At 42.9% G+C, this 57671-nt stretch carries 53 protein-coding genes and 1 pseudogene (2 of these 54 cut by a window edge); 12 read left to right on the top strand and 42 right to left on the bottom strand.

What is annotated here, in order from left to right; translation table 11 throughout:
- Window positions 1-414, top strand: partial view of a Crp/Fnr family transcriptional regulator gene (locus C5Z26_RS06545; protein ID WP_105449174.1) — the 3' portion only. 144 nt of this gene lie to the left of the window's left edge; 414 of the gene's 558 nt are visible here — the last part of the coding sequence; the start codon falls outside the window, past its left edge; its stop codon occupies window positions 412-414.
- Between the two features lie 77 nt (window positions 415-491).
- A complete protein-coding gene (locus C5Z26_RS06550; RefSeq protein ID WP_105449175.1) occupies window positions 492-1088 on the top strand; it encodes an NAD(P)H-dependent oxidoreductase in 597 nt (198 codons plus the stop codon).
- A 139-nt stretch (window positions 1089-1227) separates the two neighbouring features.
- Here the strand turns inward: C5Z26_RS06550 and C5Z26_RS06555 are convergent, their stop codons facing one another.
- Entirely contained in the window at window positions 1228-2379 is a 1152-nt protein-coding gene (locus tag C5Z26_RS06555) for a family 8 glycosyl hydrolase (RefSeq protein WP_234005645.1), read from the bottom strand.
- Window positions 2380-2603: 224 nt separating this feature from the next.
- Window positions 2604-3470, bottom strand: a complete 867-nt coding sequence (locus C5Z26_RS06560) for an aldo/keto reductase (RefSeq protein WP_199774957.1) — start codon at window positions 3468-3470, stop codon at window positions 2604-2606.
- A 137-nt stretch (window positions 3471-3607) separates the two neighbouring features.
- On the opposite strand from C5Z26_RS06560, the gene C5Z26_RS06565 reads away from it, so the two are divergent.
- Window positions 3608-3880, top strand: coding sequence for a type II toxin-antitoxin system PemK/MazF family toxin (locus C5Z26_RS06565; protein WP_105449176.1), 273 nt, complete (start codon window positions 3608-3610; stop codon window positions 3878-3880).
- 125 nt (window positions 3881-4005) lie between these two features.
- On the opposite strand, the gene C5Z26_RS06570 is transcribed toward C5Z26_RS06565, so the two are convergent.
- The 21 genes from C5Z26_RS06570 to C5Z26_RS06665 form a co-directional block, all read right to left on the bottom strand.
- Window positions 4006-4467, bottom strand: a complete 462-nt coding sequence (locus tag C5Z26_RS06570; protein WP_105449177.1) for a PTS glucose transporter subunit IIA — start codon at window positions 4465-4467, stop codon at window positions 4006-4008.
- 148 nt (window positions 4468-4615) lie between these two features.
- Window positions 4616-4987, bottom strand: a complete 372-nt coding sequence (locus C5Z26_RS06575) for a hypothetical protein (protein ID WP_105449178.1) — start codon at window positions 4985-4987, stop codon at window positions 4616-4618.
- A gap of 167 nt (window positions 4988-5154) precedes the next feature.
- Window positions 5155-5925: an acetoin reductase gene (locus C5Z26_RS06580; protein ID WP_105449179.1), complete on the bottom strand. Its 771-nt coding sequence runs from the start codon at window positions 5923-5925 to the stop codon at window positions 5155-5157.
- Window positions 5926-5937: 12 nt separating this feature from the next.
- Window positions 5938-6795, bottom strand: a complete 858-nt coding sequence (locus C5Z26_RS06585; protein ID WP_105449180.1) for a MetQ/NlpA family ABC transporter substrate-binding protein — start codon at window positions 6793-6795, stop codon at window positions 5938-5940.
- A gap of 15 nt (window positions 6796-6810) precedes the next feature.
- Window positions 6811-7482: a methionine ABC transporter permease gene (locus tag C5Z26_RS06590; protein ID WP_105449181.1), complete on the bottom strand. Its 672-nt coding sequence runs from the start codon at window positions 7480-7482 to the stop codon at window positions 6811-6813.
- A complete protein-coding gene (locus C5Z26_RS06595; protein WP_105449182.1) occupies window positions 7482-8552 on the bottom strand; it encodes a methionine ABC transporter ATP-binding protein in 1071 nt (356 codons plus the stop codon). Before C5Z26_RS06595 ends, C5Z26_RS06590 begins: the two co-directional genes overlap by 1 nt.
- A gap of 486 nt (window positions 8553-9038) precedes the next feature.
- The gene (locus tag C5Z26_RS06600) at window positions 9039-10055 is read right to left on the bottom strand and encodes an aldo/keto reductase (RefSeq protein WP_105449183.1); all 1017 of its coding nucleotides are present in this window, start codon (window positions 10053-10055) and stop codon (window positions 9039-9041) included.
- A 256-nt stretch (window positions 10056-10311) separates the two neighbouring features.
- Entirely contained in the window at window positions 10312-11367 is a 1056-nt protein-coding gene (locus tag C5Z26_RS06605; protein ID WP_105449184.1) for a WxLIP family cell surface protein, read from the bottom strand.
- Window positions 11368-11430: 63 nt separating this feature from the next.
- Window positions 11431-12018, bottom strand: coding sequence for a WxL domain-containing protein (locus C5Z26_RS06610; RefSeq protein WP_105449185.1), 588 nt, complete (start codon window positions 12016-12018; stop codon window positions 11431-11433).
- Window positions 12015-12413 (bottom strand): EF2685/EF0750 family sortase-dependent surface protein, encoded by a 399-nt coding sequence (locus tag C5Z26_RS06615; RefSeq protein WP_105449186.1) that lies wholly within the window; start codon window positions 12411-12413, stop codon window positions 12015-12017. Before C5Z26_RS06615 ends, C5Z26_RS06610 begins: the two co-directional genes overlap by 4 nt.
- A 387-nt stretch (window positions 12414-12800) precedes the next feature.
- Complete coding sequence (locus tag C5Z26_RS12725) at window positions 12801-12929, bottom strand: hypothetical protein (RefSeq protein WP_255414929.1); 129 nt, start codon at window positions 12927-12929, stop codon at window positions 12801-12803.
- Window positions 12930-13036: 107 nt separating this feature from the next.
- Complete coding sequence (locus C5Z26_RS06620; protein ID WP_105449187.1) at window positions 13037-16165, bottom strand: LamG-like jellyroll fold domain-containing protein; 3129 nt, start codon at window positions 16163-16165, stop codon at window positions 13037-13039.
- Between the two features lie 242 nt (window positions 16166-16407).
- A complete protein-coding gene (locus C5Z26_RS06625) occupies window positions 16408-17415 on the bottom strand; it encodes an aldo/keto reductase (protein WP_105449188.1) in 1008 nt (335 codons plus the stop codon).
- A gap of 30 nt (window positions 17416-17445) precedes the next feature.
- Window positions 17446-18345 carry a MurR/RpiR family transcriptional regulator gene (locus tag C5Z26_RS06630; protein WP_105449189.1) on the bottom strand — a complete coding sequence of 300 codons (900 nt, stop codon included), beginning with the start codon at window positions 18343-18345 and terminating at the stop codon, window positions 17446-17448.
- A gap of 83 nt (window positions 18346-18428) precedes the next feature.
- Window positions 18429-19853, bottom strand: coding sequence for a 6-phospho-beta-glucosidase (locus tag C5Z26_RS06635; RefSeq protein WP_105449190.1), 1425 nt, complete (start codon window positions 19851-19853; stop codon window positions 18429-18431).
- A gap of 12 nt (window positions 19854-19865) precedes the next feature.
- Window positions 19866-21719: a beta-glucoside-specific PTS transporter subunit IIABC gene (locus C5Z26_RS06640; protein ID WP_105449191.1), complete on the bottom strand. Its 1854-nt coding sequence runs from the start codon at window positions 21717-21719 to the stop codon at window positions 19866-19868.
- Between the two features lie 249 nt (window positions 21720-21968).
- Window positions 21969-22643 carry a putative quinol monooxygenase gene (locus C5Z26_RS06645; RefSeq protein WP_158682816.1) on the bottom strand — a complete coding sequence of 225 codons (675 nt, stop codon included), beginning with the start codon at window positions 22641-22643 and terminating at the stop codon, window positions 21969-21971.
- Between the two features lie 19 nt (window positions 22644-22662).
- On the bottom strand, window positions 22663-23247 hold the full coding sequence (locus tag C5Z26_RS06650; RefSeq protein ID WP_105449193.1) for a DapH/DapD/GlmU-related protein: 585 nt from the start codon (window positions 23245-23247) through the stop codon (window positions 22663-22665).
- 24 nt (window positions 23248-23271) lie between these two features.
- Complete coding sequence (locus C5Z26_RS06655; RefSeq protein WP_105449194.1) at window positions 23272-24132, bottom strand: alpha/beta hydrolase; 861 nt, start codon at window positions 24130-24132, stop codon at window positions 23272-23274.
- 121 nt (window positions 24133-24253) lie between these two features.
- Window positions 24254-25198 (bottom strand): aldo/keto reductase, encoded by a 945-nt coding sequence (locus tag C5Z26_RS06660; RefSeq protein ID WP_105449195.1) that lies wholly within the window; start codon window positions 25196-25198, stop codon window positions 24254-24256.
- A 12-nt stretch (window positions 25199-25210) separates the two neighbouring features.
- Window positions 25211-25588: a DUF2255 family protein gene (locus C5Z26_RS06665; RefSeq protein WP_234005647.1), complete on the bottom strand. Its 378-nt coding sequence runs from the start codon at window positions 25586-25588 to the stop codon at window positions 25211-25213.
- 117 nt (window positions 25589-25705) lie between these two features.
- Here C5Z26_RS06665 and C5Z26_RS06670 point away from each other — a divergent pair, with 117 nt between their 5' ends.
- The 3 genes from C5Z26_RS06670 (at window position 25706) to C5Z26_RS06680 (ending at window position 29152) form a co-directional block, all read left to right on the top strand.
- The gene (locus C5Z26_RS06670; protein ID WP_105449197.1) at window positions 25706-26596 is read left to right on the top strand and encodes a LysR family transcriptional regulator; all 891 of its coding nucleotides are present in this window, start codon (window positions 25706-25708) and stop codon (window positions 26594-26596) included.
- A gap of 77 nt (window positions 26597-26673) precedes the next feature.
- Window positions 26674-27228 (top strand): TetR/AcrR family transcriptional regulator, encoded by a 555-nt coding sequence (locus tag C5Z26_RS06675; protein WP_105449198.1) that lies wholly within the window; start codon window positions 26674-26676, stop codon window positions 27226-27228.
- A gap of 124 nt (window positions 27229-27352) precedes the next feature.
- Window positions 27353-29152, top strand: a complete 1800-nt coding sequence (locus C5Z26_RS06680) for an oleate hydratase (protein ID WP_105449199.1) — start codon at window positions 27353-27355, stop codon at window positions 29150-29152.
- Between the two features lie 221 nt (window positions 29153-29373).
- Here the strand turns inward: C5Z26_RS06680 and C5Z26_RS06685 are convergent, their stop codons facing one another.
- Complete coding sequence (locus C5Z26_RS06685) at window positions 29374-29736, bottom strand: winged helix-turn-helix transcriptional regulator (protein WP_105449200.1); 363 nt, start codon at window positions 29734-29736, stop codon at window positions 29374-29376.
- A 128-nt stretch (window positions 29737-29864) separates the two neighbouring features.
- On the opposite strand from C5Z26_RS06685, the gene C5Z26_RS06690 reads away from it, so the two are divergent.
- Together C5Z26_RS06690 and C5Z26_RS06695 are read left to right on the top strand one after the other, a co-directional pair.
- The gene (locus C5Z26_RS06690; RefSeq protein ID WP_105449201.1) at window positions 29865-31070 is read left to right on the top strand and encodes an MFS transporter; all 1206 of its coding nucleotides are present in this window, start codon (window positions 29865-29867) and stop codon (window positions 31068-31070) included.
- Between the two features lie 198 nt (window positions 31071-31268).
- The gene (locus C5Z26_RS06695; RefSeq protein ID WP_105449202.1) at window positions 31269-32477 is read left to right on the top strand and encodes an MFS transporter; all 1209 of its coding nucleotides are present in this window, start codon (window positions 31269-31271) and stop codon (window positions 32475-32477) included.
- A gap of 122 nt (window positions 32478-32599) precedes the next feature.
- Here the strand turns inward: C5Z26_RS06695 and C5Z26_RS06700 are convergent, their stop codons facing one another.
- From C5Z26_RS06700 to C5Z26_RS06715, 4 genes are all read right to left on the bottom strand, one after another.
- The gene (locus C5Z26_RS06700; protein WP_105449203.1) at window positions 32600-33019 is read right to left on the bottom strand and encodes a DUF3284 domain-containing protein; all 420 of its coding nucleotides are present in this window, start codon (window positions 33017-33019) and stop codon (window positions 32600-32602) included.
- Window positions 33009-33197 (bottom strand): hypothetical protein, encoded by a 189-nt coding sequence (locus tag C5Z26_RS06705; RefSeq protein WP_105449204.1) that lies wholly within the window; start codon window positions 33195-33197, stop codon window positions 33009-33011. Before C5Z26_RS06705 ends, C5Z26_RS06700 begins: the two co-directional genes overlap by 11 nt.
- A gap of 7 nt (window positions 33198-33204) precedes the next feature.
- Window positions 33205-34569 (bottom strand): PTS sugar transporter subunit IIC, encoded by a 1365-nt coding sequence (locus C5Z26_RS06710; RefSeq protein ID WP_105449205.1) that lies wholly within the window; start codon window positions 34567-34569, stop codon window positions 33205-33207.
- 71 nt (window positions 34570-34640) lie between these two features.
- Window positions 34641-35351 carry a GntR family transcriptional regulator gene (locus C5Z26_RS06715; protein ID WP_105449206.1) on the bottom strand — a complete coding sequence of 237 codons (711 nt, stop codon included), beginning with the start codon at window positions 35349-35351 and terminating at the stop codon, window positions 34641-34643.
- A gap of 521 nt (window positions 35352-35872) precedes the next feature.
- On the opposite strand from C5Z26_RS06715, the gene C5Z26_RS06720 reads away from it, so the two are divergent.
- The 3 genes from C5Z26_RS06720 (at window position 35873) to C5Z26_RS06730 (ending at window position 43914) form a co-directional block, all read left to right on the top strand.
- On the top strand, window positions 35873-41647 hold the full coding sequence (locus C5Z26_RS06720) for a bacterial Ig-like domain-containing protein (protein WP_105449207.1): 5775 nt from the start codon (window positions 35873-35875) through the stop codon (window positions 41645-41647).
- A gap of 229 nt (window positions 41648-41876) precedes the next feature.
- The gene (locus C5Z26_RS06725) at window positions 41877-43469 is read left to right on the top strand and encodes an Nramp family divalent metal transporter (protein ID WP_105449208.1); all 1593 of its coding nucleotides are present in this window, start codon (window positions 41877-41879) and stop codon (window positions 43467-43469) included.
- Between the two features lie 13 nt (window positions 43470-43482).
- The gene (locus tag C5Z26_RS06730) at window positions 43483-43914 is read left to right on the top strand and encodes a universal stress protein (RefSeq protein WP_105449209.1); all 432 of its coding nucleotides are present in this window, start codon (window positions 43483-43485) and stop codon (window positions 43912-43914) included.
- A gap of 88 nt (window positions 43915-44002) precedes the next feature.
- Here the strand turns inward: C5Z26_RS06730 and C5Z26_RS06735 are convergent, their stop codons facing one another.
- The 9 genes and pseudogenes from C5Z26_RS06735 to C5Z26_RS06775 all read right to left on the bottom strand — a co-directional run bounded on the left by C5Z26_RS06735 (window position 44003) and on the right by C5Z26_RS06775 (window position 53128).
- The gene (locus C5Z26_RS06735; RefSeq protein WP_105449210.1) at window positions 44003-44713 is read right to left on the bottom strand and encodes a class I SAM-dependent methyltransferase; all 711 of its coding nucleotides are present in this window, start codon (window positions 44711-44713) and stop codon (window positions 44003-44005) included.
- 197 nt (window positions 44714-44910) lie between these two features.
- Window positions 44911-46365 (bottom strand): annotated as a pseudogene (locus C5Z26_RS06740) (catalase).
- Window positions 46366-46607: 242 nt separating this feature from the next.
- On the bottom strand, window positions 46608-47180 hold the full coding sequence (locus tag C5Z26_RS06745; RefSeq protein ID WP_105449211.1) for an NADPH-dependent F420 reductase: 573 nt from the start codon (window positions 47178-47180) through the stop codon (window positions 46608-46610).
- Between the two features lie 129 nt (window positions 47181-47309).
- Entirely contained in the window at window positions 47310-47645 is a 336-nt protein-coding gene (locus C5Z26_RS06750) for a hypothetical protein (RefSeq protein WP_105449212.1), read from the bottom strand.
- Window positions 47646-48005: 360 nt separating this feature from the next.
- Window positions 48006-48251 (bottom strand): hypothetical protein, encoded by a 246-nt coding sequence (locus C5Z26_RS06755; RefSeq protein WP_105449213.1) that lies wholly within the window; start codon window positions 48249-48251, stop codon window positions 48006-48008.
- Window positions 48252-48649: 398 nt separating this feature from the next.
- Complete coding sequence (locus tag C5Z26_RS06760) at window positions 48650-49342, bottom strand: 2,3-diphosphoglycerate-dependent phosphoglycerate mutase (protein ID WP_105449214.1); 693 nt, start codon at window positions 49340-49342, stop codon at window positions 48650-48652.
- A 72-nt stretch (window positions 49343-49414) separates the two neighbouring features.
- Window positions 49415-50491, bottom strand: coding sequence for an AI-2E family transporter (locus tag C5Z26_RS06765; protein WP_199774958.1), 1077 nt, complete (start codon window positions 50489-50491; stop codon window positions 49415-49417).
- A 144-nt stretch (window positions 50492-50635) separates the two neighbouring features.
- Window positions 50636-51790, bottom strand: coding sequence for an ROK family protein (locus C5Z26_RS06770; protein ID WP_105449216.1), 1155 nt, complete (start codon window positions 51788-51790; stop codon window positions 50636-50638).
- A 381-nt stretch (window positions 51791-52171) separates the two neighbouring features.
- Window positions 52172-53128, bottom strand: coding sequence for a cell surface protein (locus tag C5Z26_RS06775; RefSeq protein ID WP_105449217.1), 957 nt, complete (start codon window positions 53126-53128; stop codon window positions 52172-52174).
- Window positions 53129-53262: 134 nt separating this feature from the next.
- On the opposite strand from C5Z26_RS06775, the gene C5Z26_RS06780 reads away from it, so the two are divergent.
- Window positions 53263-54453 (top strand): SAM-dependent methyltransferase, encoded by a 1191-nt coding sequence (locus C5Z26_RS06780; protein WP_105449218.1) that lies wholly within the window; start codon window positions 53263-53265, stop codon window positions 54451-54453.
- A 64-nt stretch (window positions 54454-54517) separates the two neighbouring features.
- Here the strand turns inward: C5Z26_RS06780 and C5Z26_RS06785 are convergent, their stop codons facing one another.
- From C5Z26_RS06785 to C5Z26_RS06805, 5 genes are all read right to left on the bottom strand, one after another.
- Window positions 54518-55234: a sulfite exporter TauE/SafE family protein gene (locus C5Z26_RS06785; RefSeq protein WP_105449219.1), complete on the bottom strand. Its 717-nt coding sequence runs from the start codon at window positions 55232-55234 to the stop codon at window positions 54518-54520.
- A 73-nt stretch (window positions 55235-55307) separates the two neighbouring features.
- The gene (locus C5Z26_RS06790) at window positions 55308-55658 is read right to left on the bottom strand and encodes an AzlD domain-containing protein (protein WP_105449220.1); all 351 of its coding nucleotides are present in this window, start codon (window positions 55656-55658) and stop codon (window positions 55308-55310) included.
- 19 nt (window positions 55659-55677) lie between these two features.
- Window positions 55678-56487 (bottom strand): AzlC family ABC transporter permease, encoded by an 810-nt coding sequence (locus C5Z26_RS06795; RefSeq protein WP_105449221.1) that lies wholly within the window; start codon window positions 56485-56487, stop codon window positions 55678-55680.
- Window positions 56488-56609: 122 nt separating this feature from the next.
- Window positions 56610-57107 (bottom strand): GNAT family N-acetyltransferase, encoded by a 498-nt coding sequence (locus C5Z26_RS06800; protein ID WP_105449222.1) that lies wholly within the window; start codon window positions 57105-57107, stop codon window positions 56610-56612.
- 164 nt (window positions 57108-57271) lie between these two features.
- A protein-coding gene (locus tag C5Z26_RS06805; RefSeq protein WP_105449223.1) for a D-alanyl-D-alanine carboxypeptidase family protein crosses the window boundary here: on the bottom strand, window positions 57272-57671 show its 3' end. Its footprint extends 935 nt past the window's final position; 400 of the gene's 1335 nt are visible here — the last part of the coding sequence; its start codon lies beyond the right edge, outside the window; it ends in the stop codon at window positions 57272-57274.

The raw sequence follows: 57671 nt of genomic DNA on the forward strand, positions 1-57671 counted from the left end.
GCAGGGGCCGTCCGACTTTGGCACAATGATGATGGCCGTGATATTACGGTACAGTTCTTCTTTGAGAATCAAATCGTCGCTTCTTTTCAAAGTCTAACTGAACAAACCCCGAGTCAGTTCTCGTTAGAAACTTTAGCGCCAACTCAGCTTACGAAATTATCGTACCCTCACTTTAACCAGCTCGTCGAAAAATACCCGGCACTCCAACAGACGATGACTCATCAGATTAGTGCCCGTTTTATGACTTACATGACTTATTTTTTATCGCGGATTCAAAATAATCCTGAACAGCGGGTCATTGATTTAATGGCTAATGAACCGGAGATTTTAGCGCGCGTGCCACACCATTATATCGCCTCTTACCTAGGAATGACGCCGGTCTCTTTTAGTCGGATTCAAAAACGACTACGCTAATTAACAATTGTTAAGGCGGATAACTTCATTTGAGTTTAGACTAAGTCACAACTTAAACTTGAAAGAGGTTATTTTTTATGAAAACTGTCATTATTTTCGATCATCCTTATACCGCAACCGCTAGCAATAACCAACCCCACCACCGCGCTTTTTTGGCCGCTTTACTGCAACAAGTCCGGCAACAACTAACGACTGCGGGACAAGATGTTGACTTAATTGATTTGCATGCCGATAGTTTTAACCCCGTTATGTCAGCGACCGACCTTGCCCATTGGCGACAAGGCGTGCCGATTGACGCTCAGTGTGCCGATTACCAACGGCGCCTAGCAGACGCTGATCGACTTATTTTCATGTTTCCGGTCTGGTGGGAAGTCATGCCAGCAATGACGAAAGGCTTCTTAGATAAAGTCTACGCCAAAACAATCTTGTATAACGCAAAAACCATGCAGACGACTTTAGTCAAGCAACCTCAGATTGATATTATAACTACCATGAGCACGCCCAACTGGGCTTACCGGTTATTGTTTGGAGCACCACTTGCCAAGCTATTATTTCGTGGCACGTTTCTAAAAACTCGACTTTGGCATTTCAAATGGTATAACTTCGCCCAACTCACGCAAAAAACACCACAACAACGGCAGACGTTATTGCGGCAATTTAAGTTAAAGCTTTAGTGTACTGATGGGGCAAAAGTCAGTGTGTTGGCGACCATTAATATAAACTCGGCGGTCACTTCTTGAAAGTGACTGCCGAGTTTTTGTGCCTTGACCTTTGTGACAAATCGCAGCACCTTTTGCCCCCAATACTTTACGCCTATTCATCGGCGGCTAAACTGGTCAGCACTTGTAATGTCGTGGCGTAATAATCATTACTATTAATCTTGTTTGTCAGGGTGGCGCCAATCTTTTTCGTCAACGTTGCGTTCCTCATCACCTGGGCGGCATACGCAATCGGTGCCTTAAAGGCCACACTTTGATAATTCCCCACAACCGTTCCATCTAACTGATAGACCGCTTTTATTTGTGACTGATTAGCAAAAAAAGTTAACATTTTTTGCAGGGCCTGCTTACTGATTGCATCATGATCCGTCGCATACGTGGCCGCCAGTCGCCATGGCACGCGGCATGCGTTGTAGGCATATTGGTTATCTTCCGCATGATTGCTCGTGACTGCCGTCATGGTTAGGTTGGCGCCACTGATCGTAATCATATCTGGGAAAAGTCCGGTCGTCGTCCGTGCACTCAACTTAGCAATGGCCCGTTGACTGTTGGTAGCGGCATGTTGCCAGAAAGTGGCTTTAGTAAACGTCGCAAATAACTTAAAATGTGTCGTCATTAAGTCCGAAGTTCGCACTAAATTAGCGCTATCCGTTCCGGTCGCCCAGCTGCCCAACCGTGGTAAATAAGTCGTAGGATTCATCTCATGCGCTTGAATGGCAGCTAATAACTGGTTAGCTGCCTGACGATAATTGTTTTTAGCCGTACTACCCCATTTTTTATCCGCCAAAATCAAGGCATAGGCGATATCCAAGTCGCCATCCGTCGCACTATTCTGTTCCGTGCTAACGCTGTTCATCTGCCCATTTCGTTGTTGCTGTTCCCACATCATCAATGGATTTTTAGCCGAAATTTGATGCGCCTGATAATAATGATATAAACGATTAAACGTCGCTTGATTCCGGGCCCCCTGTTGTGCCGCTAAGATGGTGGCTAACATGCCATAACCTTGGGCTTCAGATACCGTTTTTAGGGCGCCTTTACTGTCATTAGTTTTCACAAATTGTTGTTTATTACTACCACTCAAATAAGCCGCACACCACTGATTATATTGTCGCACGGCCCGAGTAGTCACTGGCTGTGATTTAGTCGTTTTACTTTTGGTCGCATGCCCCACACTCACAAAAATTATCAGTGCCACTACCAGCACACTACCACTAACTAATCCCAGCATTTGTTTGCCTTTCACTCGTCTTCAATCCCCTCACTATCTACTTTCCTAAAATCCATTCTACACCCTGAACTAGGGGGAATTGCCAAAATTATTTTTTACTGAACAATCCTATCCGTCCAGCACTAACGGTTTTTAGAAACAAATTTGCTAGCTATCGCTAAATAAAGCCGTCACCCCAATTGAAGTGACGGCTTTATTTTAGCTAAGTTGAGATATTGATATGATTTAAGACTCGTACCTTAATGTAATTGTTTTAAGCTAGATCCGAAGATTTGTTCAATCGTTACAGGGTCTCGGTGGTCGAAGAATTGACTGACGCTTTGATCTAAGGTTGCCATGGTTTGCATTTCAGCTGGACTCAAGTCAAAATCAAAGACCGCCATATTCTCAACCATCCGCGCCGGATGCACCGATTTAGGAATCACTGTAATCCCACGTTGTAATAACCAACGCAAGATAACTTGGCCGGTCGTTTTGCCATGAGCCTGCGCAATTGCTGTAATCGTCGGATTCGTAAAAATACCATTCTTACCTTCCGCAAAGGGTGCCCACGCTTCAACCCGCACCTCTGACTGTTGAGCAAATTGAACCTCTGTCGGCTGTTGATACCACGGATTCACTTCAATTTGGTTGATAACCGGCTTAACCGTCATCGTTAACATTAGATTCTGCAACTGATCGGCATAAAAGTTGGAGACCCCGATCGCCCGAATTTTACCCGCATGGTAGGCTTCTTCTAAAGCCCGCCAAGCCCCCATCGTATCACCATAGGGTTGGTGCAATAAGTATAAGTCTAAATAATCTAATCCCAATCGTTTGAGTGAGTCGTCAATCCCTTGCTTCGCACGTTCATAGGTGAATTCAGAAACCCACAGCTTTGACGTGATAAAGAGTTCATCACGGGCAATGCCACTCTTTTTAATGGCTTGTCCCACGGCCGTTTCATTTTGGTACGCTGTCGCAGTATCAATTAAGCGATACCCTGCTTGTAAAGCTGCTGTCACGGCTGCCTCGCATTGGTCTAAATCTGGCACTTGGAAAACCCCGAAACCGAGTTGCGGCATTTCAACCCCATTATTTAATGTGATCATTGGTATTTTTGTCATCTTTACTCGTCCAACCTTTCATCGTTTGAATAAGACTACTATAACCGCAAAACCATCAGTTGAAAATTACTAGATAATCATGCTAGTATACGGACAACGCATACTAGGGGGGCTGGCGACAGGTTAGCTCATTATTTATTCCAAGCCGTGGTCATGAACAGATGAATAAGCGGCCGGCCATTGCTCTAAGTAATGATTTAGTCTGTCAGACAAGTAACATGACGATTGTGGCTCCAATTAGCAGTACCGAGCGTAATTTTCCGATGTATCATCGACTAACTAGTAGTCAAACTGTATATGGAAAAGTATTATTAGATCAAGCAATGGCCTTAGATTTGCAGGCAAGATATATCACTGACGAAGCTATTGTCGATCATGTATCGCATGAAGAATTAGAACTCAAAAGTTAAATTTTTCCGTTCTAAATTCATCAATCATTCCTTCACGTGCATCTTTAGGTGGATCACTATAGATCGTTGTACAGTAAAGCCCCGGCATGCCGGGGCTTTACTGTACAATTCAATTTTAAGACCGGTTAACCACGAACTTTCAATGTCGCTAATTGATCGCCTTGTGAGACGAGTCCGGTTTTTTCAACTTCCACATCATCCGCCGCTTGGTTACTTAAACCACAGCTAACAATCGCCGAGGCATCCGCAGCGTGAATGGCATTAACATCAAGCATTGCTAACGACTCATTCACACTAAGTTGGTCGCCCACCGCAACGTGCCAATCGAAGAGTTGGTCATCTAAATCGGCCACTGGTTGACCTAATTGGACCACGTATTCGCAGCCAAAGTCAGCTGACAAAGTAATGGACTGTTTCGTGAGTTGCGTAACAGTCCCCGCTAAGGGCGCATGAATCTCACCTTCCATGGGTTCAATCGCAAACCCACTTTGAACCTTAGTTTCACCAGCTTGACGTAAATCAACATACATCCCATTCACGGGCGCTACTAATTTAATTTGGTGTTTTCGCTGAAATAATTTCATCATAATAAAACCCTCCAATAAGTTAGTCCTAACTAGCCGGTGGCCACCAGCTGCTAGTTGGCCTGAACTGCTTTTTGATTCAACCCCACTATAAGTTATCGAACGGGTTTCAAGTCAAGCACTTTCATTAACTTTTTTGGCGAGTCCGCTTTTAAGTAGCTTGTGACTCATCTTGAACCTGGTAACCATTCACGATTAACTGGTTTTTGAACCAAGTATCGAACATATAGCCATACCAAATACCGCCTAATAAATTAATGACGAGTTGGAGTCCGGTCGCAACTAACACTTCTGCCAGCATGTTGATTGTCATTAACGCCAAAAATGGGACCAGCGCTTTGACCAAGAAGAATTGCGTCCGATACCGCATGCTAAACAAGGCATAAAACCAAGTGAACAAAAACGCCCACCAGTTAAATGATCCCCGAACTTTTTTAGTGATGACCTGACCATCAACCGTCTTTACTAACGTTAAATCCTGTTTAACGCGCCCACTAAAATTAAACCAATCTGCAAAAGTCATCTGTTTGCCTCCGAATTTATAATTACCTGTCACAATATATTACTATCATAACAGAACTTATTTATGAATTTGGTTTAGTCGTTCTGGCTAACGCTTAATCAACGGTTGCCGGTCAACAAAAAAATCACCCTAACTGATTAAAGTTAAGGTGACTGACTTGCTCATGCCTAGTGAAAACGCATGCCGCCGTCGACTAGCAATGATTGCCCTGTAATATAACCGGCAGCGGGCGACGCAAACCATGCGACCACTTCGGCAACATCGGCCGGCACCGCTTCACGACCGAGGGCAATTTCGGTTAAGACTGCTGCTTGTTGTTCTGGGACCGTCACATGCTTGATTGCTGCCGTTTTACGATCAATTGCATCTCGCATCGGTGTCCGCACAACGCCTGGATTGTAAGCATTCACAGTAATTTTATCAACGGCTAACTCCTTAGCTGCCGCTTGGGTTAACCCACGAATACCGAACTTAGAGGCCGAATAGGCACTTTGGAGTGCGGAGGCTTCAACGCTTGCTAACGACGCAGCATTCACGATTCGACCACCGTGACCTTGTGTTTTGAACTGTTCGGCAGCCGCTTGAATCCCCCAATAAGTTCCTTTCAAGTTAACATCAAATAATCGTTCAACTTGGGCCGGATCTGAATCAACGAAAGCGTCAATGAACGCAACCCCCGCATTATTGACATAAACGGCCAACTCGCCCAAATCTCGAACTGCTTGCTGAACTAAGTCAAAGACTTCACTGCGCTGGGCCACGTCAACTTGATAAAACTTTGCAGGATACCCAGTTGCCTGTAGTTTAGCCGCAACCTGCGCGCCCGTTTTGGGATTAATATCAGCGACCGCAATCGCATAACCATCTTGAGCAAGTCGTTGGGCAATCCCAGCACCAATCCCTTGTCCCGCACCGGTGATAATTGCTAATTTTGTCATTGAAGTAACCTCCTATTTAAAGTATGATTCTGGTTTATTGACATCAATTTTAGTGCCGTAATAGGTCTGCTTAATGTACTTTTGAATATCAGCCCGTTGATATAATTTAATTAATTTTTGATAGCTCTTTTTATGCTTATTCTTTGCTGCTGTCGCCAAGATATTAATATTATCCTTCGTGCTTTGATCAACTTTTTCATGATAAATCGAATCCGTTAAGACGTGTAAATGACCTTCTAATGCCACCGTATTTGAGATTAAGACTGCGTCCACTTGTTTAATAATCCGCGGGCCCGTGGTATCGTCAATTTGTTTGAATTTTAAGTGTTTAGGATTCGCCTTAATATCTTTAATCGTTCCTAGGATGCCAAAGTCCGATTTCAAGGTAATCAGCCCGGCCTTTTGTAATAATAATAAGCCCCGCGCAGCTTGCGATGGATTATTAGCAATCGCAATCGTCGCCCCAGCTGGAATCTGACTAACCCGTTGATACTTCTTCGAATAGATCCCCATTGGTTCTAAGTAAGTGGTCCCCAGCGTTGCTAACTTGGCCTTGGGATTTTGTTGATTATAAGTTAAATAATACGACCATGATTGGAACGCATTAACGTCCACGTCACCTTGAGCCGTGGCTTTATTCAGCTGAACACCATCCGTAATTTGTTTGACTTTAATCTTCAAACCAAGCTGTTTTGCATCCTTAGTTTTGGCAATATGCTGCCAAATATTATAGTCGGACCCTTGCGACCCCACCACAATTGTATCGGTATGACTAGCTTGGGTGGTTTGATGGCTACTAATCTGATGAATTCCCCAGCCACCGCCAAGCACGACAATAATGGCAATCAACCAACCGACTAATTTTTTCATTTAATCCACCTCAACTTAATTATGACTCACTTTTTTAGCTAACCAGTCGCCGAAGATCTGCACGGCAAATACCAGCACTAAAATAATAATCATGGCAACAAACGTAATATCATTTTCAAACCGTGCATAACCAATGCTGATGGCAATATCGCCTAAACCACCAGCACCAATTGCGCCCGCCATTGTGGTGAGCCCAATCAAGCTAATCACAGTGACAATGGAAACCCGAATTATATCTGGTAACCCTTCTTTTAAATAAACCCGAAAAATGATTTCAGTCGGGCTTGATCCCATTGATTGGGCGGCTTCGACGACGCCACTGTCCACATCTAACAACGCATTTTGAACCTGACGCGCATAAAACGGAAAAATACCAAAAATCAGTGGTACGAGCGATGCGGTTGTGCCGACGGTGGTCCCAACCAAGTAATTGGTCAAAGGCGAAATAACCGCTAATAAAATAATAAATGGAATCGACCGTAGTAGGTTTGTCAATTTATCTAAAATCGCATACGTTGTTCGATCGGCTAAAATACCTCCCGGCTGCGTCACCACTAATAAAACACCTAATAATAAGCCGAGGACCGCCGCGATAATCGCCGAGAAAAACGTCATGTATAATGTTTCTAACGTCGCTTGAATAAATTCACTTTTCATTTGTAAGACATTGGGAATTAAAGCTGCCATTAGGCCGTCGCCCCCTCAGTCACATTTTGTGCGGTTAAGAGTCGTGTCGTGACCCCGTCGCTAGTCCGCTTGGCAATTGCGGCATTAAACGCCACCAAATCACCAGTAATAATCGCAATCATATCTCCCACATTCTGACCATCAATTTGATCGATATTTGCAAACAATATATTGACATCTAAATGCAATTCTTGTGAATATTGCGAAATAATCCCTTGCTTAGTCGCATTGCCGATAAAGTTAAAATACATTAACTCTTGATTGGCGGCTAGCTCACTCAGCTTAATCGTTTTGGTAATTCGTTCAATCGCCGCTTTAACATTAGTCGAAGTTTCCACAAAATCAACTGTTAACGCTGCTTGAGGCGCCGTAAAGACTGCCGCCACTCGGCCCCGTTCAACAATTTTCCCGGCATCCATGACCGCAACATGATGACAGATGTGCTTAATGACTTGCATTTCATGCGTAATCAACACAATGGTTAGTCCTAAATCATGGTTTAGTTGTTGCAGTAATGAAAGAATCGACTTAGTCGTCTTCGGGTCTAACGCACTGGTCGCTTCATCCGAAATCAGAACTTCGGGATCATTAGCTAAAGCCCGGGCAATCGCGACTCGTTGCTTTTGACCACCTGATAGCTTAGTCGGATAAGTCTGCGCATAATCTGCTAGTCCAACAAGCTTTAATAAGCGGAAGGCCTTCGCTTGCCGATCAGTTTTACTTAGCTTTTGACTGAGTAAGGGATATTCCACATTGCCTAACACCGTCCGCGCTTTCATTAGATTAAAATGCTGAAAAATCATTCCGACTTTCTTTCGGGCCGTTCTTAAAGCAACCGGTGATAATTGTTGCAGGTGCTGACCATTAACGATTACCGTTCCCTTGGTCGGTTGCTGTAGCAAGTTAATCACCCGTACCAAGGTACTTTTACCGGCACCGGAATAGCCAATAATGCCATAAATATCACCCTTGTTAATCTGCAAATTAACGTCCTTGACGGCTGATAAAGGCTGCCCACCATTTTGAAACCTTACCGAAATATCTTTTAATTCAATAATTGCTGTTGCCATCTTACTCGCTCCCTCTAATCAGTCATCAATGCACTCAAAAAGCGCCCTTTCATCCTAATCCATCACTAGATTAAGGACGAAAGCGCGCTTTCGGGTTACCACCTTATTTTAAATAACCCTCACGAGTTATTACTCTTCAAGTACTGCCAATTAATGGTCTAAATACTCTAACTCGATAACGGGAGTTCCCGTTAATACTTAACCCGCAGGCTCAGTATTAAAAACGTCATTTAAGACCATCTTCAACTGTCATTCAACGTTATCTTGCACCAAATGATAACTCTCTAATTGATGAACGACCAGTTTACTCATCTTATCGTTGCAATACTTTTCAGTTCGTTAAACTATCTGATATTTATTATTGCGCCTGGATTATTAGAAGTCAAGGGGAAATCTCATTTATTTTTAATTATTCAGATTTAAGCGCCAGCCATCCTGGCTATGTTGAAACCAATTTACAACGCTTCATCTGATATTAGCTTGTTCTCATTCAGCCGACCAATCAATCGCTGGTTGGGCAGCTAAAATGCGATCAATCGTGGCTAATTCAGCCGTAGTAAAGTCCAATTGTTCAAGCGCAGCGACGTTATCAACAACTTGTGCCGGACGACTGGCACCGATTAAGACGCTGGCAATGGTTGGTTGCCGTAAATTCCATGCCAATGCCATTTGAGCTAGGCTTTGACTACGATGGGCCGCGACATGATTCAACTGCTTGATAGTCGCCATGGTCCGGCTGACTTGTGCCGGGTGTAAAAACGGAATGGTTGCTTTGTTTGCCCGTGAATCAGCAGGAATACCGTGTAAATACTTATCTGTTAGTAAGCCTTGGCATAATGAACTAAAGCTAACCGCCCCCTTGTGTTCCGCCGCTAACACTGGCAACAGATCCGTTTCAATACCCCGATTCAACATGTTATACCGCGGTTGTTGAATAATAAAAGGGGTCCGCAATGATTTGAAAATAGTCGCCATTGCTTTAGTTTGGGCACCACTATAATTTGAAATCCCAATATACAATGCTTTCCCTGCCTTAACAAGTTGATCTAACGCCAATGCAGTTTCTTCAATTGGGGTCGCCGGATCGGCACGATGGCTGTAGAAAATATCGAAATAATCTAACCCCGTTCGCTGTAAACTTTGATCAGCACTCGCAATAATACTCTTACGGGACCCCCAATTGCCATATGGTCCCGGCCACATCACATAACCAGCCTTACTGGCAATGACCAATTCATCTCGATAAGCATGCATGTCGTGCGCCATAATGCGACCAAAGTTTTCTTCGGCACTGCCCGGGACCGGTCCATAGTTATTAGCTAAATCATAATAAGTAATTCCTGAATCAAAAGCCTGGTGAATAATCGCTTGCTGATTGGCATAGCTATCAACACTGCCAAAATTGTTCCATAACCCCAACCCAATCGCTGATAACTTTAGCCCACTACTGCCAACCCGATTATAGGTCATCGTTTGATACCGTTGTGCTACTGCTTGATACATATTTTCATCCTCCTCAGTTGAGCCATACGAGTTAATGATATCGCTTTCAAAAGTAAAAAGATATTTTTATTTTAGATTGGTTGCTTGGCAGTTAACTGATTAATTTTAGTTGCAGCTATTATCACTTAGCAACATAGCCGCAACATTGCTTCGCTATACTAACGTTACAGGGTTATGACTATATTTCTAAAAAGGGATTTACATAATTAAAAAATCGTCCATCAGTTAATCCTAACTGATAGACGATTTTTTAATTTTATTCAGATTTATTTTGTTCCTTTAACTGGCGTTCGAGTTCCTTAATTTTACGTTGCTTACGATAAATATACCAGCCAATCAAGAGTAGTAGGATTAAAATTAGTAACCCAATTGCAATCCACAGCACCCAATTAGTTTTATGTTCAATCACTGCTGTTTTATTCAACTTTTTAGCTTGATCACTCGTAATCGTAAAGTTTCGGTCAAACTGCCAATGTTGCTTCTTAGACGTCACTTTGACTTTGGCCGTATATTTACCAGGTTTCAACGCCGTTTTACCCACTTTTAAAGGTAGTTCATAAATCGAACTAGGCGCCATTTGACCATGTTCATTAGTCTGCTTGTAAACAACTTTACTACCGCCACGTTGATAAATCTTGACGTTCGTCTTTAATTGATTCAAAAACGCCGCCGTGTGATTTTCCAAAGCCAACGTGATTTGATTATACCCGTTACTTTGACTTCCTTTAATTGCACCCAAAGTTAGACGGTTCTTCGTTAAGTCCTTTTTACCATGTAAAACGACCGCAATCGTATAAGAATATTGATTTTTAATCGCCATAGCGCTTTTGGTCTGGGCCTTTTCTGTCTTTTTCAAAAAGGTTAATCCACCAACCACAACGCCATCATAAGTTTTTGCCGGCATTTTAACTTTGAAAGTCACAACCTTGGTTTCACCCTTTTTAAGCTTAACTTGTGTCATCTCAGTTGTAACTAATTTCTCAAAATCAGCTGGTAAATCAATGCTTTTATCGGCAATAATCCTTTTATATTCCACCGCTGCATTTAAATTCGTCGTTGCCTTGGCAACTGCGGTATGCACCGTAATCGCCTTATCACTCGTATTTTTAACTTTAACCGCTAAGGTCGTTGTTTTTTTAGGGGCCAGTTGCAAGTCAAAATAAGATAATGACTTGTCAGCTTGCTCACTAGACGTCACTGGTGCGACCTCAAAACCGACCGTATTCGCCGAAATTTTAGTCACCGTTAGGACACCCATTAAAAAGACAATGACTGCCAAACTAATTTTATAGAAACGCTTCGTCAACACCATTTCCTCCCTTTATGTTGGAAAATCGGCATTGCTAAAGGTGCCTACTATTCCATCCTGATCTTTCTAGCTGTTGCTAGGCGTATCACTCAATTGCCAAGTTAACGTTGTTGAATAAGCTTCGGCAACCCGTGCGGTTGAAGCAGGCACGGCTAAGGTTGATTTCGTTAAATCAGCAACTGAAGTCCCATTACCTTTACCAGCTGCGGCTGTCATCAATGACGTCGTTGTCCCACCAGGAGTTAAAGCAACCTTTGCATTCACCGTAGCGTCAGCGTCAGTTGAAGAATTAGTCGTGTCCAACGCCCCTACCAATGTAATTTCGGCACCAGTCAAGGTCTTATTAGTCATCTTGCTAATAAATTGAGTGTCTTGTGCAACTGACAAATCCCAACCAGCTGCCGTCCCACGTTGGTCTTGAACCGAAACTTGGGCACTAGTATTCGTATTAGTATATGGTGTGGCGTCATCTGCACCAATCTCATGACTCCCAAAATTTAAATTAGACGAAACACCATTATCAATCGTAATTGTGCCACCTGTAAAAGCAACATCCCCAGTTGAGCTTTGGGTATTATCTTCGGCATTAGCAGTCACTGCCATGCCGGCAAGTAATGAAATTGAAAGCATTAGTCCTAAAAGTGTTTTTTTCATAAGTTGGTTCCCCTTTTTCTTTTTTTATAGATAGTTCCTAAACCTAGTAGCAATAACACACCTAAAATGATCAACCAAATTCCTAATTGCTCACCGGTTTGCGGTAACCAACCATGAATTCCAGTTGGTTGAGTGGCCGTTACCTTAGTTGTTTTTGTTTTTTTAGCTACTGTTGCTTGCTTGGTGATGGCTTTATTTGGGGTCTTAGTCGAGGCATCACCGTCATCTTCAACTTGAATTTTATCATCAGTAGTCGTCGAACTTGATCCCTTATTGGCCCCATAAAACTGGACAGTCGCTTGACTATCTGTAGTGTTAGCGGATACAGCTGGTTGCCAACTTAAAATCGCTAAAGTACTTATACTAAGCACGATTACCATTAATTTCCTCATCATCGGCGCTCAATCCCTCTACCCATTTTTCTTCTGAAGATATCAGCTTAGATGAAAGTGCTTTGATCAGACACCTCCAAGTTGTTTGTCACCGTCTTATATAATCAATATACCTAACCATATCACTATCATCAAACAAACACACTTATTTTAATTAATTTTATTATCAATATCTAAAGCCATTCTTATATACGAATATAGCAGTACCAAGGCATTAAGATTAACCCTATTAATTTCACTAAAATTCAAATAAGTAAATAATTATATTAGACAGATTTAATTATTGATAATTATTTTGGTAAAACCCCATTCAAGGGTGCTCGACTAACTATCCTGCCGTACAGCGCTAACTGATACTTTGACCTGCAACTCTTTTCCGGTACTCGCCCACTAATCAGTAACGTTAACTTGGGCCGATTGAGTCGCATTCATTTCAATCGTCGCATCAGCAGGTCTATTAATTTCAATTAATTGTTGATTGCTATTTTGATAATACCGGGCGCTACTAAATATTGTCACTATAATTAATCAAACGCAAAAAAGCACTAATGAACTGACCAAAAGTTCAGTTCATTAGCACTTTTACAATTAAATTAACTTAAAACTAATACTAATTAATGGAGTATTTAATGTTGCCGCCGCCACCAAGCTAACCAGCCAAGACTGATTGCTAATAAGGCACCACCCACAATCGCTAACGTTGATTGTACTTGTTCACTAGTCTGTGGTAACCAACCATGATTATTTTTTGACGAATGTGACTTAGTCGGGGTATTAGACTTTTCGGAGCTATCATTGATTTTCTTATCATCGTCTCCTGGAATTTCAAGTTGACCATTACTGCCACTAGATTTGGTTCCACCATCACCTGCGCCTGAATGGCCTGGTACTTGACCGTTACTGCTTGAACTAGAAGTGCTCGACAAACTGCCTGCTTGACTGCTACTTGAACTAGTTGAGTGCGACGAACTGCCTGCTGAACTGCTACTTGAACTGGTTAGGTACGATGAACTGCCTGCTTGACTGCTACTTGAACTAGAAGCACTTGACGCCTGACCAGCACTAAAACTAGCGGCACTCGAAGAACTACTTGATGCTTGACTACTACTTGAACTAGATGCATTTGACGAACTACCGGCACCCGGCTTAGTTACGCCAGCACCTTGGTCTTGGTCACCAGTTATAACCGGATTATTTACTAGGTCGACTAAGATTTCTTCACCCTTAGCCGTTCCTAACATCGCTTGCTTAACAGCCATCGGTTGACTGCTCTTCGTTTTAGCCGGCATCAAGCTGATGGTTGCAATGTCCGACGTTGGCTGTTGATCAAAGCTTAAAACTAGCTTCAACTGATTATTTTCAATCGTTTGGCTCACAATGGTCGTCCCGGCAGCAACTTTAACCTTATCAACCGTTTGACCCGCCAGATCAATCCGCATTTCAGCCGCTCGAATGTCATGTTTTTGGCCTTGTTGGTCTAAACTTAAGGTCACCTTTTTTGTCGTTTGCGCTAACTTGATTGCTTCTACGGCACGTTTCTTTTTGGCTAAAGCCGTTTGGTCTAAGAATGCTGACTTATCAAAAACTTCGCCCAACATTTGACTAGGCTGCGGAACTTGTAAGGCATTTAAAATCAATGGGCTAATATCAGCATTACTGCCACCCTTTAGACGTCGACCACTATCAATAGTTTCACCGCCTAAAGCTAAGAAAATATTTCGATTTGGATTAGTCTCATCTTGACCATGATTACGACCAACACCACCATGATCCGCATTCGCTATTACTAAGGTATCGTGTTGATGACCCGTGGCAGTTAATTTATCCATTACCTTTTTGAATAAGCCATCATATTGCGCATACTGTTGCCAGTAATTATCGTTATACCAGCCTTTACTATGTCCTTGACCGTCCATATAATCACTTTGCATATAAACTAAAGACGTATTCGCAAATTCTGGTTTACCAATATAATCAGCAACATCATCAAAGGATTTTAATTTTTCAGAGGGTTGCGTCATCACGGCAGCATCCGGTTCCGTAATCCCATTTAAGATTGGTCGCCACTCAGCAAAGGCTGCTAAACCCTGGGTCGGATTATGTTGTTGTAACACTTTAAAGATTGATGGAAATTGGGCAACTGGTTGATTGAAGTCGGCAAAGTATTCTTTTCCCGCTGATGAATTAGTTGCTTGATACCCCTTAGGTAACGTTCCCCAAGCACGACCATGTAACATGGAAACATAATTTTGAGCTGAAATGGTTGGCACGACTGCTTGGGCATCAGTACTCATTGCAAATTGTTTATTGAATAAATCTAAAGTATACGTATTTTTACGTTTGGCTAAAATGGTTGGATCAGTCGTCCACACGGGACGGTCAGCATCCGATTTTGCATAGTACATCCCTTGTGGATTCCACGGATTACCACCACCATCCGTTGTCAAAACAATGACATGCTTATATGGTTTGATTTCACTTTGCTTGGCAACGGCTGCTTGTTGGTCTTTCGGCGCTAATGCGACGTCACCGACCCCAATCACACCGTCACCGTTATAATCTTGGCTAGCTTTAGCTTGAATCGTGATGGGTTGATCGGCATTTAACTTCATTGTGGCATCCGTACTGGTTAACTTCATCGTTGTCGTGCCACTGGCCTTAGCCTTAAAATTAAGATGCGCTAAACGGGTTGCCCCATATTGTCGAAAATCATCCGTTGCTAATTTCGCAGTGGTTGTGATACGAACTTGTCCAGGCGCAAGCTTAGTGACCGTTGTCTGCGCACCAGCCAAAGTTTGATTTGCATCGACAAATTCAAACTTGGCTGCATCATAATTCACATCGACTGTCACAGCATCCGCATCACCCGCAACTGCTGCACGCGCATGCACATTCAAGCCATAAGTATGCCCATTAACCACTGATTTAGCACCGACCAGCTTCGATTCAACCACTTGTTGCGTTGCAACTTCGGTTTCTTTTTTATCAGTCTGCGCCGTTTGATTCAACTGACTAACTTCACTATCAGATAAACTGCGATCATATAATCGCGCAGTTTTAATTGCGCCGGTCATCGGCATTTGGACCCGTTGGTTAGTCCCACTGTCGCCACCCAACACAAAGTTATTCACTTGCGTCCCTTGGGCAAACTTTAATTCTCCAGGTGCTGCCTTTTGGGCAACCAGTTGACCATCTAGATACAACTTGACCACTTGTTGGGCCTTATCATATACCCCAACTGCATGCACCCAGTGACCTTGACGAAATGGCGCTTGCGGTGTTTTGTAGCTACCGCCAACATGCGCAAAGAAAGTCACTTGGCCGTTTTCAACGCCAAGCCCTAGGCCACCACTTTCCTGATTTGAAAAAATATCGTGCTCACCAGTCGTACTCCCATCGTATTTAAAATAAGCCTCAATTGCCATCCCATTAGCTAATTGCGCATATCGGTCTGGTGTAAATGGCATTAAGAAACCGGATTGTCCATCAAATTGAGCAACGGGACCCGTCATGGTCGCATCGAGACCTAACTTAGGTTGACCACTGGTTAAGAAAGCAAGTTGGGGCTGAGCCAAGTCGCGCGGTAATGATTGTGAAAAGTCAGCGTCCATCACCCGATGCTGGGTTAATCCAGCTGGGTTAGTTGTGAGCTGCGTCGTCGGTACGACATGCGTTGTCGCCGCAATCACCGGGGTTAACGTCGTCGTTAAAATGGCGGAACAGGTTAAGGCAGTTATCAGGACACGGGGCTTCATAAAATTTATCACTCCACTTAAATTTATAGTTTAATACGTTTGCTTTAAAGATAAGTTTAGTGAAACAATGTAAAGAGTAAGCCCAGAATTATGTAAAAATCATGTATAACTTTCATATAGCTCTCAAAGAGCAGCTGAAACTAAAAAATAGTTACTTCAAGACGTGACAAAATTCTTGAAGTAACTATTTAGTATCGAAAATCAGCTGGTTTCGCTTAACCCCCAACTAACTTAATTTAATCTTAACGTACAAAATCAGTATCCGTATCAGTCAACGCCCCAACTAACTTATGTGGCAGGTATGGTGCTTGTAAGTAGGCCACATCCGCCGCACTAAGGTGTAAGTCCAAGGCTGCGACTGCACTTTCTAAATGTGATACCTTGGTTGCACCAATAATAGGCGCAACGACTTCGGGCTTTTGTAACAACCAAGCTAAGGCCACTTGAACCCGGGGAACGCCGTATTTATCAGCGACTTCACCGACCCGATCCACGATTGCCCGGTCTTGTGTTTCGGTACTATCATACTTGGAACGAGCGACTTGATCGGTTTCAAAACGCTTCGTGGTTGCCGTCCAATCCCGGGTTAACCGGCCAGACGCCAACGGACTATAGGGGGTAACCGCAATCTTTTGATCACGACAGAATGGTAACATCTCCCGTTCTTCTTCTCGATACAATAAGTTCAGATGATCTTGCATCGAGACAAATTGCGTCCAACCATGCGCGGCCGCCACCGCTTGGGCCTGCTCAAATTGCCAAGCAAACATCGCTGATGCCCCAATATAACGGGCCTTACCGGATTTGACTACATCATTTAAAGCGGCCATCGTTTCTTCAATTGGCGTCTGATAATCCCAGCGATGCACAATGTACAAGTCCACATAATCCATGTTGAGTCGCTTCAAACTCTGGTCAATCTGTGACATGATTGCTTTGCGGGATAACCCCGTCGCATTGGGCCGGTTTTCAGCTGCAAAGAACACCTTCGTTGCTACGACGACTTCATCACGGTTCGCATACTTATTCAAAGCTTGGCCTAAATAAGTTTCGCTATCACCATGCGAGTACACATTCGCTGTATCAAAAAAATTAATCCCTAAATCGAGCGCTGACTTGACGACTTTAGCACTGGCATCCGCATCAATTGCCCATGGGAACATTGCGTTGCCGGGCTGACCAAAGCCCATCGTGCCTACACATAACCGTGAAACATCTAGGCCAGTATGACCTAACTTTACATATTCCATACAAGTAGCTTCCTTTCAAATTATGCCGTTCTAATCTGAGGGTGTTTCCAAAATGTCTTGAAAGCTAGCCTGGCGACCACTTTCTAGTGACCGTGAATGGTCAATCTTACTAGCCCGATTTTGACTGTAATTTAATGAAAACACCTTGGCAAATAAACTATTTAGCAAAAATAAAATAGATTCTTCGGTTGCAAAATTCGTGATTTTTGAATACAACTTTTCTTTACTTGAAATATTTAACGTCACCGTCGCATAGTCCCGCAAATAATTATCGCCACCACTTGTTAACGCAATAATCGGCACATCATGCGGTAACAAAATTTTTAGATTACTCGTAGGACTCACCGCTGGATTGTTGCCTGAATAGGAAATAACTAAGGCGCAATCATGCGGATTCATTGTATTGGCAATCAAACCACCCTCATCAGTCGGTGCCACCCGCGTTGATTTACCAATTGAAATCAAATTACGTTTGAAAGTTTCACCATAATAAGTATTCGGACTTGTCCCGAATATGACCACATTCTGCGCCTGAAAAATAAGCTGTGCCGCTTGATCTAAAACATCAGGTTGTAATAAATTAACTGTTGATTTTAGACTTTCAAGTCGTAGTTGCGCTAACCGTTCAATAATCTCTAAAGTGCTAGCTTCAGCATCAAATGGAAAGTTCGGATCAACATCGCCATAGGTATTATGGTCATAGTTAGCCACTTCGTGTTCAAACGCATACATGAATTCTCGCCAGCCAGAATACCCTAAGGATTGCGCAAATCTAACAAGCGTCGGCTTTGATGTAAACGTTTCCATTGCAATTGCCTGCATCGATTGTGCTTTAATCGATTGGCGGTGCCGCAATAAGTAATCACCAATTGTTTGGCGTGAATCATTTTTTTGATGGGTCACTTCTTCAATCTTTTGATAAAGATACACTCCATTTACCTCCACTAACAGCCGTTATTATCAATTTAATTATACTGCTGGTAGTAGTCTGCCTCAATTATCATGTCTAGCGACTATAGCACTTCGCCATTCGATTCAATCACTTTTTGATACCAGTAAAAGGATTGTTTTTTAGTCCGCTTAAACGTCCCATGACCGTCGTCATCACGATCCACATAAATAAAGCCGTAACGTTTACTCATTTGACCAGTACTAGCCGCAATCAAATCAATACAGCCCCAAGTGGTATAGCCTAGTAAATCAACACCATCAATGGTGACCGCATCTTTAAAAGCCTGAATGTGCTGCCGCAAATAATCAATCCGATAGTCATCATTAATTTGACCGGTTTCAGTGGGGTGATCAACAGCGCCCAAACCATTTTCAACAATAAATAACGGTTTTTGGTAACGATCATATAATTGGTTTAATGAATTACGCAGGCCTAAGGGATCAATTTGCCAGCCCCACTTAGTTGATGGCAAATTAGGATTTTTAATGGTCCCATAGATATTGCCCGTCGTTTGGGCATAATCTTCATCGTGAGCACTAACCGTGCGTGATGAATAATATGAAAATGATACGAAATCAACGGTGCCGGCAGCTAAAGTGGCTTGATCGGCCGGCGCCATCTTAATGACTAGGTGCTCACGTTCAAACTTCTTAAGGGCATAGTTCGGATACTTGCCGCGGGCCTGGACATCAATAAAGAAGTAGCCTTCACGGTCACGGTTTAAAGCTTCTTGATAGTCTTCTGGGCGACACGTATAGGGATAGTTATTGCCACCCGCTAGCATACAACCAACCATATTCTGCGCATCAATTTGATGCGCTAATTGGGTCACTTTGGCACTGGCCACTAATTGATGATGGGCAGCTTGATACTTGCCTTGTACCTGATTATCACCTGGTTTAAAAATGATGCCACCGCCAACAAAGGGTTGATGTAATAAAATATTAATCTCGTTGAAAGTTAACCAGTATTTAACCATGCCTTGATAACGACGCATTACTACCGCCGCATAGTGTGTGAAGTAAGTAATCATCCGGCGGTCACGCCAATCAATTCCCCGTTTAATTAAGGCCAATGGGATATCAAAATGGGCCAAAGTCACTAAGGGTTCAATATGATAGTGTCGTAATTCCTTGAAAATTCGGTCATAGAAAGCTAGACCAGCTTCATTAGGCGTGTCATCGTCACCATTTGGAAAAATACGCGTCCAAGAAATCGACATGCGATAAACTTTGAATCCCATTTCAGCAAATAATTTGATATCTTCATGATAATGATGATACATATCAATCGCCTGTCGTGCTGGATAACGGGATGCCGCCTTGGTCGTCAACATGGCGAGCTGACCAGCTCCAACGGCTGCCCGATCAGGTCCATACGGTAACATATCAATATTCGCTAGTTGGCGACCATCGGCCAAAGCACCGCCTTCAACTTGATTAGCCGCCGTCGCGCCGCCCCACAAAAAATCTTTTCGTAATGTCATTATTTTCCTCCTCTAAACCGTCACTGACAAAACTGCACCGGTTGGTGGTGTCGTTGGCGACTGAATCATAGCCACTGATGAATACTGGGCAGTGTTCGTAATCACAACGGGAACTTGGGTATCGTATTTAGCCGCTTTAATCTTATCTAAATCGAATTTCAGCAGTAGTTGACCCTGTTTGACTGCTTGACCATCTTCGACTAACGCTTCAAAATAACGCCCCTTCAAATTGACGGTATCTAAACCAATATGAATCAAAACTTCAATGCCATCTGCAGACACTAACCCAATCGCATGTTTAGTTGGGAAAATCGTTAACACTTTGCCGTCAAATGGCGCTTTGACTTCACCTTTAGTCGGCTGAATCGCAAATCCCTTCCCCAACGCTTCCGAAGCAAATGCTTCATCATGAACCGCACTCAATGGGATAATCCGCCCCGGAACGGGACTAATCAATGCGCCATTATGCATCACTGGTTGTTCAGCAATACTTGGTTCTTTTTCATATTTGAAGCTTAAAATATAAGTTAAGACACCACTCACAACGAAGGAAATCACTAACGCAATAATAATATTCCAAAAGAACTGCATCGTATTGTTGCCAATATATAAAAGCACTGCTGGTAATCCTGACGATCCGGTCGCAAATCGATGGGTATGGGTTAACCCCGCGAACAAGCCACCGGCACCGCCACCAATCATGGCGGCAACTAACGGGTATTTTTTAGGTAAATTAACTCCATATAATGTTGGTTCAGTAATGCCCATGTAGGCGGTAATTGAACCAGAGGTGGCTAATTGTTGCATCTTCTTATCTTTAGTCCGCCATGCGACCACTGCTGAAGCTGTCGCTTGCGCAATATTTGAACACAAGCAACCGGGACCAAAGATACTATCATAACCGGTTTGTGCCATCTGCATGACCCCTAATGGTGCCACCCCGTTGTGTAACCCAAACATCACCATAATTGGTAAGAAACCACCGATTAGGACTGCCGGTAACCAACTAATATTGACACTTAAGTAATTAAAGAAAGTCGCTAAGTAACCACCTAAAATACTACCGAGTGGGCCCAAGACGGAAAAGGCCAGCGTTCCCATAATTAAAAACGTTAACATTGGGACAAAGACTAGCTCTACGGCTTTAGGAATCAACCGCGTGAGCCATTTTTCAACATAAGACTGTACAAAAATAATTAATAGAATCGGAATAACAGAAGACGCATAGCTGGTTAACGTCAATGGAATAACCCCAAACAAATGAACCGCATGACCGGCTGTCACCAGACTATTCCAATCTGGATGCATCATAATTGCAGCGACTGCGAGGGCCAAAACCGGATTGCACTTTAACTTCTGCGCTTCCGTTACTGCTAAAATCATCGGCAAAAAATAGAAGACCCCATCAGCAAACATATTTAATAAGTAGTAAGTCTGTGACTTAGTCGTAATCACTTGAAAGACAATCAACAAGGCTAATAAGGCTTTAACCATCCCAGCACCTGATAATGCCGGAATAACGGGCTGAAAAGTACCCGCAACGAACTCAATCAAGGTATTAAAAAAGCCCTTTTTCTCGCTGGTGGTCGGCTGGTCAGTGATTGCGGTGGCGCTAAGATTTAGTTGCTTGGCAACTTCTTCAAAAACATCGGCAACCGATGTGCCAATCACAACCTGATGAACCCCGGCATTAAAAATATATTTGGCAACACCATCCAATTGTTCAATCGCTGCTTGGTTAACTAGGCTCCCATCAGCTAATTTAAATCTTAATCTGGTCTGACAATGATAGGCATCGGTAATATTAGCTTTACCACCTAAATTCTCAATAACATCATGAGCTAATTGTTCATATTTCTGACTCATGTCGACGACCCCTTTCATCTTCGCTTAAACTCAGTTGTTCTTTCTATGCTTTCAAGTTACCACCCGGAAAAAGCGCTTTCAACGTTTCTTAGCGATGATGGAATCGGTTTCACTATTTCGAGTTTTAGGTCATTGCCGGTAAAACAAATTTCACTTTTACCTCCTCAATTTGACTAATAACGCCAGCCCGTTTTTAAGTCTAAAAAACGGGTCCGAGTTTGCCCCCGAATCCGTTTTGGATAACCTACGTTACTTGTTTTCAAACTGCCAACCGCCTTGATGAACCAAAACGTCTGGCGTTAAAACTTGCATGGTTTTATTTAGCACTGCCGCCTTAGTGGCTGCGATGTAGTGCTTAAAATGAGCCGTCTGACAATGGTCGTCATACGCTTGCGGACTTTGATAGACCTCAAAGAACACCCACTTAGTCGGTTCAGCGGTAACTCGGGCAGCGTACATAATCAGTACCCCAGCTTCGACCGCCATCGCCTGCTTCATTTCGGCCACAACACTGGCCTTAAAGGTTAACGCTAAGGCTGCCTGAACGTCAACGGTAACTAACCGCACTGACAAAGCATTGTCATTAATGGCTTGATAGGGAGCCGTCGCTTGCAACAACAATTCCGGTGTCAAAGGGGTTGCTTGCTGTTGCGTGACCACTTGTCCGGCCACTTCACGAAAAGCTTTAAACTGCTCTGAAGCTGCATGAATCGTATAACTAGCATCATCGCGGTACACTTCAATGACGACATTATCGGCACCCAATGCATCCGTATGAGCGGTATACATCGCTAAGGTCCCCGCCTCTTGTTGCATTGAAGTCGTTAGATTGTGTTGGCCAACCCGAGCTAAAGCTGGCTGATCTTTCGGTGCAATCGACAATTTAAATAAGCGCATCAATGGCGCTGTGGTTAATGAGTCCATCTTAGTTGACTTCCTTTCATTAGACCAATGGGGCCAACGGTTTGATAACTTTAGCTGGCACACCACCAACAATCGTGTTGTCAGGAACATCTTTAACAACGACGGCGCCAGCACCAACAACAACGTTATTGCCAATATGCACACCGCCAATAATGGTTACGTTGCCACCAATCCAAACGTCACTACCAATCGTAATCGGTTTGGTCATCGTGATGAGATACTTACTACCATCTGCACGTGTGCCAAAACGTTGGCGGGCATCCAATGCATGCCCACCACAATAGAGTTTCGTATCGGGCGCAATGACGACACGATCACCTAATGTAATCCGGTTGGAATCTTGGAACGTACAATTACCATTAATAAAAACATCATCGCCCACTTGCATATGGGCGCCATAAATCGCATTAAAGTGCCCATTGATTACAAAGCGTTCCCCCATCGCACCGAAAAATGACTGCATGGCAGCTTGCCGTTTTTCCATATCCGTAGCCGTATTAATGGTCGCTAATAACCCTTTGCCGCGACTGATTAAGCCTTGGAGTTCTGCATCTCGATAATCATAATCTTGACCAGCTAATAATTTTTCATGTTCTGTCATCATTATTTATCATCCTTTATCGTTAGATTACCTCCATAAAAAGTTAATCAACAAACGATCCACCTGTTGATTAGCATGGAGTTTACTGTGTTGGGCTTTAGGGCCCTTAATCTTTACTTCCTGATACGTTTTCGCGCGGGGTGCGACTAAATACTTTAGTGACTGTGACGATGCGTTGCTCACCGAGCCATCCGAATGCGAGCCATCACCTTGATCGCCATAAATATTGAGCACCTTAATTTGATTTTTAGGATAGGTTTTTCTTAACGCCAATAAGGCTTGATAATCGTGATTCATTTTAAGCGGTTGCCCGCTTGACGTCAGTTGCATCCGATTAGGCTGATCGTCCACCCCTAAAATACCATTGAAGTGACCCGCAATATCGACTTGCTTGCGTAACTTAGGCAAGTGTTGATTTTGCGCATTAGCCAGCAAATAATAAACAATCGCCATGTTCCCCATCGAATGACCAACCATATTAAAACTTTTAATATGGTCGCGACGTTGCAAAGCAACGACAACTGCTCGCGCCCACCGACCATCCGTTTGATAATTGGCATTTCGATTATCCTGATAATCCACTTCCACAATTGGCCGGTGATCATTGGCTTGAAAATGTCCCTTTAAAGTCACCCGGCCGCGTTTAGAGACCGTTGCTCGCACAACGGTCTGGGTCACACCGGCCCGTAAAGCTGCTCGCGCCATGTGTTGCTCAGCCCGATAGCTACTGCCCCAGCCATGAAAAAACAAAGTTGGCACATAAGCCGGTGACTTTAATGTTGCGACTGCTGGCGTAGTTCCCGTCGCCTTCTTTGGTTGTCCACAACCACTTAGTCCAAGCAGACTTAGGGCAACTAATCCCCATAACCCCAATTTATTGAACCCCATTATTCCTAACCCCACATTCCTTTTTGCTAGTCAAGCTTATTATAGCCTAAACACAACGCAAAACGTGGTCCTTAAAGGTTAAGTATCGCCCCTTTAACGCCCACGTCTCACTTTTTAGTTGTTAGGCCATTGGCTTTTCCCACGACCCCTTGGTATTAACTTTAGTTGCCGCCGCCAACGCTTCTAATTGTTCAATCTCAACTGTTGATAATTGAACTTGTAAGGCTTTTTGTTCACTCGCAATATATTTTTGTTTCGTCACTCCGATAATCGGCGTAGTCCCCTTGGCTAAAACATAGGCCGTCGCCACTTCAGCGACGGTTGCTTGTTGACGATCACCGATTGCCTTTAACCCAGCTGTTAATTCAGTTAATTGTGGCAAAACATCATTATACGTTGCGGCCCGAGCACTGCCGGCTGGTAATGGATGGTCAACATCATAGTGCCCTGACAGTGCACCTTGTTCTAAAACCATGTAGGCAAAAAACGTGATGTCATGTTCACGACAATAATCAATAATGCCAGCTTCTTCTGAAGAACGATATAACAAACTATAGTGATTTTGAATGGCAGAAATTTTCAGCCCAGCTGCGCCTAAAATTTCAGCAACCCGTTTAATTTGAGCTAAATTATGGTTAGACACCCCGATACGCTTAATTTGACCACTTTTAACTAGTGGAATTAAAGCAGGTGTCCACTTTTCAACATCGGCAGGATTGTGAATCCAATAAATATCAATATAAGCTGTCTTTAATCGTTCTAGACTACCAGCCAACATGTCAGCGACTTCATGGTCACCATTACCGGCCATTTGTGGCGTGAATTTCGTAGATAATTGATAACTGTCACGAGGATACCCTTGCAACAATTGACCAAGCATCGTTTCGGAAGCCCCAGCGCCATAGGCATAAGCGGTATCCCAGAGATTCAGACCAGTCGCCATGGCTGCGTCCACAACTGGTTGTAAATCGGCCACCGTTAATTGGTCACCGAAGACTTGCCCAGCGGCGGTATCGCCCCAGGCCCAGGTTCCTAATGCAATTGGTGCTTGTTTTGTCGTTGTCATTTAATTAGCTCCTTATTTTAAATCTAAACGGACCGTCGCACTGACGGGTCCAGCTTCTAGCATCGGCGGCAAGTAAGGGCTGCCGGCATATTTTTTCTCATAACTCTGATTGATTGCCATTGTTAGGTGATCATCTTGGGTCACAGGGGTAAACGTCACTTCAAAATCTTCATCAGCAAGGTGAATCCGGCCCGCACGCTGTTGGCGAGCGGCTTGATACCAACGTGACTGTTGCCCATTCCAAGCACGCACATATAACTGATTGGCAACAACAACTGACCAGATCCAAGTCGGGGTCCCATACGTTTTACCATCATCGTAAAATGGTGAAACGTGCATATCATCGGCCGTACAGAACCGATTAAGTTGTGCCGTGGTCCAATTACGCATCAACATCAACCTCCCTTTCAAATCATTGACACTATCATAGATTCTCCGCATAATAATGTAAAATGCTTATTTTTAATGCTTTATCATTCATATTTTGAATAGTTAGGAGTTGCTGGCATGGATACCCGTGTTTTACATTATTTTATTGTTTTAACCCAAGTTGGAAACATCACTAAGGCCGCCACAGCGTTGCACACCACCCAACCCACGCTATCACGTCAACTAAAAGAATTGGAAGTTGAAGTGGGCGCCCCGTTGTTCATCCGGGGCAAGCGCTCAATTACATTGACTGATGCGGGTATTTTATTCGAGCATCGCGCTCAAGCCATTCTCAATGACCTCGCCCAAACCAAACGTGAATTAAAGAATAACTTAACCGGCTTAGCCGGACCCATCCGCATCGGTTGTGTCGAGAGCAAGGTCTCACCGTTTGTCGCTAATTGGCTAGCCACCTTTCAACAACAGCATCCGCATAGTCACTTTTCCTTATTCAGTGCCGACGGTAATACGATTCGTGAACAGATTGATCAAAACCAATTAGACATTGGCGTACTGCTAGAACCGATTGAATCAGCCAAGTACTTTGCTCGCACCATCCCCATTACGGAGACTTGGGGGCTCATCATGGCAAGTAACGCCGCCTTAGCCCAAAAAGATTTCATTATCGGCAGTGACTTACAAGCGTTACGCTTGCTAGGTCCGCGACGAAGCATTCTGAAAAATCAAATTGCCACTTGGCTACGGCTTGATTCTGACACCCTACGTTTCCAAGGTGACCGTAATTTGGAAAACAACGTCTTACCACTATTACTCGACCATCATTACTATGACATTGGAATTGACGGTATTTTGGACTTTTATCAAAATCAGCGCCTCACTTTTGTGCCCTTTAGTCCGCTCAGTCAAACTCGACACACGTTAATTTGGCGTAAGAATCATGCGTTATCACCGACCGTCCAAGCCTTTATCGATTACGTCACGACCCAGATTCAAGAAATGCCGCTTTAAGACCGCTGTCAAGCCTTAATCTTCGAAAAAAAAGTGTATGATAAGGGGTAATGACACACCATCCTGGGGGCCTCAACTTGCATCTCACAACTGAACAACGCTTATCACAGGCACTCGTGGTTGAACTGCAACAAACGCCCGTTGATAAAATCACGATTCAAACCTTAGTGGCTAACTGTGGACTAACCCGTCAGACATTCTACAATCATTTTGCAGACATTTATGAACTCGTCGAATGGACAGCTAAAACCGCTACCGCCAAATCTTTAACGAACGTTGCCGATTATGATAATTGGCAACAAGGCTTTCTCAACGTCATGCTCACGATTCAAGCCAATCAGTACTTGGTCTTAAATACTTACGCCTCAGCCTATCGTGACGTTCTTGAAAAATATATTTATACCGTTTTATATCAGTACATTTTAGTCGTAGTCGAACGCCAAGCAGCCGGCATGCACGTGGCGGCCAAACACAAAGCATTTATCGCCCACTTCTATAGTCTAGCCTTCATTGCCTTAATCTTTGAATGGCTCAAAGATGGCTTAAAAGATGACCCCCACGACATTGTGGAGCAGACGGCCGTCTTGGTCCAAGGCGATTTTAAAAAAGCCCTCCATAAATATGCTGAATAAGCTATACAATTTAGCCGAACTGTCAAAATTTTGACAGTTCGCTTTTTTTGTCAATTGGTTTTCAACGGTGTTGGCCTTATGGTAAGGACAAGTACAAAATCCAACACAAAGCAGGGTGTTTCTAATGAACATTTATCAAACCATGTATCGACCACTCAAACCGGTCGGTATTGACGACCGCCACGCTAAGATTGTCGGTGGTGGGATTGCCGGACTTGCAACCGCCGTTTTTTTAATCGACGATGCGCAAATGCCAGCTCGAAATATCACCATTTATGAAAAGAAACCAGTCATGGGCGGCTCCATGGATGGGACTAAACAAGCCGCCGGTTACCTATGTCGTGCGGAACGTGAACTCGAACCTTATATGGAATGTTTGTGGTATCTATGTAGCAAGATTCCCTCGCTAGAGCATCCTGGTCGGACCGTCTTAGATGATGTGGTCGACTTTAACCGCGATGACCCGATTCACAGTGAAGCCCGCGTCATCATTAATCAAGGTGAGATTGACAGCCATTACCACGACTATAAATTGGCCCCTAAATACGCTGAAGCAATGCGTAAAATCATCAGTTCCACTGAAGCTGAACTTGCTAATAAACGACTCGATGAATTTTTTGATGAGGGCTTTTTCAAGACTAACTTTTGGACTTGTTTCCACAGCCAATTAGCCTTTAAGCACTATCACAGTGCCATCGAATGTCGTCGTTACTGGCAACGATTCACCTTCATCACACGGCATGAATATCTGGAAGGCTTTATTCACACAAAATACAACGAATATGATGCTATTATCTTACCAATTGAACGCTGGCTCATTGATCAAGGTGTCACCTTTACTACCGATTTTGCGGTGACCGACCTCACTTTCGATGACCAGAACAATACCGTTCAATCAATCGTTGCTACCCACCACACCGTGCCAACAACGGTGGCGATACCAGCCCAAGATCTTGTCTTCGTCACGACGGGCTCTATCAGTGAGAACAGTACCTTTGGCGATAACCACACCGTTGCTGAAACCAATCGCGATACGACTGACATGGGGACCTTTACCATTTGGAAAAATTTAGCTAAAAAAGATCCTAAATTCGGCCATCCCGAGAAATTCCTTGGTCAAATTGATAAGACGAAGTGGATTTCCTTCTTCCCAACCGTTAAGGCTTATCCTGAATTCTTCAAACGTATTGAAAAATTATCGGGTAGTCCTGCCGGTACCGGGGGCTTAATGACATTCAAAGATTCTAATTGGGATTTGTCATTTGAAATCCATCACAAGCCATTTTTCCCTTATCAAGCTGACGATGAAGAAGTTGGCTGGGGGTATGGCCTCTATGGTGAAAATATTGGGAACTACATCAAGAAACGGATGTGGGATTGTACTGGTGATGAAATCATGACGGAACTGCTCTACCATTTAGGCCTGTTAGATATTAAAGATGATGTCCTCGCGCATACCTACATGTCCACGGCAATGATGCCTTACTGTACCAGTCAATTCATGCCTCGTGAACTCGGCGATCGGCCCAAAGTTATCCCAACTGGCTGTACTAACTTGGCCTTGCTGGGACAGTTCGTTGAAATTGATGACGACGTAGTCTTCACGGTTGAAACTTCCGTTCGGACAGGGATGGAGGCAGTCTACGGCCTATTAAACTTTGACAAGGCTGTCATTGAAGTGAATCCATCCCGTTACGATATTCGCTACTTATTAGAACGGGTTAAACGCTTCGCTGGCATTCACGGCGACGTTAAGGCCAGCGATTTACCTGCCCTAGATCCTGCGAAGCTGCCTGAACTCCAAGCCGCACTACTCAAATTAGTCAATGACGTCCCACCGTTCTATCAGATGTACCTCGGCCGCGATCAAACAATTCCGACCAAAACAGCCGTCTTACATCCACAAGCGCCACGCAGTAAATAACCCTTAATGCGCTTTTAATTCAATCTAACCCCTAGTAAAAGGACGAGTCCGGAGTATTTTCCGAACTCGCCCTTTTCACTATTAACTGCTTTACTTGCCGAAACGTGCACTCAAGGCCAGCAACCTCAGCTTAGCTACGCCAGTCATCCGCTGCTAACACCGCAGCAAATGACTGGCTAGGCTATGCTCGGTGGCTAAGCGGCTTTGAGTGCACGCTTGTTTTATAAATCATCACGATGCAACAGCGTAATCGCTTCCCCCTCATCACGACGACGATCAATATTATTTTCACCCCAAACACAGAGTTGATTTAAAATTCCTGATAAACTCTGCCCATAATCAGTTAGCCCATAGTCCACACGTGGTGGCACTTCTTGGTAGACATGTCGTTCAACGATTTTAGCCGCTTCTAATTCCCGTAATTGTTGTACTAACATTTTCTGAGAAATTTGCGGAATCGCACGTTCTAGTTCACTCGTGCGCATCGTCTTTTGCCGTAAATGGCACAAAATAATGGACTTCCACTTGCCACCGATAACTTCCATGGTCGCTTCGACCCCAATATGATACGTTTTTGTTGGCATTTATTTAATCCTCCTAATCCATACTTACTTTTTAGTGGGTATAGCACTTTAAAGTAGGTACTTGTCTTTAAGTTACTTGCTAGTATAATCATTATTTATCACATAAGCAATAGCAGGAGGATGAGGAAATGAACAAAAAAGTAAATCCCACATGGACATTACTCGCACTCGCCATTAGCGCGTTTGCAATTGGCTCAACTGAATTTATCAGCGTTGGTTTGATGCCATTATTAGTTAGCAGTTTTCATATTAATTTGGCCCAAGCCGGACTGACCGTTTCCGTCTATGCCCTCGGAATTATGATTGGGGCGCCCGTCATGACCTTATTGACCGGGCAACTAAATCGTCATCGGTTAATGATGATGATTATGGGATTATTTATTATTGGTAACTTGTTAGCGGCCTTAGCGCCGACTTTCAAGGTCCTATTAGCCGGCCGCGTCATTGCCGCTTTAGCGCATGGTATCTTTATGACTGTCGCTTCAGTTATTGCCGCAGATGTGGTTGCGCCCGAAAAACGTGCTTCCGCCATCGCAGTAATGTTCACCGGTCTTACTGTCGCCACAGTTACCGGGGTACCACTGGGAACCATGATCGGTCAATTAGGCGGCTGGCGCTGGTCCTTTATCTTCATTAGTGGTATTGGGGTCTTAGGTTTATTAGCAGATTATTGGTTAATTCCCCGTCATTTACCTTTGCCCACCAAAGCAACTGCTCGTGGCATTCTACGTGTTTTAACAAATCCACAACTTTTACTAGCTTTATTAGTCACTGCGCTAGGGTATGGTGGCACGTTCGTCGCTTACACTTACCTCTCACCATTATTAGAACAATCAATGGGCTGGTCTGCCAGTGCCGTCGTCGTCATTCTGGTTATTTACGGTCTGATGGTCGCCTTAGGCAATACACTAGGTGGGCGCTGGGCCAATACCCGGCCATTGGTCGCCCTCTTTAAGATGTTTGTCGGGCTCTTGATGACCTTAGTCGTCTTGGGCTTCACCGCCCATAGTCATTGGCTTGGCCTACTAACCATACTCGCCATGGGAATTTTTGCCTTTATGAACGTTCCCGGCCTCCAACTGTACATTGTCCAATTGGCAGAAGACCAAACACCGCAAGATATTACAATGGCTTCCGCATTAAATATCTCCGCCTTTAACGTCGGCATTGCGTTGGGTTCCGGAATTGGTGGTCAAGTCACGACGCAATTTGGCTTAGCTTGGACGCCAATCTTTGGCGCTTTGATGGTTGCTATCAGTCTCGTTTTGTTACTGGGCTTAATTTGGTTAGCAAAGCCGGCTAAACAACCGGCCCATGTGGAACACCACCAGTAACAACACCGATTCATCACTGACTAGCCGCAATTTTAATCAATAACCAATACAAAAGCGCGTCTAAAATAATTGATAACAATCCTTGGCGGACTAATCAGTTATTTTAGACGCGCTTTTGTGCTAGCTTTACACAATCAATACCAAAAATTCATCTGCTAATGCGTCATTAACTACTATACTAAGACTAGTAAATCTGAAATGCTGAGGAGTTTAATTGCGGTGCCGATTAATTTTAACAGGAACTTCCGAATTTTGTGGCTTGGCAGCTTAATCACTGACTTAGGCAACGCAATGACTTTGCCCTTTATCGTTCTTTATATCCAAACTCTGGGTAACTACAGCTCAAGACAGCTCAACTTTTTAGGCGCCGCCGCCTTTGCGGTAACCTATGCAAGTAAAGCACTGGTCGCCCCTTGGTGGGGCCGCTTGGCAGATCAAAAAGGACGCAAGCTGATGTGTCTACGAGCTTCCGGTGCCATGACCCTAACAATTATTGGCGTAGGCTTAGCGCCCAATGTAACCATTTTATTAGGCTTAAGGACCTTACAAGGGGTGTTTTCAGGTTATATCAACAATGCCAATGCATTAATTTCATTAACCACGCCCGTCGCCCATCGTGGACACCAGCTCAGTAAACTAATCACAGGCAGTATTACTGGCAGTTTATTAGGCCCCTTAATTGGCGGCGGTCTCGCTAGTAGTGTGGGTTATCGCGGTGCTTTTTTCATCACTGGGAGCCTGATGGCCCTGGTCTTTGGCTTAACTTGGTGGGGGGTTCAAGAAACGGTGACCCCGCTTGACCGCCAATCTTTACCACCATTAAAACCAGTCTTACATCAAGTTGGTCGCCCCTTCTTTATCGCCCTATTCACTTCACTGCTCATCATTCAAGCAACCACCAATGCCATAACGCCCCTTTTAAGTCTTTTAGTGGGCCAATTGACCCCTGACGCTCACCAAATCATTTTAATCACTGGTTTAGTCGCCGCCGCCCCTGGTTTAGCTACCATATTAATGGCCAGTCGGATTGGTCGTCTGATTGATCATTTAGGTGCATCGCGGTGTTTAATGTGCTTTTTGGGACTCGCCATTATCGACTTAGGCCTGAGTAGTTTAGTCACCCAAATCTGGCAACTTATCAGCTTGCGGTTCATCTTGGGTATCGCTGACGCCGCCTTACTACCCGCAATTCAAGTACTGACCGTTGACCGTATTCCACGCACTGTTTTCGGTCGCGTCTTTAGCTTTAATCAATCTGCACAAGCTTTAGGTAACGTGGTTGGCCCCGGTCTGGCAGCTGTCGTCGCGACTTACTGGGGTTATCAACCCATCTTTTTGTTGACCGCCTTATTAGAATTAATTGCTTTAATCCTGTGGTTACGCTACTTTTATTGGCACACAGCTTAATCGGCCTAAAACAACTTGGACAAAAAATAATCACTACGCGAATTTTATAAATTCTTGCAGTGATTATTTGACATCAAGGACGCCACAACGGGCACCCCAAAATCAGGTTAGCTCACACTCTTTTATTGATAATACGTTGCTGCCATTTGACTCATCATTTTCTTAAAGCGCCGTTTACGGAACCAACCCATTAGCATGACACCAATCCGATTATTGGCCTGCGTCTTCTTGTCTTTCCCGAAGAAAGTTTCCGCATAGTCCAAAACCGTTTCGTTCGTCGCCGTCGTGGTGAACTGGTAATCAACCCCGTAATGATCGCTTGACGTCTCCAACTCATAGCCATAATGGACACCTGGTTCAGCATGCGTAATGGTGAGATGACCTTGCATCCCATTCGCCCATTTCTTAGCATACCGATAACCTTGTAGGCTTTGTTTAGGCGCCGGTCGACCGGTTTGTTGATAAATATCAGCTTGGGCAGAACCAATTAATTGTTGATAAATATAATCAACTGGTGCTTGCAACGTTAATTTAATTTGCATGTCGTTGGCTCCTTTCAAGCCGACCAACGTGGCGATAAACCATGAACAACGCGCCACAGCCGACTAACCCTAGTCCTAATGTTACCCATTGGCCGATACTGCCAGCCATCGGACTGAGTACCACTGCCAATAAGCATAGATTCATTCCAATGAGTAAACCTTGCTTTAAGCTTTTCATGAGTTAATTAATCTCCAATCGTCGTTGGTTGAATGCGATTAGCCGCCTTAACAAATGGAATGTAAATTGCAAACGCAATTAATGCGTTCATCACTTGTAAGACTACTGAACGCCAGTCCATGGTGGCAACTAAAGCATTCATAATCGGTGGCATGGACCAAACAATATTATTAGTGATTGGTGCGACCCAGCCAGCGGTAATTGCGGCATACGCGATGGATACGGTGACAACTGGGGCTAAGATAAATGGAATGAAGTAGATTGGGTCTAACACAATCGGTAACCCAAACATGACGGGTTCATTAATGTTGAATAATCCCGGTCCAATCGCCAATTTAGCCACAGAACGTTGGTCATCACGTTTACTAAAGATCAAAATTGCAACTAATAATAGTAAGGTCGAACCGGCCCCACCAATCCAAGCATATAAGTCAAAACAATTCCGAGTCCAAAGATATGGTAACGTTTTGTGGGCTTGGAAAGCGTTAACATTTGCCAATTGCGCCGTCAACCAAATACCATCTAAAATTGGTGCCAACACGTTGGAACCATGAATCCCAAAGAACCAGAAAACTTGAACTAATAACGTCATCAATAAAACGGCGCCATAACCTTGGCTCATGTTCAATAATGGTTCTTGAATGACTTTGGCAATCCATTCGATAACCGTGGTTTGACCAAAATTGCTGAATAACCAGTTGATAATCCCAACAACGTAGAAAGCGGCGGCTGCAGGAATAATCCCAGTAAAGGCATTTGCAACTGCGGGTGGCACTGAATCTGGCATCTTAATTGTGATGTGCTTTTTCATTAAATAGATGTAACAAGTGCTAGCGATGGCCCCTAAAATCATCACGGTAAAGAAACCATACGAACCAAAGTAAGTATTGAAGTTAAAGTAACCCCAAGCAGTCACCTGTTTGCCAGAAACTGCCATCCCAGAGTCCGTTAAAATCTTCGTTGCGCCAGCGCTTAAGCTCTTCGTCAACGTCCCAGTAAAGTTTTGTGGCAAACTCATAATAAAAGTCCCTAACGTCACAATCCCACCGGTAATTGGTTCAACTTTATATTGAACCGCTAATTGATACCCGAAAGTGAAAGCAAAGATTAGACCCAAAATTGCTAATGTCCCAGTCCAAACCATTGCGTTGATACCAATTAACCATTGCATTGCGTTAACAAAACCCATCCAACCAAATTTAGTTGGAATGTCGCGTACTAAAGCGTTCAAAACAGTGGCGATTGACCCGGCCATCATAGCCGGCATAATTGCAATAAATGCGTCACGTAAAGCAACTAACCAGCGCACTGCACTGATTTTTGCTGCGATTGGTACTAAGTGTTTATTTAGCCATTCGATAAATGCGTTCATAATACACCCTCCAAAGGTTATGAATTAATAGCGGTCAGTTGTTTCAGTATCCCCCCTGATACAACCCCGACTTAGTCTTGCAGATCGATATTTTCTGTATGATAGTACAACTCTAAATCTTGATAAACGAAGAATGTGCTCGAAAAGTTGAATACCGTGCCATCCGTTAAGTAATTAATCCCATCCAAGCGCATCGTTTTATCGCCAACTGGTTGTTCGAGCAATGCGGCCCGTTCCGCATCCAAGCGGACTTGATGAACATAATTTTCGGTCGTACTCCCAGTGATACCATAAGCTTCCCGTAAAAAGCCAAAGATTGAATGTTGGACACTATCAGCCGACATGAACGGGACCACCGTTCTCGGAAAATACGATTCTTCTAAATCATAAAGTTCGTCTTTTAGATATCGTAACCGAATAACCCGATACAATTCGGTCCCAACCGTGATATTGCCTTGTTGGGCCAAACGCTGATCAGCTTCAACTTTATCAAAAGTCACGACTTTAGATGTTAGCGGCCCACCGGCTACCATTGATGATTGATCAAAACCAATTGATAAGTTCAAGACTGTCGTTGAATTTTCAGGTGGTTTAATAATGAAATTACCACTTCCCTGCACTCGTCGTAATAAGCCATGGCGAAACACCACATCAATCGCTTTACGAATGGTATTGCGACTAACATTGAAGCGGGCCATTAAATCCTTTTCCGTGGGCAACTTGGTTGCGTACTCGTCGCTCATAATCGACTTGATAATATCCTGCGCAATTGCTCGATACATAGACCGACCTCCTTTCTTTTAATTAGTAGGCGCCTATATAACTTGTGCCTACAAATAGCATATCACATTCCCGTTGGAAGCGCTTCATTATGCTAAACTTTATACCAAAGAATTTTTAGCCACGCTGATAGCAGAACTAGCAAGCGGTCCAAACATATCGACCAGTCAATTTAAGCAATAAAAATTGAAATAATTACTCATAAATTAATTAGTAATCCACCTAATTCAATTAGTTAACCTAGTTCACTTAATTTGCAATTTGTCCTATCTAATTTAAAGAACCTTGCAACCAATCGCTTCTAATCACAATCATGATTAACAAACCCAATTTATTTAAAAATAATCCCCAAGGCCTTGTTTTTTTGTTACACTATTACTATTAAATGCATAAACTATTTTCGTATTAATCCATTATTATTTTTTTAAATCAGTCTGTCTCAAGCAAAAACTTCGCCCATCAGTTTGAACGATACAATTAACACACTTAATGATCTATTTTGAAAACAAAGGAGAATTTTGGGATGCCTAAACCTGCAGATCAGAAAATTCATTACAAGATGTATAAGAAAGGGCGTTTCTGGATTATTGCCGGCATCGCCGCTCTATCCTGGCAGGCTGAAACTTTGGCCGTCCAAGCAGATGCAACTAACACGACCAGCGAAGACAGTACTGGCATCACCAATACCGCTAACGATACTAATGCTAAGACCGCCGTTCTTGCAAGTAGTACTAGCGCTGCCGCAACTAGCTCGGACGCCGCTACCAGTACAACTGCTAATTCAACAACTGATTCTCAAGCCATTACTCAGACCAAAACTACTTCAACCGCAGCTGCTGTCACAAGCACTGCTACTTCTGAAAACACGAGCACATCAACCAACGCCGCTAGTGCGGATTCAGCAACAGTCACTAGTGCAGAAAGTACTGCTAGTGTGGCAACATCCGCGGTCACTAGTGCCGATTCGTCAATAACGACTAGTGCAGAAAACACCACTAGTACCGCTGCTTCTGAGGCGACTAGTGCCAATTCAGCGATCGATGCCAGTTCGGATAGTACGGTTACTGAAACTGTTGATTCTTCAGCCAATACAACAACAGCAACGGCTGATAGTACTGTCACTGCTGACAGTGCAGATTCATCCGTTAGTGCCAATACTGCAACCTCCGCAGCTACTGACATGGCAACTAGTGACAGCGCTACAAAAACAACCTTACCCACTCAAGCAAAAGCCTTAAAAAGCAGTGCCACAACTAAAGCAACTACGATTGATTACTCAGGAACTTTTAACGCCGGTGCTAGTTGGACCCTTGATTCCGATGGCGTTTTAACGATTAATGAAGGTGGCATGGATGCGTCAACCAGTACCAGCAGCAGTTTATGGGCCCAATATTTTGATGTCACGTTAGTCAAGAAAGTCATCATTAATGGGACCGTTAAAGCCAATTCACAATCAGTATCGCTATTTTCAGGTATGACAAACTTAACTACTTTTGAAAATGGGTCCAATTTTGACGTTAGTAATGTCACTAGTATGAGCCGCATGTTTTTCAAAGACAGCGCCTTAGTATCAATTGATGTTTCCAATTGGGATACGAGCAACGTCACTGACATGTCTGATCTTTTCCAAGATAACTCAAGCTTAACCAGTTTAGATGTTTCCAATTGGAACACTAGTAAAGTAACGTCCATGAACTACTTATTCCGCAACGTCAGCTCTGTAACCACCCTAGATGTTTCGAAATGGAATACTGACAGTACTATTACAATGCTTGCTGTATTCTATGGCACAACTAACCTGACAAATCTAGATCTTTCCGGTTGGAATACCAGTCAAGTTAATAACATATCTTATATGTTCTACCAAAGTGGTGTGACCAATATTACAGGTATCGGTCAATGGGATACTGCCAATGTCACTACTATGGCTAATATGTTTTCTAGTGCAATCAATTTAACTACTGTTGATGTTTCAAAGTGGAACACATCAAAAGTCACTGATATGTCTTATATGTTTAAAAACACTACTGATTTAACCGCTCTAAATGTTTCAAATTGGGATGTTAACAATGTGACTACTATGTTCCATATGTTTGATACTGCAACTAGTTTAACTACTCTCGATGTTTCAAAGTGGAACACATCAAAGGTTACTGACATGTCTTATATGTTTTACCTGACGAGCAGTCTTACCAGTTTAGACCTTTCACAGTGGAATACTAGTAATGTCACCACCATGTCCTATACATTCTATCGTAGCGGTGTAACCGATATTGTTGGAATTTCAAATTGGGATACTAGTAATGTTACTGACATGTCCTATATGTTTGGCAGAATGACAAAAATCATATCCTTATCGATAGGCAATTGGAATACTAGTAGTGTAACTAACATGAGCAACATGTTTTTTCAGAACACCTCTCTAACATCACTCAACCTTGCTAACTGGGATACTAGCAATGTAACTAATATGTCTGGTATGTTTAGCAATGCTACTCGGCTACAATCACTTAACATTTCAAACTTTACAATATCTGATACGACCAACATTGTCGATATGTTGGCCAAAACTACTAAGCTTAATAAATTAGTTTTAGGTGCCAACGTCAAATTAACCAATAGTACCGGTAGCGTTAACTTACAACCTGTCACGACCACCAAGCCCTACACTGGTAACTGGATCAAAGATGGTGACTATACAACTTATCAGTCATCTGATGATTTGATGAAAAATTACGATGGCAGTGCTCCTGGCACTTATACTTGGCAAATTAGCTACGTTGACATAACCCTAACTAGTGACACCGAAACTATCATCGCTGGTGATAACTGGTCGGCAGAAACCAATTTTGCTTCTGCCACTAACGTTGACGGTTCAACCGTTAATTTCAAAGACATCACTGTCACTTATCAAAAAGATGGGCAACCTGTTGAGGGCATTACCACCGCCGGCGCCTATGTAGTCACCTATAGTTTTAATGACTCACTCGGCAATCCCCAATCTAAAACCATTACGGTAACCGTTGCTGAAAATAAAGTCAGCATTGTTGCAAAGCCAGATTCTTCCATCGTTGCTGGATCAACTTGGAATTCAGCTGATAACTTTGCATCAGCAGCTGATACTGATGGTACGGTTTTAACTGTTGCGGATATGAAGATTACCTATACCAAAGATGGTCAACCGGTTGATCAACTCGATACCAAATCAGCTGGCACTTACGTAGTTACCTATAGTTTTATTGACCAACAAGGCAATTACCAAAGTGCTGCCAGCACGATTATTGTCACTAATGATGCTGGATTAACTTTAAAGAATCCGACTGAAATTATCATTGCCGGCGATAAGTGGTCCGCAGAAACGAACTTTGATTCGGCCACTAATGTCGACGGTTCTAACGTTGATTTCTCTAAAGTCACTGTCACTTATAAAAAAGATGGCCAAACTGTTAGCGGAATTACCACCGCCGGTTCCTATGAAGTCACTTACAGCTTTTCTGACTCACTTGGCAAGACACAAGAGATAACCAGTACTGTGACTGTCAACGAAAATAAAGTTAGCATTGTTGCGAAACCAGATTCTTCCATTGTTGCTGGATCAACTTGGAATTCGGCTGATAACCTTGTATCAGCAACTGATACTGATGGTACGGTTTTAACTGTTGCAGATATGAAGATTACCTATACCAAAGATGGCAAAGATGTTCCCAGCATTAATCCTAAGGAAGCTGGCAGCTATACCATCACTTACAGTTTCACCGATAAACAAGGGAACCTACAAAGTGCAACCAGTACGCTAACCATCACTAACGATGCTTCCATCAGTGTTAAAAATCCGACTGAAACCATCATTGCGGGTGATAACTGGTCGGCTGAAACTAACTTTGATTCGGCTACTAATGTCGACGGTTCTAACGTTAATTTTTCTGACGTCACCGTCACTTATACTAAAAATGGGCAACCGGTTAGCGGAATTACCACTGCCGGCACCTATGAAGTCACCTATAGTTTTACTGATTCACTTGGGAATAATCAATCTACAACCAGCATGGTGACTGTTGCTGAAAATCAGGTTAACATTACTGTAAAGCCAGATGATTCGATTGTCGCTGGCTCAACTTGGAAGCCAGCTGATAACTTTGCATCGGCGACTGATACTGATGGTTCAGTGTTAACTGTTTCAGACATGGAAATGACCTATACCAAAAATGGAAAAACTGTTGATAGCATTAATCCCAACGAAGCTGGCGTTTATACCATCACTTACAGTTTTACTGATAAACAAGGTCGCTTACAAAGTGCTACCAGTACACTCACCATCACTAACGAGGCAGGATTAATCTTAAAGCAGCCAACTGAAAGCATCATTGCTGGCGATAACTGGTCGGCGGAAACTAACTTCGCTTCGGCCGCTAACGTTGATGGATCAAGCGTTAATTTCAAAGACATCACTGTCGCTTATCAAAAAGATGGGCAAGCTGTTAGTGGCATTACCACTGCCGGCACCTATACCGTCACTTATAGCTTTACTGACTCACTTGGCAATCGCCAATCTACAACCAGTACAGTAATTGTCGCTAAAAACCAAGTCAGCATTACTGCTAAACCAGATTCTTCAATTGTTGCCGGAACTGACTGGTCTAAAGCAAATAGCTTTGACACTGCTCATGACGTTGATGGTTCAGTGGTAGCTTTAAAAGATTTGACCGTCACTTATACAAAAAATGGGCAACCAGTCGCTCAACTTGATACCAAATCAGCTGGCACTTACGTCGTGACCTATAGTTTCATTGACCAACAAGGCAATCGCCAAAGTGCGTCCAGTACCGTGATTGTTACCAATGCCGCTGACCTACAACTGGTTACCGATACCGAAACCATGGTTGCCGGTGATACTTGGTTAGCTGAAAATAATTTCAACACGGCAACTAATGTCGATGGTAGCGCCGTTGATTTTGCCAACGTGACGGTCACCTATACTAAAAACGGGCAACCTGTTAACGGCATTACTACCGCTGGCACTTACCAGGTCACTTATAGTTTTGTTGATACCCTTGGTCATCGCCAAACCAAGACCAGTACCCTCATCGTGACGCGAAACCAGGTCAATATCGTTGCGAAACCTGGAACTACCATCGTCGCTGGGTCAACTTGGTCCGCTCAAGATAACTTTGGCTTTGCCACCGATGTTGACGGCACCGATATCACCTTAAAGGACCTGACAGTGACCTACATGAAAGATGGGCACTCAGTCACTCAGTTAGACCCTAATGTCGCTGGCACCTATGTGATTACCTACAGTTTCACGGATCAACGGGGTCAGTTACAACAGGCTAAGAGTACTGTCATTATCACAAATGACGCTAGTTTACAACTGACTAATAAGACCGAGACCATCATTGCTGGCGATAACTGGTCTGCCAAAAATAACTTTAAATCCGCCACTAATATTGACGGTTCAACTGTGGCTTTTGCCAACATAACCGTGACTTATCTGCGCAACGGGCAAAGCGTCGCTGGAATTACTACTGTCGGCACCTATCAAGTCACCTACAGCTTTATTGATACACTCGGTAACCGGCAAACCCAGACCAGTACCGTCACGGTTGTAAACAGTCAAAGCCAACTTAAGGTTAAACCAACGACTGACTTAACCACCGGCGAAACTTGGCACCCGGTCGACAATCTGATTACGGCTAAGAATACGGATGGCACTAACGTTGCGTTCCGACAATTAACTGTCACCATCAAGAATCAGGCGACTAATCAGTTGGTCACTGCCATTGATACTTCGAAAGCCGGCAGTTATCTGGTCACCTATTACTTCATCGATCAACAAGGCCTGCGCCAAACTGCGCAAAGTATCATTACCGTTCTGGCTGAAGACGATCAAGCCGATCTCATTGTAACCCCTGATACCGATAACTCGGTCGACGATTCTTGGCATGCTGAAGATGACTTTGTCAGCGGAACTGACTCGGATGGCACCGACGTTAGTTATGATAAAGTCAAGGTATCTGTCACAAAAAACGGCCAACCAGTGACTCAAGTAAACCGGCACTCGGCTGGCACTTATCAGGTCACTTACCAGTTCATGACTAAAAACGGTCACTTACAATCAGCTACCCGCACAATTACGATTAACGCCAAATCTGGTCACGGGTCACAAAACACCGAATCAACTTTGCCACAAACGGATGAAGCAACCTCGGCATCAACTGTGACCTTGGGAGCCATCTTATTAGCCCTAACTGGCCTAATTACTGGCTTTGGCAGAATCAAGCACAAACGGCAAGATTAATTCTAACTAGTGAAGCTTTCTGAATTAGATTTTTAATTCAGGAAGCTTTTTTATTTAGTTATGCCAAACTTTTTTCAATCAACCTCTCCCTTACTCGCTACCGGATTTAATGGTGCTTTAGAACTCGACAAATATTACGGTATGCCTAAAAAACATTTCTATTTCAATTTATTTATTGTATAATTGCAACTGGTCATATTTATTGTCACTAGAAAGGTGGAGTTTTTAAGTGAGTGAAGAAAATAAGGGGAATGGCCAAAAGCATAAGCTAATTGAATATGCGAATGGCCCATCGCTCGAAGAAATTAACGGCACCATCGAAGTACCGAAAAACCTAGGATTTTGGAAAATGTTATTCGCATATTCCGGTCCTGGTGCACTAGTTGCGGTTGGTTACATGGATCCAGGGAACTGGTCAACTTCAATTACTGGTGGTCAAAATTTCCAATACTTATTAATGTCTGTCATCTTGATGTCAAGTTTGATTGCGATGTTATTGCAATACATGGCCGCTAAACTTGGTATCGTGAGTCAGATGGATTTGGCCCAAGCGATTCGGGCCCGCACCAGTAAATCATTGGGAATTGTCCTGTGGTTATTAACCGAATTAGCCATTATGGCCACTGATATCGCTGAAGTTATCGGAGCTGCGATTGCCTTATATTTGTTATTTCATATTCCATTAATTATTGCGGTCTTTATTACCGTCTTTGATGTTTTATTATTGCTATTATTAACGAAAATTGGTTTCCGTAAAATTGAAGCCATCGTGGTTTGCTTGATTTTAGTTATCCTATTGGTATTTGCTTATCAAGTTGCACTTTCAAATCCTGATTGGGGTGGTGTCCTGAAAGGCTTAATCCCAACTACCGATACATTTTCAACTAGCCATGCTGTTGGTGGTATGACCCCACTATCCGGAGCTTTAGGGATTATCGGGGCCACCGTCATGCCACATAATTTATATTTGCATTCTGCCATTTCACAAACTCGAAAAGTCGACCATAAAAATGAAAATGCCGTGGCACAAACGATCCGGTTTACCACTTGGGATTCCAACATTCAATTATCATTTGCATTTGTCGTTAACTCATTGTTACTCATCATGGGTGTCGCCGTTTTCAAGACTGGCGCCGTTAAAGATCCCTCATTCTTTGGGCTCTTTGATGCGTTATCCAACACGTCGATGCTAAGCAATCCGGTTTTAATCGGCGTTGCCAAATCCGGCGTTTTGTCCGTACTATTCGCGGTTGCCCTGTTAGCTTCCGGCCAAAATGCAACTATTACAGGAACCTTAACTGGGCAAGTTATCATGGAAGGCTTCGTCCACATGCGGATGCCACTCTGGTTGCGGCGTTTAGTCACCCGGTTAATCTCAGTAATTCCCGTTATCATCTGTGTTTTAATGACGAGCGGCAAGAGTGCCATAGCCGAACATACGGCTCTGAATACCCTTATGAATAATTCGCAGGTCTTCTTGGCCTTTGCGCTCCCATTCTCGATGCTCCCGTTATTAATGTTAACGGACAGTCGTTCTGAAATGGGCGATCGGTTTAAAAATGCCATTTGGGTCAAACTATTCGGCTGGTTATCCGTTATTGGCCTAACCTTCTTAAACTTAATCGGTTTACCAGATGCCATTTTAGCTTTCTTCGGTGACAACCCTTCGGCTGGCGCTCAAGATATTGCAACGACAATTTCTTACATTTTAATTGCCGCCATTCTAGCTTTACTAGTCTGGGCAACCTACGACTTACATCGGGGTAATAAAGCCTATGCCAATAAGTTAGCTCTAGCGACCGGTACTAAAACTAAAAACTAAGTGGGTGAATAATATGGAAACTAAATTTAAACGAATTTTGGTCGGTGTTGATGATTCTGCTGATGCCATGCTTGCTTTTGACTATGCGATTCAACGTGCAAAAGAAACCACTGCTGAATTAGTCATTGTTTCAATTCTTGAAAATAACGATATGAACGTTTACGAAGCTTTAAACAAGGATTTCGTTCACGGTGAACGTTCAGCCTTAGAACAACACTTGCTAAAATACAAACAACAAGCTCAAGCGGCCGGGGTTAAAACGGTCAGCACCTTAATCGCTGAAGGCGAACCTGGTGAAACGATTGTTAAGAAGGTCATTCCGCAAGTCAAACCTGATATTTTAATTATCGGTTCCGAAGCTAAGAAAGGCCTTGCTCGTCATTTTGGTAGCCAAGCCGCTTACATGGCAAAGTATTCACCAATTTCAGTATTAGTTATTCGATAAGCTAATACATCTGTGGATAACTCAGCTCAATCAAAAAAACAGCCTTGTGGATAACTAACTTATCCACAAGGTTGTTTTTTTGATTTGATTATTTCGCTTTAATACCACGCACCAGGTAGCTCATCTTAAACGGACCTGCCCACCAGCCGTTGATACCTAGTAGCTTAGATTCAGCAATCTGAACATTTTCACTTCGAAAAACATCCCGATACTGAGTTGCCCGATAATCAGTATCCACAATTAGCAATTGACCACCCGGCTTTAAGACCCGAATTGCTTCATGCACAGCCTGTTCGCGTTGTTGATTGTTTTTAATTTGATGCAAGGCAAAACCACTTACAATCACATCGAACTGGTTAGTTTCAAATGGTAATGTCGTTAATTTCCCAATCACTAAAGTGGCCCGATCCGCGACCCCTAACTCATCAAGATTTTTTTGCGTTGCCGCTGGCGTACCCCGATGCCACGAATCAATCCCGGTTACGTGGCTCGCACTCGTTAATTGCTTAGCGATTCGAGCTAATAACCCCCCCTGACCACAGCCCAAATCTAAAACTTGTCCTGCAGAATCCAAGGGTATTTGCTGAACTAACTGGTCATAAATCACATATTTCCCCCGGATTGCGGTGTACAAGAAGCAGCTATTCTCTACTAATATCAATAACCCTATAAAAATATCAATTGCGACATTAACAGTTCCCCAATTAAAATAATCATAAATACCTAAAAAAATTATTGCGAAAAAAGACATCACTGGTAACCATGGTGTCTCAATCCCATAACGTCTAACATCCCTCATATTGCCCCCCCTAATTATGAATCCTAATCAAAATTATCATATCATAATTAGATTAGCACATTCAATGGGGGCTTACGCCTAACATTTGGGCCAACAAAAAGGCGTCATCTATTAAAAGACGACGCCTGAAAAATCGAGTTAATTGAACCCATTATTATGAGTACAACTTTTAATGACAAGTTCTTAAAACCGAACGCTTAAAATGGATAAGCTTTAATTTCATCAACGTCAATTTCCAATCCTTTAGCAACTAATTCGCCATAGGTATGGTCAGCTTCATAAAATTGGGCTGCTTCCAAAACCTTGACCTGCCGATCCTTAACTTGGCCCAGGCTTGTCACAATCGTCTCAACCAACCGGACTTGTTCATCTTTAGCCATTAACCGGAAGAGCTTGCCAGCTGGGAGACCATAGTCAGTATTGTAAGCATAATGTCCGGCTTCACCACTGACTGCATACGGTTTAATCCGACCCGCTGGATCCTCTACCGGACCATCTTTACTATTTGGTTCATAGTTGACCGCATCACCATCAGTTGCCGTTTGCATAAACCCATCGCGTTCATAATTGGCAGGCTGATGCTTGGGCCGATTGACGGGAAGTTGTTCATAGTTTGCACCTAAACGATACCGCGCAGCGTCTTTGTAGGCAAAGAGGCGTCCTTGTAAGAGTTTATCAAGTGAAGGTCCAATCCCAGGCACCAGGTTAGCTGGTGAAAAGGCCGCTTCTTCAACACCTTCAAAGTAATTCTCAGGATTGGCATTTAAGGTATAGGTTCCAATTTTAACGAGTGGATAATCCTTTTTAGAGACCACTTGGGTCACATCAAAAATATCATATTTATAATTAAGCCCGGCTTCATACGGCAAGATCTGAACACAGACATCCCAACTTGGATAATTTTTTTGTTCAATTGCATTAAACAAATCGGCCTGCAGAAAATCAGGATTTTCACCAGCCACTTTAGTCGCTACTTCATTACTCAAATTCTTAATACCTTGCTTGGTAATAAAGTGGTATTTAATCCAGTATGCTTCACCTTGATCATTCACCCATTTATAAGTATGCGAACCATAGCCGTTCATTTCCCGATAAGAGGCTGGAATCCCACGGTCCCCCATTAAAATCGTAACTTGGTGCACGGATTCTGGCGAGTGGGCCCAAAAGTCCCATTGCATCTCTTGTGACCGTTCATGAGTCTTAGGGTCACGTTTTTGAGAATGAATAAAATCCGGAAATTTCAACGGATCATTAATGAAAAAGACTGGCGTATTGTTGCCGACAATATCATAATTGCCTTCATCCGTATAGAATCGTAACGCATAGCCACGCACATCACGCACCGTATCGGCGGACCCACTTTCTCCCGCTACTTGGGAAAACCGCGCTAACATTGGCACTTTTTTTCCAACTTCTGTAAAAATTTTAGCCTTGGTATAGGCGCGCATATCTTTGGTTAATTAAAAGTAACCTTTGGCACCCGCACCTTTAGCATGCACAACCCGTTCTGGAATTCGTTCACGGTCAAAATGAGCTAACTTTTCTAATAAATTATAGTCTTGAATTAAGACTGGTCCCCGAGCACCGGCAGTTAAGGAATGCTCATTATCACTCCACGCTTGGCCAGCTGCGTTTGTTAATTTCTGATCCAAAATAATTTCCCCCTAAAATTAATGGTTAACACAGATATAAATATACAAAACTACTCACAACAACGCTGGTTTAGTGACTTATAACGTTTGTAATTATATTGAACAAAATCAATAATACGGCTGGTTGAGCTCATTTCATCACTGTTAATCTCACTTGATTCAGGGCATAACAAAACCGCTAAGATTGGCTTTTTATTAGCCCAATCTTGGCGGTTATTTTAACTTTCATTATAAAATTACAGCTACTTCATTAAACCAAAACCACCGGTCCAACCAATCTTTTCGTTTGCCGCAAGCGTCATTTGTAAAAAGCCGACACTTTCCATTTCACGAGCCCGTTTAAGCGAACCGGCATCAACAAAAGCCACGCCACTATCAGTTAGCGCCGTTGCCAATTGTTGTTTGGCGACGTCAGAATCACTAGCTGCCAATACCGTAGTAGTGGCAGTACCGACTTTACGACTTTGTAAAGTCGCTGCAAAGGTCGTATTGAAGGCTTTCACCACTTGTGCTGCTGGTAATAAAGCAGCAATTTCAGCGGCCGCTGAGCTATCCGCTGGCACAGCCAGTTCATCCCAAGTCTCATAATTCAGTGGATTCGTAATATCAACCACCACTTTATGCGCTAAAGCCGCTTGGTTCGCTTTTGCAATACTAATTGCTGCCGGATATGGTACCGCCAAAACCACGATATCGCCTAAATCCGTGACCGCATCATCATGACCCAAATACGTCACTTGGTTGCCACCCTGCTTAAAGACATCGCCAATCGCTTGCCCCATATTGCCCTTACCAATCATCGTTACCTTTGCCATCTGACAAACCTCCTGATAAATTAATTTATTTTAAGATTAATTTCAACATACGGTTTTTAACGGCACAGGTCAACTAATTAGCTTACTGATTTAGCAAACTAACCGAAAAATCAGGTTAATCCATCTAAATTAGTGATCAACGATTTTTAATAATGTTTTTAAATTCGCCTGCTTATTTAGCACGGTCACTAATTGACGCTGATTCCTATCATAAGTCATTGAATCAAAAACGTTTACGAGGAGCTTTGGGTCAGCACTGGTGCCCATCTGTAACCCACTTAGTTTGCTGAAGACGTTAACGCTTGGATTAACATCAAAGATAGCAGCGACATCTGGTAGCATTTCGCCTAATGGCAGCTTATTCGTATAGTTGCCACTACTAAAATAAGCCCGCAAACAGAACATCAAAATTGCCCGTTCATACATTGATAACGCTGATAATTGCTTTTGTAAATCGGAATCCATCTTTAAACGACCACCCTATTAGTTTACTTCACAATTATCATAGCACATGCACCGGCTACCTTCATAAAACATACCACTTATAGCTACCGAAATTGGATAAATTTTAATTCATAGAATACAGATTGAAATCAAAATAAAACTGGCTGGCAAGTAGCGTAGATTCCGTGTCCAACTTTAAAGGTTCACTTCACTATATCTCTTTTTTTGCACTTTTTTAATATACTATAAATAAAATACATACAAAAATATCTGCTGCCAGTAATCAAGTTCTCACCTAATTACCAACAACAGATATTTTAGAACCTAAATTCCGGCATGTTATGCTTCTTTTATTTAAATTCTATGCTCAAGTCAATCTTTTTACTTAGCAACGGCATGATTTTCATCCAACATATACTGGAATTCAATCGATCCGCTCAACAGGTCAGCTTTGAACAAGCCTTGCGTCCCATTATTTTCATCGGCCATCACAACAAAGTAACTGGCCCCTTCATCAGTCACATGTTGGAAACTGACATATTCACCTTTAAAACCATTCTTTCGGAACAATCCAATTAACCGAATCATTTCCCGTTGTGTTACCTCATTTGCTGCTGTTTCACTCATGCTTATTTCCCCCATAATCAATTTTTCTTTGTGTATAACTTTTATGCCGCAAAAGTTATTAACTTGTGGATAAGTTAATTTTCCACATTAATCCTTGTTTTTGTCCACTTATCCCCATAGGTCTTGCAACTTCCGGGGATAAGTCGAGCTATCTAACTTAATTAGTATCTGAATATGTCAATATGCTAATGCGGGCCCCATAAGTGCAGATTCCAGTACAACATCATTCACCCACACCTTAGTTTCCGTTATGCCCAATAGCGTCCGCTTCCCACCTAAAATTGACACAAATTGCCAACTTCATCTCACGATAGCCAACACTAACTGTATTTTAGGCCAGAAAAAAGCACCCCCACAAGTGCGGGTGCTTCTCCAAAAATCAGTAAATAATCAACCGACTATTTGCCTAACTTTTCTTTACCCAAAACCTTTAACTTGTCATCGAAATCATAGACAACTGGTTCGCCAGTAGCCATTTCAAGATCCATGATGTCGTCATCAGAGATTTGTTCGATATACTTGCTTAAGGCCCGTAATGAATTACCATGGGCTGCGATGATGATGTTTTGACCATCAAGCAACTTAGGCGCGATTTGGTCTTCCCAGAAAGGCATAACCCGTTCCAAAGTAACCTTCAAGTTTTCACCACCAGGGATGATGTTAGGATCTAAGTCAGCGTAACGACGATCGTTAACAGCTGAACCTTCATCGTCAGCACTCAATAGTGGAGGCAAAACATCATATGAACGACGCCAGATATGAACTTGATCGTCACCGTATTTTTCAGCGGTTTCCTTCTTGTTCAAACCTTGTAAAGCACCGTAATGACGTTCGTTTAAGCGCCATGATTTTGTTTCAGGAATCCAAAGTTGGTCAGATTCTTCAAGAACATAATGTAATGTCTTGATGGCACGTGTCAAAACAGAAGTGAAGGCATAGTCGAATTCTAAGCCAGCAGCTTTGATCTTTTGACCAGCCGCCTTTGCTTCTTCAACACCCTTTTCGCTTAAGTTAACATCAACCCAACCAGTGAATTGGTTGGATAGGTTCCATTCACTTTGACCGTGACGAATCAATACTAATTTTGCCATAGCAGTTAATGACCTCTTTCTAAAATTATTTACTTTGTTCATTTTACACTGAAACCGCGAAAAATCAAAATATTATCGGGGTTTATTTGCAGAATCAGCGGATGTAGGCGGACTTTTTTTCAAATGAATTTTAGGTTTTAAGCCATGCACCGGTTTGACACCGATAATATCCAAAATAAAGTTAAAGATTGGGACGCCCACAATCAAGCCCCATACCCCGAATAACCGTTCACTAACTAGTAAAACGACAAACGTATAAAAGATGGGCAATTCCGTCCGGCTCGCCATAAACTTGGGATTAAGCACATAAGCTTCTAATGCATGGACGACCATAATCATGAGCACCATATAAACGACATAACGTAAGCCCCCGACCGAGTAGGCAATCAAGCTTAAGGGGATTAACGAAATGATCACGCCGGCCACTGGAATCAGACTGAGCAAGAAAATCATTAATCCTAAACTAATTAGTTGCGGCATCGCCAAGATTGCCATAAAAATCACCGTAATAACTGTATTAACAATGGCAATTAAGAATTGCGCTTCTAACACCACCCCAAAACTATTGACGAATTTACGTGCAAAGTAGGCCACATCTTGGAAGAACCAACCAAAAGTACTCGTCAAAAACCGTTGTGAAAATAGTCGCATTTGGTGATCTTCAACTGTGAAGAAAAAGCTTAACACGAACGATAAAAAGAGCGTAACGCCCATGTTACCAATAGTTGTAATGTACTTAAACACCACCGAAATACCACTTTTTAATTGTTTCAAAATATCTGAATCCTGAAAATATGATGTAATCCAAGTCAAAACCGTATTGGTATCGTTCGATGAATTCTGATAGAACCGATAGACTGAGCCAAAGGTTAAAAAGGTTTGTTTAATTAATTGTGGCAAATAGGTCGTCACTGCAAAATACATCCCTAAAATAACCAGTGCGTAAATCACAATAACAATGACCGGGCTTGGAATTTTAACCCACCGGCGCACAAACCGGACTAGCCGCGTGACCAAAAACGTGAAGATAAACGTCAATAAAATAATGCTCATCATGCTAGACGCTAAGTACAACCCAATAACAATCAAGATTAGCACACTCGTCCGCCGCAACCGGACATTGTGGACAAACTGTGACCAAAGTTCCAAAAGACCCACTCCCTTATTATCCTTACCCCCATTCTAACTGAAAAGCTGGTTAATAAACATGAAAAGTCCACCGCAATCATGAAAAAAAACAAGCCACCTCACCCATCGATTGATGGCAAGATAACTTGTTTTCATTCTAACCGGTTAAGAGAAATGCATTTTCAAACTTTCCAAACCAAGCGCTTGATGAATAATCTCTGACGCGCCACCAAGTAAAGCGGCTGATTGAACATTCTTAGTCGCCACGATTGGTACCTGACGGCTTGGTGATGACATCTTAGCTGTTGTCTCCCGAATATCCGTCAACAGCTGTGGCAAGATTTCTAACACACTAGTATTCAATACAACCACATCCGGTGCGAAGGCCGTTGAGACATTGGCAACTACCTTTGATAAATAGTAGATGAAATCATCAAAGACTTTTGTTACCGCAGGATCATGGTTAACGTAATCATGTTTGACCGTCGTTAAATCTAACCGATCCACATGTTTAATGGCCTTTAGCTTCGTCCATAAAAACTTTTCTGACGCACAGTCATTCGCCGATTCAAGGTGGTTCTCTGCATGCCGATCTTCCATTAAAGCTGTCCCAACTTCGCCAGCTTCACCCTCATGACCTGAATACAGCCGTGAATCAGCAACAATCCCCGCATGAATTTCATCGCGGATAACGACCGAAACCACATTATCAAAGATTTCATTGTTATGGAAATCTCGTTCAAAAATCGCCGTCAAGTTTGCTTTCTTTTCCAGCATAACTGGGATACGCAGTTTATCGCGTAAATACTTCGCCAAATCAAAGTGTGCGAGACACTTAATTGGTGTCTTTAAAATTTTATTTTCATAAATGATGCCGTCCAAAGCAATTGCGACCCCCATCAAACCATGGACAGTACCATAATCATCAACATTTCTTAATTGATCCTCGATCAAATCAATCACGTCAGTTAACGTCATATCAGTGGTCTTAAAACTCTGAAAGTGCAAAATTTTACCATTCAACCGTGAATACATTAATTTCACTGAATCTGGGGATAAATCAATACTGGCGACAAAGCCATAATTCACGTTCAGCTCGGCCATTACTGGTTTACGGCCCCCGTTTTTAGTACTAGCACCACAGCCAATTTCCTTGATAAACTGAGCCCGTAGTAATTGATTATAAATGTCAGAAACCGTCACTTTATTCAAACTTAAGTTGCGAGAAATTTGACTACGACTAATTGGCCCCTCATTAATGACTTGCTGGAGCACTTGTTTTTCATTGGTACTACGCATGACATGTTTATTAATAATCATACTAAATTTCGGTGCCCGCTATCCGTCTAACTAATACGCTTAATTTGTCAAAAGTAACTTGACGCTGCCATGTATTTGCTAAATCCGACCGCACACCTTAACCCCCTAATTTGTTAATATTCTATAGCATCAAACTGGAATAGTACACAAAATGGTCATTTTTATACCTATTTTGACATTGAGACGCGAAAAAAACGCCTAGCGTTGATATAAATTTGACCGCCCCCAATAAATCTACGACAACTCAAAGAACAAAAGATATCAGTCCTTACTCCTATATTTATAACAGTTTTTATAAAAAAATCACCGATTCACACTTAAAATTAAGCGTTTAATCGGCGATTGTTAAGTAAACTTCCATACTACTATTAGTTACAGCAATTATTGTTGTAAATGTTTAGCTGCTTGAACTGGTGACGTGTGTTCAGTTGCGGCTTTTTGTAAAATCATTTGGATCTGTGCATCACTGAAATCGCTCCCAGATAGACCAGCTTCTGATAGTTCAGCGCGAGTTGCTTGAATTTGCGCATCGCTATAATTAGACCCACTAGTAGCTGAGGAAGTGCTCGTTGTCATCTGACTACTGCTCGTTGCGGCCGTGCTGCTTTCAGCAGTGCCCGCAGTACTAGCTTGCGCCCCTGGTGTCGAGCTCATCTGATTACTACCACTGGCACTGGCTGAATCACTCGCCGGCTGGCTGCTCTCACTGGTACTATTGGCACTAGTCGTTGCACTTTGAGTTGAATCATTGATGACTGGCGTTGATCCGGTCAAGGCTTTCAAAGCGGCATTATTTTCTTTTCGTAATGCTTTGGCTTTTTTATAAATATCTTGATAATAATGTTGGCTGAAACGTTTGCTCTGGAATAAGACCGTTAAGATGCCATTGGAATCCGTAAAGTCATTCGTTTGATTCAACTTGGCAGCTTGGCGATACTTCGCTTGATAAGCCGTGCGGTGTTGCATCACCGTCTTGATTAGGCTTAGCTTAGCCGTGGCACGCGTTACTAAAGTTGACGAACCATGCTTGGTTTGCTTAACCGTTGTAAAATCAGCTTTAGCGGTTGTAAATTGGCGTGCCTGTAACGCTTTTTTCGCTGAAACATACGTCTGGGTCTGTGACAAATACCGCTCGGCTACGGTATCACTGCCCTTAGTTCGACTTGCTTTAGTAAAGTAAGTTGTCGCTTTCGTGTACTGTTGATCCTTGATAGCTTGTTTCCCCGTCTTCATTTCCGACGCATAGGACCGTTCCTGTAGCTGGTGACGCGAATACGTATAGCCACCCACACCTAAGGCCACTACGACGATAACAATCATCCACACCCATTTTTTCACAAGTGACACCCCATTTCTTGATGCTTAATTATACCATGTTTACTCAAATTACCGAGAGGCATTGTGCTTACAAAACTGTTTTCATAGGCGTATAATAACTATTGTATTTTTATTGAGAAAGGATCCTTATTGTAATGCTAGAAAAGACTTTTTATCACACCTTTTTAAGCCGCTCATTCAATATACCTGTTCAGGTTAACTATTGGGACGGTAGTACTGAAACTTATGGTGATGGCACACCCGAAGTAACAGTGACCTTTAAAGAAGCGATCCCCGTACGGGAAATCACGAAGAATGCTTCAATTGCCTTAGGCGAAGCCTACATGGATGGTCGCATTGAAATTGATGGCAGTATTCAAAAGCTGATTGAATCCGCTTATGAGTCCGCTGAAAGTTTCTTCAACGACTCGAAGCTCAAGCGCTTTATGCCTAAGCAATCGCATTCCGAGAAAAAAAGCCAACAAGATATCCAAAGTCACTACGATGTCGGTAATGACTTCTACGAAATGTGGTTAGACCCTACGTTGACGTATTCTTGTGCCTATTTCCAAAACGCTGATGACAGCTTAGAAACTGCGCAAATCAACAAGGTCCATCACATTATCCAAAAGCTCAATCCTAAACCTGGTAAGACCCTATTAGATATCGGTTGTGGTTGGGGAACTTTGATGCTAACGGCTGCTAAAGAATACAACTTAAAAGTCGTCGGTATCACCCTTTCTCAAGAACAATATGACCTCGTTGCCAAACGCATCGAAGATGAAGGTTTGAGTGACGTTGCTGAAGTCCGGTTGGAAGATTACCGTGAACTAGGCGACGAACAGTATGACTACATTACCAGTGTCGGTATGTTTGAACACGTTGGTAAGGATAACTTAGCGATGTATTTTGAACGCGTTAATCATTACCTTAAAGCTGATGGCGTGGCTTTATTGCACGGTATCACACGGCAACAAGGTGGCGCAACTAACGGTTGGTTAGATAAGTATATCTTCCCCGGTGGCTATGTCCCTGGGATGACTGAAAACTTACAACATATCGTTGATAACGGCTTACAAGTTGATGATGTTGAAACCTTACGTCGCCATTACCAACGGACGACTGAATTATGGGATGAAAATTTCAATGCTAAACGAGCTGCGATTGATGAAAAGATGGGTGTTCGGTTCTCACGGATGTGGGATTTATATCTCCAAGCCTGTGCCGCTTCATTCCAGTCCGGTAACATTGACGTCATGCAATACCTTGTCTCAAAAGGACCTTCTTCACAGAATCTCCCAATGACGCGGGAATACATGTACGAAGATAATACTGTTAAAGCTTAATAAAAATCTAAAACGAGCTAGTTATGACCACGATGTGATCTTAACTAGCTCGTTTTTTGACACCTTAAAAACAAAGATAATATAACCCGCTCAACCCAATCAATGTATAAATACCGCGCCGAACCACTGGCATTGCTAATTTTGGGAGAATTTGCGTGGCAATTGCCGTCCCAACAATAGCCCCGGCCATCCCAATTAACACTAACGGTAAAACTTTCACCGTTAAAATGCCACTCACCACGCGTACACTTGTAATATAAATAATATCAATCAGAAAAAAGGTTTGAAGATTCCCAATATAAGTCGCAGTCGTTTTTGAAATTGATAAAAAGTACAGTGCCATTAACGGACCACCAATCCCAAAAAGGCCATTGAAAAAACCTGATACAATCATAAATATTCCGGCCACGAACCAAGGATAAGGGCGTGTGCCGGCTTGTTTGGTCAACGTAAAGTACCCAGCAAGGCCAACCAATAAACCGCCTAATAGTCGCCGTAATAGCTGCACATCTAGAACTTGGCCTAATTGCACTGACCAGGCCGCAACACTCGCATAGACCAAAAAGGGAATGATCACCCGTTTTATCTGAACTTGGCGATGATATCGAATGACCAATGTAATCACACTAGCAGCCATAATTAACCCCGCTACCCCAGCACTTTGATCCATCGGCAATAACATTGGCAAAAAAATCATCATCATAATTGCCGCCCCAAATCCAGTTAACCCTTGCACTAACCCCGCTAAGAGTCCCGGTAAAAACACTAATAACCAGGTCATGAATTAAGCCCCTTTCAATTCAGCCACAATAAAAAAAGAACCGGTCGCCCAGTTCCGCAGTACAGTAACGCTGTTAAATGTGCAATACCAGCACAAAAATCATCACCGAAATTAACCCAATTACTACCGATAAGGTCATTGAACGGGTTCGGTAAGCAATCAAACCAACGATAATCGCAGAAATAATCATTCCGAGATTCCCGGTAGTAATCACTTGATAATGGCTATCAATAAAGACACTTTTAACGACCAGCGCCGTAAATAATGAGACCGGCACAAATCGCATCCATTCATTAAACCATTCCGGTATTTTACGTTTAGTAAAGAAAAATAACGGAAAGAACCGTGGAATAAACGCCACGACGGCACAAAAGATGACCAACCATAAGTGGTCGATACTACTCATTGAACTGACTGATTGCATAACTAAACCTCTCTAAGCCTTACTTATCAGACTCTTCCATCGCCGATTGACCCGTCGGATCGTGCACCTTATATAACAAATGACTTTCCGGTTTGTGTGCCAATAAATGCCGTTCAATAAAGTAACCCGTCAGTGACGCCAGTAAAGTTGCCACGACTAAGCCCAAAGTACTCTTCATTAAAACTAGGAAGAAAATCGTTAAAACGCCTGATAACGCACACACTAAAATGGTTAGGCGACTCTTGGTTTGCATAATTGCCATATAAATAAACAGTGCTGTCAGGGCAAAATCAACTACGCTCAAATTAATCGTCAAGGCACTGCCGATTAAACTCCCAATAATATTACTAACCGTCCAAAAGATTAACGAATAATGCTCCACCAACATCGCTTGACTTGGCTTCCAATGCTTATCCGTCGCAAACTTCAAATAATTAACCGCATAGTTTTCATCATTCATCGAAAAAGCAAATAAGAAAATGAACGGTACCGACTGCCCTTTTAAATAGCGGGATAAACTCGACCCCAGCAGGGCATATCGTAGCTCTAAGAAAAACATCATCAAAATAATTGTGGTCATGGGTGCATTGATTGTCAACATCGATGCAATCAAAAACTGGGCACCACCGGAAAAGACCATGACTGAGATTAACGCTGTCAGTAAATGGTTGAACCCGGCTGCATGTAGTAAGACCCCACATGCTAACCCAATAGGAATATAGCTAAGCCCCAGTGGCATTACTGTTCGTAAAACCACTAACCAATTTGGCTCGTTCTTTTTCACCAATAATGCCTCCAGTACCGTACCAGTAAAGAATTCTAGCAACATTGTCTGATGTCTATTTACTTAGACATTCGGGTTTAATTTTAACATGTTTCTAGCGGCAATCCTACCTTTTACTAGCGATTGTTCGCTCATTCACGAGTTGTAAACGGTTACATCACTAATTTCTAGTCAAAATGTTGTCCTAAAATAACTAAATCATTCGGGCGTTGGTTCAACTCTGCGACGGCCGGTAAAAAGCCCCATTGTTGATAGCCAAATTTTTCAAATAATTTGATACTTGGCAAATTACTTGAAAAAACATAGGCCAATAACGTGGTTAAGCCAACTGCGGTTAACTTGGTCGGAACCATCGTCAAAACCTGACTGCCGATGCCTTGGCCCTGAACCGCTCGATCTAAGTAAATCGAAATTTCGGCCGTTTTAGCATACGCAGCACGCCCGTAAAATGGCGAAAAACTTAGCCAGCCAACGACAGTCTCAGCTTGCAGAATCACCCACAATGGGTAATGATCACCCGAATGCGCCAAAAACCACGGCCGGCGTTGATCCACCGTCACGGGTTCTAAATCGGCCGTGACCTGATGACTAGGAATCGTTTGGTTATAAATATCAACAATCGTTGGTAAATCTGACATCGTTGCTAGCCGTAACGTCACACTCATATTATCGGACCTCCATCCAAGATACATTTTATAAGTTAGCTCTATTATACAATTAATCGTTAATGGACAACATTTCTTTTTCGCATCAGTTTAGCAATAAAAAAACGAGCCACGATTTTCATCATGACCCGTTCGTTTGGTGATTTCAGTATGCCTAATCTTGATTAATTGAACCAGCTCTTAACCCCACGCCACATTCTGACGAAGACATTAGCTTTTTCAATGGACTTCTTAGGCGTAACTTTCAACGTTAACTGCTTACTTTGACTCCCATTAACAACCTTAATTGCGGTCTTGTTTAACTTCAAAGCAGCCGTCCCAACTGTTTTACCCTGTTTAACGGGTGCTTGCAGTTTACCAGCCGTCGTTGCTGACTTTTGCAAACTAGTCGTTCCGTTAATGGCACTCGCATCCATGCCGGTGGCTAAGTAAATCTTAGTAGCAGCGCTATTAGAAACTAATGCCGACGTTAACGCTTTCCCATCTTGAACTTGAACCGCCTTAGCACCCTTAATAGCACTGTTCTTCGTTAGTGTGGTCGTTGTAAAGTTATGATAAACATAT

Source organism: Lactobacillus sp. CBA3606 (genome assembly GCF_002970935.1).
Taxonomy (GTDB): Bacteria; Bacillota; Bacilli; order Lactobacillales; family Lactobacillaceae; genus Lactiplantibacillus.

Bases quoted from the DNA above. Each gene is read 5' to 3' on its own strand.
- C5Z26_RS06550 (WP_105449175.1), top strand. From the start codon at position 492: ATGAAAACTGTCATTATTTTCGATCATCCTTATACCGCAACCGCTAGC.
- C5Z26_RS06560 (WP_199774957.1), bottom strand. From the start codon at position 3,470: ATGACAAAAATACCAATGATCACATTAAATAATGGGGTTGAAATGCCG.
- C5Z26_RS06570 (WP_105449177.1), bottom strand. From the start codon at position 4,467: ATGATGAAATTATTTCAGCGAAAACACCAAATTAAATTAGTAGCGCCC.
- C5Z26_RS06575 (WP_105449178.1), bottom strand. From the start codon at position 4,987: ATGACTTTTGCAGATTGGTTTAATTTTAGTGGGCGCGTTAAACAGGAT.
- C5Z26_RS06580 (WP_105449179.1), bottom strand. From the start codon at position 5,925: ATGACAAAATTAGCAATTATCACCGGTGCGGGACAAGGGATTGGTGCT.
- C5Z26_RS06585 (WP_105449180.1), bottom strand. From the start codon at position 6,795: ATGAAAAAATTAGTCGGTTGGTTGATTGCCATTATTGTCGTGCTTGGC.
- C5Z26_RS06590 (WP_105449181.1), bottom strand. From the start codon at position 7,482: ATGGCAGCTTTAATTCCCAATGTCTTACAAATGAAAAGTGAATTTATT.
- C5Z26_RS06595 (WP_105449182.1), bottom strand. From the start codon at position 8,552: ATGGCAACAGCAATTATTGAATTAAAAGATATTTCGGTAAGGTTTCAA.
- C5Z26_RS06600 (WP_105449183.1), bottom strand. From the start codon at position 10,055: ATGTATCAAGCAGTAGCACAACGGTATCAAACGATGACCTATAATCGG.
- C5Z26_RS06605 (WP_105449184.1), bottom strand. From the start codon at position 11,367: ATGGTGTTGACGAAGCGTTTCTATAAAATTAGTTTGGCAGTCATTGTC.
- C5Z26_RS06610 (WP_105449185.1), bottom strand. From the start codon at position 12,018: ATGAAAAAAACACTTTTAGGACTAATGCTTTCAATTTCATTACTTGCC.
- C5Z26_RS06615 (WP_105449186.1), bottom strand. From the start codon at position 12,413: ATGATGAGGAAATTAATGGTAATCGTGCTTAGTATAAGTACTTTAGCG.
- C5Z26_RS06620 (WP_105449187.1), bottom strand. From the start codon at position 16,165: ATGAAGCCCCGTGTCCTGATAACTGCCTTAACCTGTTCCGCCATTTTA.
- C5Z26_RS06625 (WP_105449188.1), bottom strand. From the start codon at position 17,415: ATGGAATATGTAAAGTTAGGTCATACTGGCCTAGATGTTTCACGGTTA.
- C5Z26_RS06635 (WP_105449190.1), bottom strand. From the start codon at position 19,853: ATGACATTACGAAAAGATTTTTTGTGGGGCGGCGCGACGGCGGCTAAT.
- C5Z26_RS06640 (WP_105449191.1), bottom strand. From the start codon at position 21,719: ATGAGTCAGAAATATGAACAATTAGCTCATGATGTTATTGAGAATTTA.
- C5Z26_RS06645 (WP_158682816.1), bottom strand. From the start codon at position 22,643: ATGGACTCATTAACCACAGCGCCATTGATGCGCTTATTTAAATTGTCG.
- C5Z26_RS06650 (WP_105449193.1), bottom strand. From the start codon at position 23,247: ATGATGACAGAACATGAAAAATTATTAGCTGGTCAAGATTATGATTAT.
- C5Z26_RS06655 (WP_105449194.1), bottom strand. From the start codon at position 24,132: ATGGGGTTCAATAAATTGGGGTTATGGGGATTAGTTGCCCTAAGTCTG.
- C5Z26_RS06660 (WP_105449195.1), bottom strand. From the start codon at position 25,198: ATGACAACGACAAAACAAGCACCAATTGCATTAGGAACCTGGGCCTGG.
- C5Z26_RS06665 (WP_234005647.1), bottom strand. From the start codon at position 25,588: ATGCGTAATTGGACCACGGCACAACTTAATCGGTTCTGTACGGCCGAT.
- C5Z26_RS06670 (WP_105449197.1), top strand. From the start codon at position 25,706: ATGGATACCCGTGTTTTACATTATTTTATTGTTTTAACCCAAGTTGGA.
- C5Z26_RS06680 (WP_105449199.1), top strand. From the start codon at position 27,353: ATGAACATTTATCAAACCATGTATCGACCACTCAAACCGGTCGGTATT.
- C5Z26_RS06685 (WP_105449200.1), bottom strand. From the start codon at position 29,736: ATGCCAACAAAAACGTATCATATTGGGGTCGAAGCGACCATGGAAGTT.
- C5Z26_RS06690 (WP_105449201.1), top strand. From the start codon at position 29,865: ATGAACAAAAAAGTAAATCCCACATGGACATTACTCGCACTCGCCATT.
- C5Z26_RS06695 (WP_105449202.1), top strand. From the start codon at position 31,269: ATGCTGAGGAGTTTAATTGCGGTGCCGATTAATTTTAACAGGAACTTC.
- C5Z26_RS06700 (WP_105449203.1), bottom strand. From the start codon at position 33,019: ATGCAAATTAAATTAACGTTGCAAGCACCAGTTGATTATATTTATCAA.
- C5Z26_RS06705 (WP_105449204.1), bottom strand. From the start codon at position 33,197: ATGAAAAGCTTAAAGCAAGGTTTACTCATTGGAATGAATCTATGCTTA.
- C5Z26_RS06710 (WP_105449205.1), bottom strand. From the start codon at position 34,569: ATGAACGCATTTATCGAATGGCTAAATAAACACTTAGTACCAATCGCA.
- C5Z26_RS06715 (WP_105449206.1), bottom strand. From the start codon at position 35,351: ATGTATCGAGCAATTGCGCAGGATATTATCAAGTCGATTATGAGCGAC.
- C5Z26_RS06720 (WP_105449207.1), top strand. From the start codon at position 35,873: ATGCCTAAACCTGCAGATCAGAAAATTCATTACAAGATGTATAAGAAA.
- C5Z26_RS06730 (WP_105449209.1), top strand. From the start codon at position 43,483: ATGGAAACTAAATTTAAACGAATTTTGGTCGGTGTTGATGATTCTGCT.
- C5Z26_RS06735 (WP_105449210.1), bottom strand. From the start codon at position 44,713: ATGAGGGATGTTAGACGTTATGGGATTGAGACACCATGGTTACCAGTG.
- C5Z26_RS06745 (WP_105449211.1), bottom strand. From the start codon at position 47,180: ATGGCAAAGGTAACGATGATTGGTAAGGGCAATATGGGGCAAGCGATT.
- C5Z26_RS06750 (WP_105449212.1), bottom strand. From the start codon at position 47,645: ATGGATTCCGATTTACAAAAGCAATTATCAGCGTTATCAATGTATGAA.
- C5Z26_RS06755 (WP_105449213.1), bottom strand. From the start codon at position 48,251: ATGAGTGAAACAGCAGCAAATGAGGTAACACAACGGGAAATGATTCGG.
- C5Z26_RS06760 (WP_105449214.1), bottom strand. From the start codon at position 49,342: ATGGCAAAATTAGTATTGATTCGTCACGGTCAAAGTGAATGGAACCTA.
- C5Z26_RS06770 (WP_105449216.1), bottom strand. From the start codon at position 51,790: ATGATTATTAATAAACATGTCATGCGTAGTACCAATGAAAAACAAGTG.
- C5Z26_RS06780 (WP_105449218.1), top strand. From the start codon at position 53,263: ATGCTAGAAAAGACTTTTTATCACACCTTTTTAAGCCGCTCATTCAAT.
- C5Z26_RS06785 (WP_105449219.1), bottom strand. From the start codon at position 55,234: ATGACCTGGTTATTAGTGTTTTTACCGGGACTCTTAGCGGGGTTAGTG.
- C5Z26_RS06790 (WP_105449220.1), bottom strand. From the start codon at position 55,658: ATGCAATCAGTCAGTTCAATGAGTAGTATCGACCACTTATGGTTGGTC.
- C5Z26_RS06795 (WP_105449221.1), bottom strand. From the start codon at position 56,487: ATGTTGCTAGAATTCTTTACTGGTACGGTACTGGAGGCATTATTGGTG.
- C5Z26_RS06800 (WP_105449222.1), bottom strand. From the start codon at position 57,107: ATGAGTGTGACGTTACGGCTAGCAACGATGTCAGATTTACCAACGATT.